The organism is Streptomyces sp. LN549 (assembly GCF_043203805.1).
In the GTDB taxonomy this organism is placed as follows: Bacteria; Actinomycetota; Actinomycetes; order Streptomycetales; family Streptomycetaceae; genus Streptomyces.
On the sequence record NZ_JAZHRI010000002.1, the window covers coordinates 977,125 to 1,034,795 of the forward strand.

Below are 57,671 nucleotides of genomic sequence, written 5' to 3' on the forward strand. Positions count from 1 at the left end.
GAGAGGCGTATGCCGAGGCAAGCACCCGGCGCCGGGGTACCGACGACGCCATCGGGATCACGTCCCCTCCGGGCCGGATCCTGCGCCAGAACCACCACTTCACCACTCACACAACCACTATGCGCGGGATCGGACTCACGCTGCAACCGACTCCCTGATAATTTCAGCAGCACGGATATCATCCTGGCGTCAACATCAAGTCAGTGTCAGAATGGCGTTGTTGATGGAATCTCAGGAGGTTGGGCGTGAGCGAAGCCCGTTCCGGCACCAGCGCACCGACAGTCCTGCGCATGATCCTCGGCCGTCGGCTGCAGGAGATGCGGATCGGCTCCGGTGCCTCGCTGGAGGACGCGGCAAAGGCGCTGCGCGTGAAGACCCTGACGATCCGCCGGCTGGAGAAGGCCGAGGTCCCGCTGAAGCCTCTCTACGTGGAGAAGCTCCTGGAGACCTTCGGCGCGGCGCGCCAGGAGATCGACGAGTTCGTCGATCTGGCCGAGCAGGCCAACAAGCCCGGCTGGTGGCACTCCTATCGCGATGCCGTACCCAGTTGGTTCACCGCCTACGTGAGTCTGGAGACCGGCGCCAAGACCCTCCGCACGTATGAACCCCAGTACGTCACCGGCCTTCTGCAGACCCCCGGCTACGCGCACGCCGTGCTCCGCGGCGGCTTGCCGAACGGCAGCGAGGAGGAGCTCGCACGCCGCGTGGAGCTGCGGCTGCGCCGCCAGAGCCTGCTGGAGCGGGAGAACGCCCCCACGTTGTGGGTGGTCATGGAGGAAGCCGTCCTGCACCGGACGGTGGGCGGCCCTCAGGTGATGCGAGAGCAGATCGAGCGGCTCCTGGATGTCTCCGAGCTCGCGCACGTCAGCCTCGACATCGTGCCGTTCACGGCAGGTGCGCACATCGGAGCGTGCGCCCCGTTCACGTACTTCCGGTTCGAGGAACCCGAGTTGCCGGACATCGTCTACAGCGAACTCCTGTCCGCTGCCGTCTACTTCGACCAGCGCGCGGACGTCGTCTCCCATCTCGAGGCGCATTCCCGTATGGCGTTGCAGACGTCGTCCGAGGACAGCAAGGCGCTGTTGAACCGCATGCGCAAGGAGTACTCATGACGAGCACCGACGGGACCATATACAACGGGATGCCGGCCCGCGAACTCGGGGAGCAGGGCTGGGAACGCCCCTGGAGCGGGCCGAACGGCGGTCAGTGCGTGGAGACGAAGCAACTCACCGACGGCCGTGTGGCCATCCGCCAGTCGACCGACCCGGCCGGTCCTGCGCTGATCTACGCGCCGGAGGAGATCGCCGCGTTCGTCCGCGGGGTCAAGGAGGGCCTGGCCGATCACCTGGCCGCCGGGTGAACCAGCGGTGAGCAGAAGCGCCACCGGTTCCGCACCTGGCTTCCGGGCCGACAGACATACAGATGAAGGGGAGAACATGACCACCAGGCAGTCCGGCCGGGATCTCGACACGAGCAGGCCGCACTCGGCCCGGATGTACGACTACTTCCTCGGCGGCAAGGACCACTTCGAAGTCGACAAGGAAGCGGCCCTGGTCGCGGCGAAGGCACACCCCGGTCTTTACCTGACCGCCCGCGAGAACAGGGCGTTCATGCGGCGGGCCACCCGTGTGCTGGCGCAGGAGCACGGCATCCGCCAGTGGCTCGACATCGGCACGGGAATCCCGACCGAGCCCAATCTGCACCAGATCGCCCAGTCCGTGGTGCCCGAGGCCCGCGTCGTTTACGCCGACAACGACCCACTCGTCCTCAAGTACGCCGAACGCCTCATGCGCAGTTCGACGCAGGGACGCACGGCCTACGTCGAGGCCGACGCCACCGACCCCGATGCACTGTTGAGCGCCGTGGAGGATTCGGGGGTTCTGGACTTCAACCAGCCCATCGCCCTCTCCCTCAACGCGCTGATGCACTTCATCACCGACCCGCACGACCCGTACAGCATCGTCCGCCGGCTGCTCGACCCGCTCCCTGCGGGCAGCGCGCTCGCCATGAATCACTGCACGCCCGACTTCGACCCCGACACCTGGAACCAGGTCGCGGAGGTCTACACCAACTCCGGTACTCCGGTGAAATTCCGTTCGCACAGCGACGTGAGCCGCTTCTTCGACGGGCTCGACCTGATCGACCCCGGCATCTGCTGCTGCCACCGCTGGCGGGCCGCCGAACCCGCTGCGGGCGAGCCGGAGATCACGGACGCGCAGATCAGCCTGCTGGCCGGCGTAGGCATCAAGAAGTAGCCGCACGGGTCCGTTCCGTGGTGTCGGGACGCCTCCGACCCACGTACTCACCGGATCGGCGACTGCCGGCGGGCCACCCTCGACAGGCTGAGGCGGAATGCCTGCCAGCCGATCCTGACCTGCGGCGGCGCCCAGAACAGTGCCCTGACCAGCCATTCCTCCGTTGACGTGCCGTGGGTCCCGCCAGTCGCTCAAGGGTGTCCCTCGGACTGTCTGCGGGACCGGCCGGGGGTGGCGAGGCGGAGAGGCCCATGGCGCTCGGCGGCAGCGGCAGCGGCAGCGGCAACCGAGCGAGGACCGGAGCCGCCCATGCGACCCGGCCAGTCGGAGTCACCCCCGGGCCGGAGACGGGCTGACGGTCTCCGCCCTCACCCTCGCAGAGCCGTCGTCAGCCCGCCGTCGCCGGCACTCCCCCGCTCGCCGGGCAGCCGGTCGTCAGCAGCCGACCGGCGAGGAGCCGACGACCACGTCGTCGAACCACAGGGTGTCGTCGCCGGTCCCGTAGCTCTCCCAGCCCAGCCGCAGGGCGGTAGGTCTGGGCGGAGTGGTCCGCGAGAGCCACTGGTCGTCGACGTCCTGCGTCGGTACGCCGTCGGCGTGCAGCCCCGGCACCTGCTCGTCGTTGAGCCAGGTGTCGAGTTCCGGTGCCGAGGTGTCGACCGCGAACCGCAGGCATTGCCAGCTGCCCGTCGGCAGAGGCCTGCTCAGTCCCACCCCGACCGGACTCTGTGCAGGGAGCGTGGCGTCATCGCTTTCCCGGTTCCACTGCAGGGCCCCGTTCTGTCCGCCGATCCGCAGCGCCCTGCCGCCCTGGGAGCTGTCCGGCATCGACACGAAGGTGACGTGCGCGGCCGGGAGCGCGGTGGTGTGCCGCACCCACATGCGGACGTGCAGCACCGGGCCCACCGACGACAGGTCCGCGGTGGCAGCCACGAAGGCGTGGTTGCAGTATCCGGCCCGCCCGTCCAACCGCAGCGACCGCGTGCCGCTGTGCGCGACCTCCGTGTCGACGGCGGCCGTGCCCGTGCCCTGGCAGTCGGGCGCGGTGAACCGCCAGTTCCCGGCAGGGGCAGGGCCGGCCTGGTCCTCGAAGTCCTCACAGACGGCGGCGTCACCGCACTCCGCGGAGGGCGGTGTGGTGGGAGGTGGTGTCGTGGGGGGTGGTGTGGTCGGTGGCGAAGTGACGTCACCGCCGCAGGACACGCCGTTGAGAGTGAAGTCGCCGGGCACCGAGTCGGCCGCTTGCCAGGTCCCCTGCACACCGAAGTCGACGGTCCCGCCGCCGGCCAGCACTCCGTTCCAGGCGGTGTTGACGGCGGTCACGGAGTGGCCGGTCTGTGTGACGGTCGCGTTCCAGGCGGAGGTGACGTGCCGGTCACCGTCGTACGTCCAGGTCAGCCGCCAGTCGCTGAGCGCGGAACCGGTATTGGTGATGCGCACCTGGGCGGTATAGCCGCCGGTCCACTCGTTGACGGTGTAATCGACCCGGCATCCGGACGCCATACCTGAGCCACTGGCGGGCACCACGACGAGGAGGGACAGGGCCAGCGCGAGAGCGGCACCGGCCGCTGCCCAGGGTCTACGCAGAAATCGCGGGGGGTGAATCGGCACGTGCGCCTCCTCGGAGTGGGGAACCGTAGGACAGTTCAGAGATGGGAGCGCTCCCATCCATCACACCCAGATGACGGCGTACTGTCAATATGGCGGTCCGGCCGAGCTGACCGCCGCCGCCGGCCCAACGACTCCTGGTGTCAGGAACGGGCCATGGCTCTGTTCCGCCGTGGACAAGCTGAACTCCGACAGGCCGTACTACGGCGCCCTCCTCGACAGTAAGCGCCTCCTGGCCATGGGAACTGATCACGACCGCGGCCACACCAAGGACTTCAGCGACAGGGGAGACATCTCCGTGGGCTGTGTGGATGCCGGGCAACTGGAGAAGGTACAGGGCGAACTTCCCGCCTGTGACGGCACTCTGCTCAACGGTTGGGGAGCCCGCATCCTCGAGCAGATGCAGGGTCTTCCCCACGACCGGCTTCCCGTCGTGACCGCCCCGCTCCATCCCCGAGGCAGAGGGAAGCTGTGGGGACGGTGAGAGGTCGGGGGCTCCGGACCGCCACCGAGGCCGACCGGCCCGACGAGAACCCCCACTTCTGGCCGCCGGGCGTCCCAGCTCGGCTCCCGTACACCTTCACGCCGCCAATGGCCCTCCGCCGGTGCTTCCCTGGGGGCCATCCCCGCCTGCAGCGGAGCCGACGGTGAAACGGAATGGCAAACGGGCCCGCCGCTCAACGAGGTCGAAGCCGAGCCGCAGGAGGTGGACCGTGTCGGGGGCACCCTCGTGGTCGGTGGTGTGCACCGTTTCGACGTGCGGGACGCAGCCTTCCGGCAGGCCGAGGTGGGCCCATCCCGAGGTTCCGGTCCACACCGCCCCGTCCGCGTGGAGTTCCGGGCGCAGCCGGCTGACGAACACCTCCTCCAGCGGCACCGGGCGTTCTGCCTCCACCTCGTCGACGAGCAGAAGTTCACCGGTGTCGCGGTGCCAGGAGAAGGCTCGGCGCAGCGCTGTCAAGCCGTTCACCTCGTAAGCGCCGGCGAGGTCGAGGGTCAGGTCCGCGCCGAGCGGATGGAGGTGGAGCTTCAGGACCTGGGCCGCGCGGGCGCTGCCCGCGGACTGCTCGCGCGTGTCGACGCGGGGAACGGAGTGCGCGCGCGAGGAGGCGTGCAGGAATGCGTAGCGGGTGGCCTCGTCGAAGTACCCCTTGCGGTACTCGCCGGCGCCCAGGTCGGCGAGCAGCACCTCACCCCCGGCCGCCAGTACGAACTGGCCGAGGTCGTTGTGGTTGTGCGGCTCGGCGTTGTGGCCGCCCTTCGCGGCGAAGGCCACGCCCTGTCCCCGGTCGACCAGCCAGGCGAGGTCGGGGAGGTACGCCGTGGGCGGCTCGGGTTCCGGCGCGGAGGCCGGGCCCGGGGCGCCCCAGCGCAGCGTTCGGGAGAGGTCGGCCCAGTCCCGTGAGAGGTCCGCCCCGCTGTCCGTGGCCTCCACGGCCTCGGCGGGGACCCGGACCCCGAGCCTCCGCTCGAGCTGTCGGGCGAGACCGGCGGGCACGCGAGGCCGTTCCTCCCCGTCCGAGAAGGCGGGGAACAGCCCTCCGCCCAGATGCACCGCGCCCGGAAAGCGGGCGATGGCCGACACCTTGGGGTGCGTGAGCAGATCCTCTCCGGTGAACTCCCGCAGCCCCTCGGCGAAGTAGACGAAGTGCGCGAACCCGAACACCCAGTAGCCCACCCCTTCCGCGCAGCCCCCGTCGTCGCCGAAGCCACTGAGGTACGTGAGTTGAGCGCGTCGGCACCGGTCGAGGACTCGGGTCAGGCGCGGCCCAGGATTCCATAGGGCCAGGGCCGCGAGGCCCACGCAGCCGCCGCACACGGCTGCCCAGTTGTGTGCCCAGCCCTCCCACAGAAGCGAACGTTCGTCGTCGGCGATGAGGGACAGCACCCGGTAGTCCACCTGGTCGCGCACGCGGGCGGCGACCCGGGGATCGAGCCGGTCGCCGCAGACCTGGACCGTCTCGGCGAGCAGCTGCGCGGTGAGCGCGGCGAACAGGTCGAGGCACTGGTCCATACCCCGGCCCAGGCGGGTCGCATGCATCTCATGGGCGGGCAGCGCCCAGGTGTACTCGTCGCAGACGGACCACAACGCGTCGGCCAAAGGGCCGAGTTGGACTGCCGGGTCAACCAGGGCCTCAGCGGCGAGGGCCGTCACCAGCGCTCGGCGCCGGAAGTACAGCTCCTCGTACGCCAGACGGTCGCCGTCGTCGTCGAAGCGGCGGTACGCGGAGAACGGCAGGTCCGGCATACACGTGCTCCGCGCGGAGTCCGCCGCCGACCGGATACGGGCATGCAGCCCGCCCGACCAGTCAGCGTCCAGCCGGTGTTCGCGGTTCCACGCCTGCCCGGAAGCCGTCGGTGACATCACGCCTCCCCTCTCGTACGCCCAGGATCGCGCGCTGCCTCCGGATCGCTGAAGACCGCCATGACCCTGCAGTTGCGCCATAGTACGAACAGCACGCACCCGGGCAGCACAGCGAGCCCCAACAGCGGCGCCTGGTTGACGAGCAACAGGACCACGATCCCCAGTACGAGGTTCATCAGGGCCAGCAGCCCGTGCCGGACCACTGCGTACGGCGCCAGCAGGAAGAGCCGCCGCCCGATGGCCCCGCCCCCCGCCACATGCGCGAGCGCGACCGGCCACGCCGCGACAGCCACCAGCGCGACCACCACCGCCATCGGCACGACTGCCGCACCCAGCAGGGATGTTCGCAGTGTCACGACATCCGCGACGGCGGCGGCAGCGAGCAGCACGAAGGGCGCCGAGACCAGCGCCGCTCGCCGGAACAGCTGTCGGTACACCGTGGCGAACAGCCGTACCGGCGCCTGCTCGTCCCCGGTTGTCGCACCGAGATACGCGAACGCGGCGGCGAGGGACGGTCCCGGCAGCGTCAGCAGCAACAGCCCGAAGATCACCGGGTGCCGCCACGGCTGATGGGTCACTTGCAGCGCGGCCAGCAGGGGCAGATTCGTCACGGCGATCCCGAGGTTGACGACCAGGACACGGTGGACGTGCGCCCAGATCAGCTCCCATGAACCGTAAGCGACATTGAGCCGCGGACGCCGGCTCGCCTCCGTCTTCTCCACCCCTCAGCCCTTCACACCGGTCGTCGCGATGCCCCGCACGAAGTAGCGCTGGCCGAGCAGGAAGACCGCCAGGACCGGCACCACGGAGAGCACCGAACCCGTCATGATCATCGCCGACTCCGCGTCGTACTGCCCGATGAAGGCGCGCAGCCCCAACTGCACCGTCCACAGGCGGTTGTCGGTGAGGTAGATGAACGGGCCCATGTAGTCGTTCCAGGTGTTCACGAAGGTCAGCAGCGCGAGGCTCGCGAGGGCCGGCTTGGACAGCGGAAGCACGATCCGCGCCCAGATGCCGTACTCGGTCAGGCCGTCGAGGCGGGCCGCCTCGCTGATCTCGTCCGGGATCGTCAGATAGAACTGCCGCATCAGGAAGACGCCGAAGGCGCCGAACGCCTGCAGCAGGATGAGTGACGTGTACGAGTTCACCAGGCCGAGCTTCTGCATGATCACGTACTGCGGCACCATGTACGCCTGCCACGGCACTGCGATCGTCGCGATGTAGCCGGTGAACAGCACATCCCGGCCCGGGAAGCGCATCTTGGCGAAGCCGTAGGCCGCGAAGCTGCCGGTGAGCACCTGCAGAAACGTGATCACGATACTCAGGAAGAACGAGTTGCCGAGGTAGGCGGCGAACGGCACCCGCGTCCAGATGCTGGTGAAGTTGTCCCATTTGAAGTCTTCGGGGATCCATTCGATCGGCACCGTGAAGACATCGCGGTCATCCTTGACCGACGAGATCAGCATCCAGATGAACGGCAGGAGAACCGCAAGGGCCACCACGGCGAGAAGCACGTACAGGGCGATCTGCCCGGTCACGACCATCGCAGTGCCGCGGGCGCGGGGCTCCGCCGGAGGGCCTGCGGGAGCCGGGTCCGTCGGCGCGCTGCTGTCCTTGCTCAGCACGGTGGTGCTCATCGCTCGCTCCTTCGCTGCATCCGGAACTGGATCACCGTGATCACCAGGCAGATCAGGAAGAGCGCGAGGGAGACCGCCGAGGCGTAGCCGAAGCGGCCCTGCGTGATGCCCTCACGGAAGATCAGCTGGGACAGGACGAGGGTGGAGCGGCCCGGGCCGCCCTCGGTCATGACCTGCACCAGGTCGAAGACCTTGAAGCTGGAGACCGTGATCATGACGGTGACGAAGAAGGTCGTGGGCCGAAGCCCCGGCAGGGTGACGTGCCAGAACCGCTGCCAGGGGCCCGCGCCGTCCATGCGGGCCGCCTCGTACAGCTCGGCCGGGACGGTCTGCAGTCCGGCCAGGAACAGCACCATGTAGTAGCCCATGTCCCGCCACACGCTCGTGATGATCAGTGCAGGCATCGCCCAGTCCTGGGAGCTGGTCCAGCCCGGCGGGTGGTCGATGCCGAGGAACGTCAGGAACTGGTTGACCGGACCCGACTCGGGGCTCAGCAGCATGTTCCACACCACGGCGACGGCGACGAGCGAGGTGATGTACGGGAAGAAGAAGGCGGTCCGCAGGACGTGCACGCCGCGCAGTTTCTGGTTGAGCAGCACGGCGAGGCCGAGCGAGACCAAGAGGGTCAGCGGGATGTGCCCTGCCGCGTAATACAGGGTGTTCTGCAGCGCGGCCCAGAAGTTGGAGTCGTTCCACAGCCGCTGGAAGTTGTCCAGGCCCGCCCACTTCGGGGTGGAGTAGGAGTCCCAGTCGGTGAAGGAGATCGCGAGCGCACCGATCACCGGGACGAGGGTGAGGGCGGCGAACCCGAGGAAGTTCGGCAGGATGAACGACCAGCCGACCAGGAGGTTGCGGCGCCGCCGGCGCTTCGCGGCGGCCCGGTGGGCCGCGGAAGCGCCGTCGGACGCGTGCTGGGGGACGGGGGGTGCGACGACACTCACTGGACTTCGTCCTTCACACGCTTGTCCATCTCCTTGATGCCCTCGTCGACGGACTTCTCGCCGCTCATGACCATCTCGTGCTCCTCCTTGAGGATCTGGTCGATGTCGGAGGTCTTGTCGCTGACCGGCATCTCCAGCTGCACCGTGCTCGGCTGCATCGTCCTGCGGGACAGGGCGTCGGTCGGCATGCCGTCGACGGAGAAGAAGGTGTCGAGGATCTTTTCGCTGGTGTACGCGGGCGTGACGCCGATCTTCGCGACGGCGGCGGCACCCTCCGGGCCTGAGGCCCAGGTGACGAACTTCTTGGCGGCGTCCGCGTTGCGGGCCTTCCTGTTGACGGCGAACGCGGTCGGCGAACCGAAGGTGACGGTCTTGCCGTCGTTCTTGACCTGCGGCATCGGCGCCATGCCCCAGTTGATGTCGTTCTTGCCCTGCGCCTTCTCGGCGAGCAGCGCGGCCGCCCACCACGAGCCCATCGGGACCATGGCGGCCTTGCCGGTGGTCAGCTGCGAGTCGTAGGTGATCTGGTTGCTGGAGGCTGTGGAGAACGACAGGGTCGCCTTCGCCTTCTGCAGGCCGATGGCCATCTCGTACTGGTCCTTGAAGAAGGCGTAGTCGCCGCCGAGCTGGTCGCCGCCGGTCTGCGCGGAGGAGATCGCCTGGACGACGGAGCGCCAGGTGTGCAGGTAGGTGCCGTAGACCTTGTCGGTGCCGGAGCCCTTGGTGAACTTCTTCGCCAGCTCCGCGTAGTCGTCCCAGGTCAGCTTGGACAGGTCCTCCTTGCCGACCATGTCCTTGTTGTAGAAGAGGACCCAGAAGTCCGAGCGGTAGGGCAGCGCGTAGTACTTGCCCTTGAGGTTGTAGTCGTCGAGACCGGAGTACGACGCCTTGTCCAGCTCGGCCGCCTCGTCGGTCAGCGGCAGGAGCTGGTTGCGGGTGGCGTAGCGGGCGTAGTCGGTGACGTTCTTCATGGTCAGGACGTCGGTGGTGTCACCGCCCGCAAGCATGGTGGTGACCTTCTCCGGGTAGTTGTCGGCGAGGATGTCGACCGGCTGGACGTCGATGCCGGGGTTCTTGGCCTCGAAGCCGTCGATCAGGGCCTTGAACTCGGGCGTGGTCTTGTAGTTCCACAACGCGATCTTCACGACGGTCTTGCCCTTGGACGACGAGGTGCTGTCCGTGCCGCTGGCGTCGCAGGCGGTGGCGGTGAGGGTCGCGGCGACGACCAACGGTGCGATCCGTACGAGGTTCTTCGTCAACTTCATTGCGGCGGCTCTCCTTTGAGCAGTTGGGGACGGTGGAGCAAGCGGGTCGGGGTCAGGCGCTCAGGCCCAGGGCCCAGCTCTGCGCGGTGATCTCGGCCCGCATCGGCTTGCCGGCGACCCAGCGGGCGAGTTCGTCGAGGACGTGGTCGGTCAGCCGGCCGATCTCGGTGCCCAGGGATCCGGCGATGTGCGGCGTGATCATCACGCGGGCGAGTCGGCGCAACGGCGATTCGGCGGGCAGCGGTTCGGGATCGGTGACGTCGAGGATCGCGAAGAGCCGGCGGGCGGCGCACTCGGCGGCCAGCGCGCCGGGGTCGACGAGCGAGCCCCGCGCGGTGTTGATGACCGTCGCGAAGTCGGGCAGCATGCCCAGCTGTTCGGCGCCGATGAGGTGATGGGTCTCGGGCAGCTCGGGGGCGTGCACGGACAGCACGTGGACCTGCGGCAGCATCTCCTCCAGCGGTACGAGCCTGGCACCGGCGCGCGCCACCTCCTCCGGGTCGGCGTACGGGTCGGCCACCAGGCAGGTGGTGCCGCGCAGCACCTGCAGCAGCTCGACGACCTGACGGCCGATCCGCGAGAAGCCGACGATGCCGACGGTCCGCCGGAAGTTGGACAGGTCGCCGTAACCGGTGACCGAGCCCCAGCCGCCGTACGCGCGCTGCTCGTCGGCTGCGAGGAACGGGACCTTCTTCCCGGCGAAGATGATCGCGGCCAGGGTGTATTCCGCCACCGGTACGGCGTTGGCATCGGCGGCGCTGGTCACCCGGATCCCCCGCCGCCACACCTCCTGCCCGACCAGGTCGCGCACGCTGCCCGCCCCGTGCAGCACGGCCCGCAGGCGGGGTGCCGCGGCGAGGCGCTGCGGTGTGAGAGCGGGCGCGCCCCACGACGTGAGCAGCACTTCGGCGCGGGCCAGGCGTTCGCGCGACCGTGCACTGTCGAGGTCGTCCGTCCAGCAGGGCTCGTCCAGGGTCACGAGGTCGGCGAGGCGGCGCAGCCGGCCCTGGTCGAAGTGTGACTCGAAGCTGGACCTGCTCATCACGACCAGAGCGCGGGCCTTGGTCTGCATGCGGTGCGGGCTCCTCTGCCTTTGGGCGCCCGCTCAAACAGCAGGTGCCATCCGTGTTTCCGGCGAGTTCCAGCCAGAAGACGCTGAGTCAGAGATAGTGGTCGCCCACACAGACCCACCAGAGCTCGACCACAGACGAAACAATCCGAACAAACTCGAACATCGCCCGGGCTCAGCACCGGACGGGAAGGGATGCGCCATGACGTCGACACGGCTCACCGGGCCCGAGGGACCCGCGGGATCTTCCGCGAGGGCCGACCAGCTTTTCGCACTGCAACGCCGCGAACGGCTGATGGACCAGCTGCGGCTGCACGGCGCTGTTCGCGTACGCGATCTCGCACAGGACCTCTCGGTCAGCGAGCTGACGATCCGGCGCGACATCGCGGCGCTGGCCGAGCGCGGCCTGCTCACCCGGGTGCACGGCGGAGCCACGCTGCCCTCTGCCCTGGAGCAGGAGCCGGTGCGCCGGAGGCGGCTCGCGATGCCCGCGTTCACGATCGGGATGGTGGTCCCCTCGCTGGACTTCTACTGGCCGCACATCGTCAGTGGCGTCCGCAACGCCGCGGCGGCGCACGGCGTCAACGTGCAGCTGCGGGGCTCCAGCTACGACCAGGCGGAGGACCGCCGGCAGATCGTCCGGCTGACCGAATCCGGACAGGTGCAGGGATTGCTCCTCGCGCCGAACCTGGAGGGCCCCGGCATGCACGAGATGATCGACTGGATCGGCAAGCTGCCGGTCCCCGTGATCTTCGTGGAGCGCAACACGCCTGACTGGACCCCGACGCCGCACCAGCTCGAATGGGTGCGCAGCGATCACGCGACCGGGCTGGAGATGGCGGTCCGGCATCTGCACACGCTCGGCCACCGCAATATCGGGCTGGTGCTGTCCAAGGGGAGCCCCACCTCGGCGCACCTCGCCGTGGGGTGGCACCGCGCGTGCGCCGGGCTCGGTCTGTCAGCGGACTTCCTGATACGCGAGAGCGTTGCCCTCGACGTCCCGGGACACCGCCGGATCATCGGTGAGATCCTGGACGGCTGCCGCCGCTCCCGCATCACCGCGCTCATCGTGCACAGCGACCCCGACGCGCTCTCGGTGGTCCAGTACCTGACCGAGCAGGGCATCCGTGTCCCCGACGACCTGGCAATCGTCAGCTACGACGACGAGGTCGCCCATCTCGCCGACCCGGCCATCACAGCAGTACGGCCGCCCAAGGCACTCGTGGGCCGCACGGCCGTCGAGATGATGCTGGCGCGACTGCTCGAAGGCAGTCGCCGCCCGGCCCAACGAGCACTCATTCTTCCGGAGTTGATGATTCGCGCCTCGTCGCTGCCGGCTGCACCGCACTCCCTGCCCGGGCCCGCGGCGAGGCGCCGCGAGCCGGCCTGAGCGGTCCCGGTCAGGCCTGACCGGGACCGCTCGCCCTGCACGAGAGTTGTCTACTGCGCGGCGTCCTCCTTGCGCGCCAACTGGTCGTACGCCGTTCGCAGCCTGCTCGCGAGCTGCTCGACGCCGAGGGTGTCGAGGCCGTCCTGCCCGGCCACGGCGGACTTCGCAGCGGCGACGACATGCGCGAACACGTCCCACGACGCGGCCGTGTACGCCCCCTGCTCCGGCGCCGCGACTTCCGCAAGGGCACGGCGGATGGGCGCCGTGTCGACCTCGCCGTCCTCCTCGTGAGAGGCGGAGAAGGTGTTGAGTGCGTCGAGGACGAGCGTCCCCGACTTCAGGACGAACCTCGCCCGGTGCTTGCCGTCCGGCAGGCCGCGCAGCACGTACGCCGCCAGGCGCTTGTCGGTGGCGGCGGTCTTCGCGTTCCTGGCGACGAGCTCGCCGTCGACATAGACGTCGAGGACGGCGCTGCCGTCGTTGCCGCCGATGATGTCGACCCCCGTACCGCGGAACGGGACGGTGAAGGATGCGCCGGCCGTCGTGCTCGTCGACGTCGAGCGGTACCAGTCCATCGCGTCGCCGAGCGAGGCCTTCCGGCTCCACGTGCCCTCGTACGTGACCGCGCTGTCCATGTTGTCCAACTGCGCGCTGGCGTACGGCGTGTAGCCGTCGACCCGCTCGACCTTCAGATTGTCGAAGCCCGTCCTCTGGAAGCCGCTCCCGAGCTTGACGCGGCCCTCGGTCTGCGGGGTCGGGTCGTCGTAGGTCGCGACCGCCTTGCCGTCGACGAAAGCGGTGACCTTCGCCCCCTTCGCCTCGACAGCGAGACGGTATCCCTCGGCCGCCGCGACCTTGCCCTGCGCGCGGGCCGTGCCGTACTCGTAGAACGTCCAGGCGCCTTCGGGATCCATGCGCAGGTTGTAGGCGGCGTCGCTGATCGCCATGCCCTTCTGCTGGCGCACGCCCAGGGCCGCGAGAGCGCCGTCCCGGTCGGGGAAGGAGACGTCGACGGACGCCTTGTAGTTCTCCCAGCGGAAGTCGCCGACCGTGGTGTTCGGGGTGTTCTTGTTCCAGGCGGCAGTGTCCTTCATGGACTGGTCCATGTACTGGTACAGCACTCCGTCACCGCCCACCTCCCATGCGCCGGTCTGGTCGACCATGTAGCGGGGCTGGTTCCCGCGCGAGGCGAGGTACGGCTGGAACGTCCTGCCGACCTTGACCTTTCCCTCTTCGTCATACGCGAAGTCGTCCGCGTACAGGTAGGTGTCGTGGGTGTCTCCACGCTTGCCGCTCTCGTCGCTGTCGAGGACGGCGCGCTCGCCGGACTTGGGCAGGCGTTGCTTCGTGGACGCGTCGGCACTCTTGTCGAGCGTGGTCAGGGTGGTGATGGACCGCGGCTTCACGGTGTACGTGTACGCGCCGTCGGCATCCGGCCGGATCTCGTTGACCAGCTGCTTGAAGTTGGCGTCGTAGCGCTGCCCGGCGTCGGCCGCCCGGGTCTCCCACACCTCCATCGTGGGATCGCTGCCGAGCCTCAGATCCTCAGCTTTGATCCGGTACTTCTTCGGCTGGTCGCTGTCGTTGACGACGACGGTCGAGAAGTTCTTCTTCTCAGGATCGGCGAGCGTCATGTAGCTGGGGGCACCGTTGGAGCCGTCGAGATTCTCGGTGCCGCTCACTCCGCTGTAACTGGCTTCGGGAACCGTGCGCCAGATGCCCGCCGTGTTCGTGTCGTTCTCCCAGCCCGTCTTAGCGAACCCGGTGAACTGTTGCATCACGTACATGGCCGCGTCGTAGTGCAGATATCCCGACCACGGGTCGCGTGCGCTGATCAGTTCCTTGTGGCTGTACTGGGCGCCCTCGTAGAAGGAGCCGATCGCCGGCTGGAAGATGTAGTGGGTGCGCTTGGAATTCGCGTAGCTCTTGACGAGGCGGTTGGCGATGTCGAGAGCGCTCTGCACTCCGCCGATTCCGGTGCTGGCACCGTTCGGGCCTTCGGTGTTGTTGACACGGTAGTCGGTGTAGCCGAACGAGGCGGTCCCCTCGCTGTACCAGACCTCCTTGTCCTGGCCGTACGTGTTGTCGCCGGTCGCCAGCTTCGTGTACGGCAGATATGTGGAGCTGTCCGTGGCCCCCTCGCGCCGGTCCTCCGTGGTGTAGTGGTAGCCCGCCGCGTCGACGATTCCGAAGAGATCGGCGTCGCTGAGCATCGCCGGTCCCATGTTGAGGGTGTTGTTCTCGTCGGAGGCGACGATTTTGATGCGGTGGTAGGCCTTGGCGGCCGCTTCCCGCTCGCCGGCCGGAACTCCGTAGCGCTCGCTTGCGAAATCCGTGTCGTTCACGACCGCGTTCTTGTACCACTTGACGAACGAGATGTCCGGCGAGCGGGTCTCGTTCTTGTCCGGGTTGACATAATCGATCATGTACCCGTACTTCTCGTAGACGTCGAGAATGGTCTCCTTGTACCAGCGGTACATCTCGTCGGTGCCGGTGCCCTTGTTCCATTCCAGCTGGACCCATTGGGGCATTTCCCAGCGCAGGATCGAGACCTTGAGCTTCGGGTTGACCGTCTTGGCGTCGGCGGCCAGCTGGAAGCCCGGGGAACGGGAGGCGTCCGCGAGCTCGTCCCGTGTGCGCATGGTCGCCGGGTCGGCGCCGGTAGAGGTGTTCGTGTCCGACCCCATCTCGACCTTGACGTGATTGACGAGGGGATTCTCACCGCCGAACAGCACCCGGATGAGCTGCCAGTACCGCTCGGGGTGCTCGGCCTTGTAGTCCATGAGCAGATTGCTTGTGCTGTTGCAGCTGAGCACGCCGAGGCCCTTGTACGTCAGGCCGTTCACGTTGTCGGCACGCACGTCATCACTGTCGACCACGACCTCGACCGGGTCGTCCGCCGCGTGCGTGGGAGGCGCCGCGACCAGTCCCGTCCCCAGCATCACGGCAGCGGCCGCGACGAGCGACGCCCATCTCGACCTTCTCTGCGCACGTGTCCTCATCTGCGTGCGCGTCTTCATCTGCGTGCGTGTCTTCTGTGTACGCATCCAGCTTCGTTTCCTTTGCCTCGTCTGCCTCGTCCTGGCTCGGGCGCGGGAACATGACACAACAACGTCGTTCAAGCCCTCTACGGATCACCCGCACACGACCACACTCATTCGCACTCGAACATCGGGGTCGGGCGCCGTGCGACTCGTCGGGTGGCCGATTCGCCTTCACCGACTCCGTCAAGGCAACCCCGGTGGTTCCGAGCCGTCACACGGGCCAGGGCAGGTCGCGCTCGTCGAGCACCTTCACCTCCGGCGACGACGGCACGACAGGGGCGGCGTCAAGGGGTGGCTGGGGCCGAGCATTCGTGGGCCTTCGCCGAGCGTTCAGCGAACGCCTTGAGTGCGGCCCGCTCGTAGGCAAGGTCCCCGTCGCCCCTCGGGTACGTGCGCTCCTCCCCGCTCTCGTACGAGGGCTGCACGGTGAACAGGGCCTGGCCGCCCCGGCACTTGGCCGTCGTCCAGCTCATCCGGCCGTCACGGTCGCGGTAACGCGCGGGGGTCTCGGTGTTCGGTGTGTCCTCGCCGGGGTTCTCCTCGTACCGGAGCAACCGCTCCTGGGCATAGGCCCCGTAGTCGGCATCGAGCACGTAGCGTGTCCTGAGGCCGGCGTCGGCGAGCCGGCACGTTTCGTGCGGGGCTCCCCCGCGGGCGGTCTCGGTGGCGATCGCCATGCCGTGCGCGGCGGGGAGGCCGGAGCAGGTTCCGTCGGCTGTGCCGAGCGGCTTGTACTCGTCCTCGTTCACCGGCAGGCCGAGACTGCTGACGGGCTTTCCGAGCCTTGCCCCGCAGTGCCGGCTCTTCGACACCTGGGCCGCGGTCGAGGTGGCGATCCTGGCGAACGCCGGCCGATCGGCAGGATCGTCCAGTGACTTGTCGAGCGTCGTCTCGACAGTGACGGACAGCCCCTTGGCACTGCTGTCCCCGGTGCACTCAAGGACCAGGCTCGTGGTCACCTTCTCGCCCTCGTCGGGCCTGAAGACGTCCGCCGATCCGAAAGGTTCCGGGACGGCTCCGAACAGCCCCGTCCACCCGTGGCCGACCGGCACGGCCAGCGCACGCGGCGAACCCGTGTAGAGGGATTCCGAGCCCTGTCCGACCTGTGCGGTGTCGAGAACACGGATTTCGGCAGTGCCGCCGTCCTGGACGCGCACCTCGCAGCCCACCAGGCCCGCACCGCGTCTTTCGTGCTCGACCTCGACGGCACCCGGCCCGAGGACGGCGCGCACCGCCTCCCGGTCGAGCAGGCCGTCACAGGCCCCGTCGAGCGCCGACTCGTCGCTCCAGCGCTGGAAGTCGCCGTGCACCAGGAGATACCCGGCGACGACCACGGCCACTGCGACCAGAGCCGCGCCCGCCCGGAGGACGAGCCGCCTCACCGCCATCCCTCCACCTCTCCAAGGATCTTGGTGTCATGACACCGCTGCTGCACGGGCCAGCTGCCGGGGGCGGCGAGATAGCTGTCCATCAGCTTTCGGACGTCCCTGGAGAACGTGGTCCGCTCTGCCTCACTGAGCGTGTACGTGCTGAGGTCGGAGGTCTCCCTGCTGACGGTGACGCGGTGGTACGTGCTGCCCGCGGCGCACTCGGAGCGTGCCCACAGGGCAAGTTCGTGCGGCTCCGAGTCGGGGATCACCTTTGTCCGCTCTCCCTCGCGGAAGCTGTAGCTGTCGCCGGTCCGGTGGTACTGGTCGTTGGCGGACTCGCTGAGCGGCCCGGCCCAACTCGCCGCCGACACACCGATGACCGCTCCGTCGGGCGGTGGCGGATCGGTGTCCATCGGGTCCTCGCGGTCCAGGACGGTGGCGTCGCAGACGCTCAGCAGCCGTGAGTCCTGCAGATCGCCGCCGACGGTCCACTTGCCGGGGAAGCCCGCGCGCTTGCCGAGCCCACGGCACTTCTCCACGCCCAGGCCCGGCTCGTCGATCCCCACAACCCTTATGTTGCCCCCGTCCGCGTCCGCGGTGACATGGGCCTCGTACGTGTCGATGACCCGCGTGGGAATCTTCAGCGGGGAGCCGCCGCACTTCTGATCCGCTGTGATCCCGTTGGCCACCTCGACGGCCGTACGGAAGTCCGCGAGATACTTCGCCGAATTCCCCTTGCCGGAAACGGGCAGATCGACCACGGCTGTGACATACATCCCGGACACCTCGCGGACCCGCCCCTCAAGCCCGCCGGGACACTCGGCGACGACCCACGACCGCCCGTCCTTGCCCACCCTGCCGGTGACTCCGGGAGCCTCGTACCCCTCGTCGTCACCGCCGGGCAGAATGTCCTCGGCCCGCACCGTCATCGGCATCCGGGAGACGAGTGCGACGGCCCGCACCCGCACCGACCCGTGCCCCGGCCAGGTGAGGGAGCAGTTCACCAGGGAGCGGCTGTCCTCGTCGGGCTCGAGCATGGTGCCGTACTGGCTCACCATGCCCGCAACATCGTCGGGCACGACGCCCCGCAGCTCCTCGTACGGCAGAAGCCCTGCACAGGCACGCTTCAACTGCGCCCGGTTCTCCGCCGAATGACCACTGCCGTCCGAACGGTCGACGCCGAAGAAGAACACCGCCCCGGTGACCGACAACACGAACGGCAACCCTATGAGCAGCGGCTTGCGCAACCATGACGGCACCCGGCCCACGGAGCGATCCCCCTCCTGGTACTGCCGGCAGAATCACGTCATCACCGGCGGATCAAGGCCTGGAACCTATCAGAGCCGTAGCTTCCTACGAGTGGGCAGCCCAGGGCCGGACCGACCGCCTTCGTCCTCCCCTGCTGCGTGGCCGACGCGGTGTCGGACTGCCGTCGTGGAACCGCTGTTCGGCCGCCGGTCACCTCGCACGGCGCGTCGACTCGTCGCTCGGCGTCAACGCCGGACCCCGGACCGCCGGCGAACGGCCCAGACCCGAAAGCTGTCCGTATCGCGTGTGACCGGTGGGGAGGAACGACCGGCATCCGCTGCCCACCGTCGACCCTTTCGCGCACTCTGTATACGATTCCACCGATCTATAGACGGCCGGAGTGACCTCGCGGGACCGTCATGCCTCTACTTAAGAAAAGAACACCGCCCATGCACCGCCCGTCCGCGCCTCCGGTACCGCCCCCCGCTCACCGCCCGGCAACACCCGGCAATCGGTGGTGGCTGACCTCCCCGGCCCGTGTCGGCTTCGTACTCGCCGTCCCCCTGCTCGGACTGGTCAACACGTTCCTCGGGTTCCTTCTGCTGGTCTTCGCGATCGTCTTGATCTGGAAGGGCAACCCCTGGCAGAAGGGCGTGAAGGTGGCCGCCACCATCGGGGCCATGGCACTGCTCGGCGCGGTCGTTCCGGACCCGCCCGAGGACACCGTGGCCCGGACCGACGGGAAGGCGACGGGACGTACAGCAGACCTGATTGCCACGCCCACGCCCACGCCCACGCCGGCTGCGGACGAGAAGGAGCCGGCTCCCGAACCCCGGCCGGAGGCGGCCGACTTCCGGGGCCTGCGGCTGGACCAGGCGCGGGACAAGGCCGGGGCTGCCGGGTTCGGCGTGGACGACCACAACGCGTCCGACGACGGCAAGAGCATCTGGATGCGGTCCAACTGGACCGTCTGCTTCCAGGAGACCGGCTGGACCCGGTCCGGCACCAGGACGATCGACTTCGGCGCGGTGCAGACCGGCGCCCCGTGCCCCGAGGCGGACGGCGGAGCCGTCCCCTGGCCGAGGATGCCGGATCTGGTCTGGAAGACCTGGAAGACGGCGCACAAGGAGGTCGTGGATCTCGGGATCGTCGCGGACGACCGCGTGCGGGCGGACACGGCGTACCTCAATGATCAGCTGCCCGACGCGGGCGAGTACGACGACTGGCGCGTATGCGTGACCGACCCGGCCGAGGGCGGGGACATCACCCTCGGCACATGGGTGACCCTGAAGCTGACCGACCCGGACAACGGCTGCCCGGAGTCGGACCGGGAGGACGGCAACGAGGTGAGGCTCCCGGACCGGGACGAGGACGGCGACCCCGACTACCGCGACCCGTTCCCCGGCGACCGAAACCGCGACAGCACCTTCCCGAACGGCCTGCCGGACAGCTCCAGCGGCTCCGGAGGTTCGTCCGGTGGAGATGGCGGGCACGACTGGAACTGCCCCGGCACCCGCTGGTGCTGACCCGGAGGCACCCTGCCGAGACGCGGCCCGACGTGCCAGGGGAGGAATCGGCGTGGGTCGTCCAGGACCCGCCGGCCATCGGGAGGTAGGCGTGAGGCGGCGGCCCGCGGACCGGATGTGGCTCCCGTCCGGAGGCGGCCGCCGCCTCACGGTCTTCCGTCCCGTCGACGAAGAGACCTCGCGGCCCGACCCGCACCGAACGGCCGCGATCACATCGGGATGAACGGCTCCGTCAAATGTGGTGTCGCCAGGTGCAGCGTGGTGGCGGATTCGCGGCCGAGCATGCGCTCCCTTGAGTGCCTGGCCGCCTCTGGGTCGGTCTCGTGCGAGTAGGCGAGCTCGGGATGGAGCAGCTGGAGCGCGTGCACGAGAAGGTCGCCGGTGACGAGCGCCAGCTCGCGCCCGTCGGCGACCAGCACGCTCTGGTGCCCGGGCGTGTGACCGGGCGTGGCGACCGCGCGCCCGGCGCGCATCGGCGTGTCCCCGTCGAGGAGCCGGAGCCGGCCGGCCGCCGCAAGGGGGTCGGTGAGGGTCTCGCGCAGCTGCGGGTTGAGCGCGTCGAGGGCGTCGAACTCGGCCCGCTGGAGCAGGTATTCGGCGTTCGGGAAGTAGGGGCGGCGGCCGCTGGCCGCGCTGCCGGGCGAAGGGGCGCCGTCCGCCGTGCCACCCGCTGACGCGACGGCCGCCTCGGTGACGACCGCCCACCCGACGTGGTCGGTGTGCAGATGCGTGAGCACCACGGTGTCGACGTCGGCAGGGTCGATACCCGCGGCGGCGAGCGACTCGGGGAGCGCACCGGGCACGGGCGCCCACGAGGCGGCCGGGCCGTCCGCCGGACCGATCCCGGCGTCCACGACGGTGAGGCCCTTGTCGCCGCGGATCGCGTACGCGCGGAACTGGAGCCGCCAGCGGCCCTCGGCGTCGACCGCGCCCGGGTCGTAGCGGTCGGCCTCGGCCCACTGAGCGGCCGTGGCGTCGGGGAAGGCCTCGGCGCGCGGCGAGAAGAACGGGCCCTCACCGTCGGCGAGGGCGATGATCTCGGTCGAGCCGATCCGGAGGCGGGGAACGCTGAGGGACATGGCCGCGATCCTGTCATGCCCGGATGCGCCCCCAACTGCCGACTCAGGAAAGAGCAGTTCTGAAAGATCACGACCTCCACCGGACCGTGTCCGATTGGCCACCGACCGCATCCTCACCGAAGCCAACGAAGCCGACAGCGCCAACAAGTGTGCCTGGCCCTCACCAAGGTGCCAGGATCAACCATTGGCGGCTTCTGGGTTCACCTCGGCGACACCCCTTCGTCCGCGCCAACGAAGCATTCACAGGTCACGATCGGGCTCGGGGGGTTGGGGGGTTCCCCGGGCCCCCGCCCGCCATCTGCGGATCACCCACGCACGCGGTGACTGCTGATCGGGCTGCCGTCCGGCGGCCGGGCCGGTGCGGATGCGCGGCCTGGAAAGTACCGGCCGGGGACGCGATGCTGGATCCGCTCCGCGTTGACCGTCGCATACGGGAGGGGGCGCGCGTCACTCACGTACGCAGGCTTCGGACGACGTACGACATGTGCTGCACGTTTCCCACGCGGAGCCAGACCGCCGCGTTGCCTGTTCCGGACGGCCCCCAGCCGTGTGCGCAGTCCCGCAGCCAGCTCTCCCCCGCACCGGCCGCCGCACCCCGGAAGCCCGGCAGTTCGGCCAACTGCCGGGCTGCCCGCCGGTTGAACGCGTCGCGGTTCTCACCGCGGGCGAGGACCTTGGCGAGGACGAACGACTCCTCGGTGGTGTAGCGGAGCGTTCCCCAGGGCGGGCCGCCGCGACCGCCGGACGCCTCCCGGGCCAGGGCCCGGACGGACTGGATCCCGTAGTCGCCATGGCTGAGCCACCGTACGTAGCTACGGCCGCTGTCCGACAGTTCGCACCAGGTGCGCCAGTCCATCCGAGGTTCCGCGCGAACGCCGTGCTCCAACATGCCGGCGCTCACCGCCGGGACCGCACCGCTGAGCACGGCGGCGGTGCGCCACGGGGTCAGGGGCATAAGCGCGTCCAGGGCCCGCAGCGCCTCTTTCGCGGCCTCGTCCCGGTCGGCCAGCACGGCGCCCAGGTCGAGCAGGAGGTCCGTCTCGACCGCTGGATCCGCCCGTGCGAGGAGATCGCCTACGTCGAGAGCGGTGGCGCCGTCCCACTCCCCGGGCATGGCGACCCGTATGCCGAGCCCGTTCCCGGAAGCCCGGGCCTGGGCCAGGGAAGCCGCCTGGTGTGAGGCGGGACGATCAGGTCCGGTGACCGGCCGCAGTGGGCTCAGCCCGCCCATTTCCGCCAGCACGGCCGCGAGTGCGGTCAACTGGGCAGCGTCTGCGAACGGGGCGTCGAGCCAGGCCGGATGGTGGCGCTGCCTCCTGCTCACAGCGTGCGCGTCGCGCAGGGTCGCCGCGCGAAGGACGTCCGGGGAAAGGCCCGGACGCGGAGGAAGGTTCCAGAGTGGAGCAACGGCGGACTGCACAACTGGATCCAGGTGCTGGTAGGCGGCCAGGGCGTGCGGCTTGGCCGGCAGGACGGGAACGTACAGCTGTCCGGACATGGCGGCTCCCCCTCGGCTCTGCCCGTACCCTCTTCCCTCGCCTCTCACGTTCTCCTGTTTCCGCGCACCTCGGAACAGCGCGTTTCCAGCCCGATCGGCCGAAAGAGCCTCTGGCTGCTGGTCACTCGGCCAGGGAGTCCCGGACCTCGTCCGCGCGATGCCGCCCCCGCGTACCGCAGGCAGGACGGGAACACGGGCTGAGACGAAGGCATGCAGCTCAGCCGACAGAAGATCCGAAGGGGCCCATCTGCTCTGCCGGCGTTCCGTCCCGGGCAAGAGGCCGAACCACGTGGCGAGAACCGGTCCCGCCTCGTTGGTCGTCGTACGGAGTCCGGGGCCGGACATCAACACCATCGAGGTCGGCCCTGGCGGGCTGCCCCTCCGTGGTCACTTGGGCCGGCCCGCGGTGACGTCGCTGCTTCACGCCTTCAGGTGAACTTCGAGTGCCAAAACGTTCATTCGCCCGGTCTTGGTGAGGTATTCGGCAATTCTGACGCCTCTGCAACGGAAGGCTTGCCCATGCGGCGTCGTGCTGTGATCGCCACTGTTCTGGTTTCCCTGTCCGCCATTGCCGTGTCTGCCGCTGTGGCTGCAGGGCCTGTGATGCCTGTGGCCGGGGTCGTCACATGGTGCTTGTCTTCCGCGGCTGCTCAGCACTTGGCGGCTGACGGGGTCGTGGTGTCGGCTACCGCCCCGGCTGTGCTCGCTCCCTCTGGGCCGGCCCCGTGCGTGCAGTGGCCGATCAAGGGCGAGATCAGTCTGGACTTGACGGAAGGGTCCTGGACCGCCGACGGCGGCATGACCTTCACCAGGGCCTCGGACGGGCACAGCCTGAGCTTCACCGAGGCCCACGGTGACTTGGCGCGGCGAACCCTCTCGGCAGATGCTGCTGTCGGAGATGAAGCACCGCAGCCTGTTGATCTCTCCACGTACGAACTCGACATGACGAAGATGACGGTCACCATGCCGTCCTTGAGCTCTCCTGGCTCGGTCGTGGCCAAGCCGTTCGACACGATGCTGACGCAGGACGGTGCGGCGGTTTTCTCCCGGGCGTACGGTGCGTCGCCCGTTTCCCCTGGGAGCAGCCTGGCCACGGTCGCGGCTCATGTCGACGTGGTCCCGGCGCTGGGCTGAGCTGATGCTGGGGGAATCCGGCCTCGGCGTTGCCTGTCCCGGGCCGTCGGGTGATGCCCGGGTCGAAAGGGCCGGGGCCGCGGTGCTGGCGTGGGCGCGAGTTCAGGGGCTTGTGGCCGGCACTGCTGAGGAGAAGCGTCTGGTGGCCATGAGGCTGGGTGAATTCGCCAGCGCGACCGTGCCGGAGGCGAGCGCCCGGGACATGGAACTGACAGCTCAGTGGGCTGCGTTCATCTGCCTGGTCGACGATCGGTTCGACCGCCGCCGGGGCGATGTCCACCCGGAGGAGGTCGCGGCTCTGTTCAACAGGCTGGTGGCCGTGATCACCAAGGGCGCGGCCGGGCCGGGCAGCGGGTTCGAACAGGCCCTGGACGACCTGTGGCGACGTACGGCCCCGAGGATGTCCACGCAGTGGCGGGAGCGGTTCGTTGCCGACTACCGCGACTTCGCCCTGGCGACGCGTGAAGAGGCCGCCGACCGCACCTACCGGGTCCGGCCGGGGCTCAGCGTCTACATCCTGCGCCGCCGCAGGACCATCACCGCGCTGCCCATGGCAGACGTTCTGGAGTGCACCGCCGGCGCGCCGTGGCCCGGGCTTCCCGGCGGGGAGGACCTCATGAGTGCGTTGCGGCTGGCTGCGGCTGACGTGGCCGGCTGGACCAATGACCTGGTCTCGGCCGAGGACGACCTGCGGGAGGACCGCGACAACCTGGTGACCGTGCTGAGCCGCGAACGCTTCTGCACCCCGTACTCGGCGCGCGAGCAGGTTACGCAGATGCGCGATCACCGGCTCAAGGACTTCCACGTTCTTGCCACTTCGTTGACCGCGATGGCCGCTCCCGGAACCGAGAGGGACGGGGTACGGCGGTTCGTGGCGGCCCTCGAGTCGTTCGTGGCCGCAACGCTGTACTGGCTTGGTGTCACTGATCGCTTCGCCGTCCGCTGGTCGCTCGGCCGACGGTCCAGCTGATTGCTCTCGTACGCCCTCGCCCCCTCCCGTTCGCACGTCACCTTGTTCGGCGTGCCTTCAAGGACTGTGCTCCCGATGAGACTTCCTGCTGCCGAGCAGCTTCCCCCGGCCTGGCCGTCGTCGTATTTCCCAGCAGCGCTCTCTGCCGGCCGCAGTCGTCTTCTGGCGTATGTGCTGAACCGGGTGGGAGCGGACGGTGCCGTGCGTGACGACTGTCGAAGTCGGGTCCTTGAATCCGCCCTGGCCCTCGCCCTGGTGAAGCGGTGCGGGTCCGACCACGTCGACGCACGTGACCGCATGGTGCGCTACCTGGAGCGCCACCGAAACGGTGGAAGTCTGATGGACGCGGCCGTGGCCGCTGCCGCTCTGGGCCGGGGCACTGGACATCCGTCGCTTCACCAGGCCCTGGAGGGCGTCGTCAACCGTGTTCCGGACTTCACGGGAAGCCGCAAACGCGCCCTGGTACACGCCATCTTCACGATGCTCGGCGTGGCCGACGCCTGTGACGACGGCAACTCACGTGGCTTCGATGTGAGCGCACTGCATCCGTGGGCTGCTGTGCAGGGCGTTGCCGTGGAAGCGATCCTTTCGGCAGGCAGAGCCCCGGTTTGCCGGGACGATGTCACCCTGCTGGTGTCCACCCAGCGCCTGGGAAGGGTGTGGGAGGGAAACCTCTTCATTCACCTGTCAGTACTGCATGCCCTGGTGGACGTGCCCGGCATGGAGGGCGTCGTCGACGCCGGCCTGCGCACCGCCTTCAAGCACCAGCGGGAGGACGGCGGCCTGCCCTTCGTCACGGACACCGATACATGGTGCACAGTCGTCGCGGGCCTTGCCCTCTGCAGCGCCGGCGCACCGCGTGAGGTACTGCACCGCGTCGCCGGGCACCTTGTGCGCGTTCAGCACGCGAAGGGCGGCTGGTCCTATACCGACCATGCTCAGCTGTCCGACACGGACTGCACCACCGTCGCTGTCGAGTTCCTGCATCAACTGGACGCGGACGCCTACCGCGACCCGATCCGGCGCGCCGTGGACGCCCTCATCGCGGTCCGTGGCGCCGACGGCGGATTCCCCACATACGGATCGGGCACTCCCTCCGAGGCATGCATGACCGCCGCCGCGATCAACGCGCTCAGCACCCAGGGCCGCCACCATGACGTCATCCAGGCCGCCCTGCGCTTTCTCGCCGGCCGCCAGATGCCTGACGGTTCCTTTCCCCCTGGCTGGAGCAGCAGCCGCCTGCACACCCTCTTCAGGGCATACCTCGCCACTCGCCCCCACCGCCGGCAGTCACCTCTGGCCGTCCCTGACCTGAGCAGCCGGATCACCGGCCTGGTGCAGGACGTGCAGAACCCGGACGGCGGCTTCGGACAGCAGAACGACACCTCAAGCGATGCCATCAGCACCGCCTATGCCCTGATCATCCTGGCCGGACAACCCGACCCTGCTCCCGCTGCGCGCGCCACCCGCTACCTGCTCGCCCAACAGCGTTCCGACGGCTGCATCGTCTCCGTTCCCGACATGCTCGGCCCACGCCCGTTCACCTACCACGTCCCTTTGCTGACCGACGCGTTCACCCTGCTCGCCCTGGGCCACCTCACCCGACGCATCCAGCCGTCAGGCGTCGTCATGCCGGGCCGCCGACGCCGCCGTACGGATCCGTCCACCACAGCGGGCAACCCCCTCGCGACGCCCTGTTGTGCCCCCTCGACGCGGACGGAAACCACCTCGTCGTCGCCGGCCTCGCCGCCGTCTGCGGATGTTCCGGCTCACCGGCCCGCCCTTGTCTCCCAATCGAACCCAGCACAACGGAGAGCACCGTGACCGTCCCCCTTCGTCCCACTTCCATGGACTTGACCATGCATGCCATGGCCCAGGCCCATCCCTCGGTCTCCCAGACGATCGGAGTGGTCCTCCACCTCGACGGAGACGCTCCTGACCTCGGCGAACTCCGCCGGCATGTCGGCTCCCACCTGGAGCACGAGCCGCGCCTGACCCACTACCTCCACGGCCCCGGACTCAAAGCCCGCTGGCACCACGACCCTTCGCCCGACCTGAGCAACCGCGTCCGTGAACAGCACTGCCCGTCGGGCGAGCAGCACCTCGAGACGGCCTTGATCGATCTCGTCGCGCGCCCCTTGCCCGACACGGGCCCCCTGTGGGACATCTGGCTGGTCACCGGGTACGCCCCCGGCCGGTATTCCATCTGCCTGCGAGCGCACCACAGCACCCAGGACGGCATGGGCATGGTCGGTACCCTGACCACGCTGTTCGGCACCGCGCCCGCGCCCACCAAGCAGCCCGCGGTCCGGGCAGGTGCAAGTGCCTACTTGGGCACCGCGCGCGACATGCTCTCCGCCGGCGCCGGCCACAACGTCTGGAACAACACCGCACCGCCCCTCACCGGCAACCGTGACATCAGCTGGGCGCACGTACCCACACAACGATTGCGGAAAGCCGCCACGGCCCGTGGCGGCGACACGAACGACGGCTTCCTGGCAGCCCTCGGCGGAGCCCTGCGCACGTGGACATCACAGTGCTGGCCCCAGGGCGCTGACAGGCCGCTGCCGGCCATCACGATGGTCAACCTGCGCCGCGCCGAGGAACAGGACCGGCCCGGAAACCACATCGGTTTCGCCCCAGCACCCCTCCCCTGCCACGAGCCGACGGCTGAAGGCCGACTCGACCAAGTCATCGCCGCCACCCGCACCGCGAAGGACCCAAGCCGCAACAAGGCCATGCGTTCCCTCATGGACGTCGTCCCCGCACGCGTCTTCCAGGCTCTGGCGACTCGGATGACCACACCCGACCGGTCTGCCATCACCACGTCCTACCTCGCCATCCACCGGCCCCTGCACTACGAACTGGACCCCGTCACCCGCATCCAGCCCTTCAACTGGCTCCCACGGCACCAGCCGGCGTCGATCGTGGCCTGCAGTTACAACGACGTCACAAGCGTCTGTTTCGTCACCGACGCCGCTCTCCCCGGACTGGACCGGCTGCCCCGTCTTTTCCACGAGGCCGTGGACGAACTCACGCAGCCTCAGGACGACCCGCAGGCAGAGAAGGTGCCGGGCCCAACTCCCGCCGCCAGCGTGACGATCCCCCGACCCGCCGCTGACTGCGATGCCACACCCGTGATCGATTTCAGGCTCATCAAGGACATCCTGGTCCAGCAGGGAAGTCTGCCGGCTGCACCTATCACCCCCCGGGCCACGCAGGCGCAAGCCGGCATCGACTCCCTGGCCGTTGCTGTGCTGTCGATGACGCTCGAGGACGTCATGGGCGTCGTGATCACCGAGCCCGAGCTGAGTCAGGCAACCACCGTGGCCGACTTGGTCAGCCTGGTGGCCCGACGGGCCGCGCCACGCTCCGACCACGAGAGCCCGGGAGAGCAGGGTCCTCACCCTCAATCGGACCGCACGCACGCCGTACCTGAGGGGTAGCCGCGGCCCAGTTGCCAGAAGCTCCGGCCGTTGCCCGCAGGAACCAGCGGCCGCACACCGGCGACAACGTGATTCGCCGGAGGAACCGGCCGACGCCGGCTCCCGGAGGTAGTACCCCAGCCTTCGGCGACGCCAACCAGCAAGCACAGAAATGACGAATCCGTTGATCTTTGCACGCAGAGCCACGGCCCCATCGCCGGAACATGCCGCCCGCCTGATCGGCCTGGGGTCCTACCTGCCCCCGCGCAAGGTGAGCAACGCCGACTTGATTTCGCGCCTGGACACCACAGATGAATGGATCCGCACCCGTATCGGCATTGCCGAGCGACACATCGCCGACCCAGCGACGGCCACCAGTGACCTGGCAGTAGAGGCAGGACTACGGGCGATGAAATCGGCGAAGGTCGAACACGTCGACGCCGTCATCCTGGCCACCGCCACTCCGGACCATCACGTGCCCGGCACCGCGCCGCTGGTGGCCCACCAACTCGGCCTGCGTCAAGTCCCCGCCTTCGACATCGGCGCCGGCTGCTCGGGATTCGTCTATGCAACAACCGTCGCAGCAGGACTCATCCACGCGGGAACCGCTCGCACCGTTCTGGTCATCGGAGCGGAGAAGATGTCGGCCGTCATCGACCCCACCGACCGGTCCACCGCACCGATCTTCGGAGACGGAGCAGGCGCAGTCGTACTCACAACCGGACGCGCCGACGAACCAGGAGTCCTCGGACCAGCCGCATGGGGCAGCGACGGAGACCATGCTGACGCCATCTGCGTCCCCGACGGGGGCTCCCGCCGCCCCTCACACACCACCGACAACCTGAGGAATCGGTACGTACGCATGAAAGGCAATGAAGTATTCCGTCACGCGGTGCGCCGCATTACCGACGTGACTCAAGAATCAGCAACAGCGGCTGGATGGCCCATCCAGGACATCGACAGACTGATCATCCACCAAGCAAACGCACGCATCAGCGCAGCAGTGGCCAACAGGCTGGGAATTCCACCAGAGCGCGTTCCGTCCAATATCGCCCACATCGGCAACACCTCTGCGGCCTCCATCCCCCTGCTTCTGAGCCACTCCGTGATCGACGGACAGCTGAAAGCCGGGCAACGAGTCCTCGTGACCGCTTTCGGAGCAGGCTTCACCTGGGCGGCCACCACTCTTCTGTGGCCCGTCGGCCTTCAGGCACTCACCTGAGCATCGACTTCGGGCACCGGTGACAGGGTGGACGGCGTGGGCGGCGGACGGTGTCCGGGCCGGCCTCGGACGGGCCCTGACTCCTGGGAGCGCGGTGCACTTTCTCCGCGATGCCCGTGACCCGGCACGGCCGGGCCACACGCGCGTCCGGCACCGGCGTAAGGCGTACGACGGGTCGGAACGCGACACCTGTCCTCCAGCTACGGTTCGCTTCCGCTCCGGGAACTCAGCTGACGTCCCCGCCGTGCCGGGGCTTGGGAGCGCCCGGTGGGACGAAGCACGCGGTGACGGTCTTGCCCGACGCCTGCGGATGCGTGGCCCAGCCGTCGGCGAGCGCGTCGACGATGGCCAGTCCGCGCCCCCCGGTCGTCGTGAGGTCTTCGGGCTGCCTGGCGGGGGGCAGGGGGTCGGAGTCGTGGACACTGACATGCAGGCAGTGGCTGTCCCAGGTCAGAACCAGCTGGGCGTCACTGTGCGCGTGCACGTGCGCGTTGGTGACCAGTTCGGAAACGCTGAGCAGTATCGCGTCCACCATTTCGGGGGCGTCCCTGGTCCACTCCAGGGACGCCAGGTGCGCACTCGTCCACTGACGGCCCGCCCGCACGCCTTGCGAGACCGGAAACGACTGAGCCCATCCCATCGCGCGCAGCGACGTGTCCTTCGTCATTGTCCCTCCCTCACTCGGCACTCCTCACCCCTCTACCCCCGTCTTCGAGGAACACCCCCGCAGCCCCGGCACGCAGTCCGGCCGACGTCCCGAAGCCGAAGCGGAAACGGGGCCTGTCTGTGAGGTGTCGGGGCACACGCACCTCATCCCTTTGAGAGGAGTACTCCATGCTCGGCATAGGCGCGGCTGTCCTGTTCGTCATCGCCTTTCTGATCAACGCAGCAGACATCACCACCAACGACGTCTTCTCCTCCGTGAACCTCATGCTCCTGGGCCTGGCACTTCTTGCCCTGCACGTCGCGGGAGTCGGAGCCGGACGCCCTTCCCGCAGACGCTGACGACGTCGGCGGGAACCCAGCGTGGGCGAGCGCTCATCGAGATCCTCGCCCGCACCACGCAGACGGCCCTGGCCCCGAACTGATTCGGGGCCAGGGGCCGTTCAGACCAAAGGGTTCCGGCGTCGCCATTTCAGGTCATGGTCGACCTGAGCCGGCACGTCCTCATCGACGGTGGACGCTGACGACATAGCCGCCGCCGTCGTAGGGGTCGGCATCCCAGGTGGCGAAGTGGTCGACGAGGGTCAGGCCGGACGCGGCGCAGCAGTCGTCGTACTCCGACAGCGTGAGACTGGGCGGCACAGGCAGGTGGGCTTCGTCGAGGCCGAAGCCGGCGACCAGCAGGCCGCCCGGGCTCAGGGCCGCGGACAAGTGCTTGACCACCGTGGTTTCGGTGCCGGGGGCGAGCAACGGGAAAATATTGCCCGCAGCAACGACAAGATCGAAGCCCGCTGCAATACCGAGCCGGGCCGGCTCGAAGTCTGCCAGGTCGAGCTGGAACCACGGCAGTCCCGGCGCCTGCTTCCGCGCCACTGCCAGCATCGACGCGTCAAGATCCACCCCGACACAGTCGTACCCGAGTTCCGCAAGCCGGATCATGACCCGTCCGGTTCCGCACCCGGCGTCCAGCACCCGCGCTCCGACAGGTACAAGAGCTGCGCAGAACCGCGCCTCGCCGTGCATGTCCTTGCCACTACGGGCCAGGGCCGCGAATCGTGCGGCGTAGTCCGCTCCGGACGCATTCCCAGTCAAATCCGTCCAGCGACTCATGAGGTCAACTATAGGGCGCCCGTACGGCCAGTGCTGCGACCAGAAGCGTTCACCGGGTCGATGTGGCACTCCTGCTCGGAGACGGCGGCGAGGTGGCCGTCTGCCTCCGGCAAGCCGGTCTCCCTTGACTTTGACCGGGACCGTTTGTCAGCGAGGTCGAACTGCCGCAGTCAGTCGTGACGCCTTGCGGCCGGCACGCCCCGCAATAGTCCGAGTTGCTGACCCTCGACTCCGTGAACCCCTTGGGCAACCGTCGACGAGGCGCCGAAGTGGCTCGATCCTTACTGTTCCGGCAGCGGGCGTCATAACGCGGGACCGACTCACGAATACGCTTCGACGGGGCAGGCTAGAGTGCCCGTTCTTGCTGCTTCCCCCGCTGAGCGGGACGCCGGCCGGAAGTGATGGGGTTCGGTCTCAGACCTGTGAAGGTGAGGGTTTCCGTTGGGGGTAGCGGGCAGGCGACGACCCACTGTGGTCGTGCTCACTGCTTTGCAGGTGGAATACGAGGCGGTGCGTCGGCACATGGTCGACGTCCACGAGGTCGAGCTGCCGCAGGGCACTCTTCTCGACGTCGGCCGAATGCCAGGCCTCAACTGGGAGGTGGCGCTGGCGGAGACAGGCCCCACCAACACCCGTGCGGCGCTCGTCGCGCAGTCCACGATCGAGCACTTCGACGCCGAGGCCGTGCTGTTCGTCGGCGTCGCCGGTGCGCTCAAGGACGACATCCACCTCGGTGACGTCGTCGTAGCCAGCAAGGTTCACGGCTATCACGGTGGACGCGAGAGCGCGGACGGATTCGCCGCCCGCCCTGACACCTGGTCGCCGGAGCACGACATGGACCAGTTGGTACGCTCCGCCCGCCGCAACGAACCCTGGGCCTTTCTCCGCCCGGACGCCCGCCTCTCCGCACCGCCCAAGGTTCATTTCGAGCCGATCGCGTCAGGTGACGTACTGCTCGGCTTCCGCGACTCCGAGACGGCTCGACGGATCCGCCGGCACTACAACGACGCGGTGGCCGTCGACATGGAGAGCCACGGCGTCGTCCACGCGACCAGGATGAACAGCGCTGTGCGGGCCCTCTCCATCCGCGGCATCAGCGACTTCGCCGACCCGGACAAATCCACACGCGACGCCATGGGCTCGCAGGAGACGGCGGCGCGTCACGCCGCCGCCTTCGCCATGCGGGTGCTGCGCGACCTGCGCCCGAAACGGCAGGTGGCCAAGGAGCCGCGCAGCGCACCCGCCGTGGTCGTGGTGTCCGCCCCCGACCGCTCCCCCGAGCCGGCCGCATGGGACAGCCGGCCCGTCGTCGACGTCGCGGGACAGCAGTACCTGCTGTACGAAAGCCCCGGTGATCTCGTTCACGAGTCGCGGGACGGCGACGTGATGCGACGTCAGGCAGTGGCACGCGTGGTGCCCGACGGGGGTGGTCGCGGCGCCTACGCCTGGCTGCGCCAGGTCGAACGGACAGGGCCGCTCCCCGGCCCGGACCAATTCGACCCGCTGGCCGCGCTCGAACAGGAAGCCGAGCTGTGCCGCAGGCTCCGTGGCCCCGACGTCGTACAGCTGACCCGCAGCGGGAATACCTCGACGCTCGCCCTGGCCTGGCCGGGCGACCCGAGGCTCGGCAGCCCCATGCAGACTGTCCATGAGCTGCTGCCCGAGTCGCCGACGCCGACGGACCCGCAGCGCCTGTGGTCCATCGTGAGAGGGCTCGCCGACGTGGCCCAGGTCCTCGAACGGTTGAGCGGCGCGGGCTTCTCGCACCGCGCGCTCCGGCCGACCGCGGTCGTCATGCACCGGCCCCGGATGATGCTGCGCGACTTCGGTCTGGCCACCGTGCCGCCCCGCCCGGGCGAGAACGCCGGGCCCTACCAGGCACCCGAGCAGCGGCACGGCTCCCGCGTCCGCCCCGGGCCCGCCACCGACGTCTACCAACTGGGCGCGCTGCTCCACCGCGCACTGACCGGCCGTATCCCCGACCCCAGGCTGCCTGCCTACCGCGGCTCGGGCGCCGTACCGGACAGTCTCGTCCACGCGGTCGCCGGTGCGCTGCGGGAGGATCCGGGGGCCCGCCCGGAGGCGCGTACGCTCCGCCTCGCGCTGCTCTCCGCCGCACGCGAGCTGGCATCCGTCCCGCCGCCCCAGCGCTGAGGAGCGCCGCCGATGACCGTCACCACCATCGCCCTGCCCGCTCCGCTGGTTCTCGTGCCCGGCTTCGGTCTCGACGACCAGCTTCGCTCGAAGGCCGATACCAGTGCCGGTCTGCCACCCGACGTCTCAACGATCGTTCACGACCTGAACCAGCTGAAAGCCGGCGTGGCCGCGATCGTCAGCCCGGCCGGCGGCAAGTACAAGCCGTCCTTGCTGGTTCACACACGTGCGTACCGGATACGCCTCGAAGCGACGAACCGAGGGACCGGCTACCTCGTCAAGCACATCGATCCGCTACGCCTCGCCGACCACGCACGCCTCGCCAGGTCCTGCCTCATGGTGCGCCCGCCGTCCTGGCACATGGTGTTTGAGCTGCGGGCGGTACCCACGGGCTCGGACTCCCAGTGGCAGGTCCTCGAACAGGCCTGGCAGCGTCTCGGTCAGGCTCGGGCGGATCAGCCGGAAGTCCAGTCCACCGGCGATGCCCGGTCGGAGTTTCTCGACTCGGTGGACCGCCTCATCGACGCCACCGAGGAGATCACCACCCGGGAAGCACGCCAAGCCGCCCCCTTCCCGTATCAGAGCTTCACGGCCACTGGTGGCAAGCGCGGCAGCGCCCCACAGCCCGTCTACGAATTCCAGCTCATCGGACCGGAGCTGCCGCCGCCCGGAGCCTTCGTCCGCATTCAGGGTGACACGGAGACCCGTGGCAAGGTAGGCCGGGCAGCAGGCGGGTCTGTCACCGTTCGCTTCGATCAGCCCGTGTCATGGGACCGGCTGCCGACGCGCGGCGCTCTGGAGCTCGTACCCAGCAATGTGATCTTCAACAAGCAGCGACAGGCCGTGGCGAGCCTCCGCGCAGGCGACTCCAGGAACCCTGGCCTCCTGCCTGCCGTGGCCGAACACCAGGTGCGCCCGATCCCGGCGACCGGCGCGCGACCGCACCAGGAGCTCGACCCGGAACAACTCCAGGCGTTTCGAAAGGCGTTGACGACGCAGGACCTACTGGTGGTGCTCGGCCCGCCCGGCACGGGCAAGACCCGGACCATCACGGAGATCGCCCACACCGCCGCGACCACGTCCGCCGCGGACAGCGGACGGGTGCTCGTCACCTCCCACACCAACCGCGCCGTGGACAACGTACTGGCCCGGCTCCCGCAGGATCTCGTGGTGATCCGGGTCGGGGACGAGAGCAAGGTTCACGCCGACGTCAGACCGTTGCTCCTGGAAGAACAGTCGGAGAGCCTCTCCGAAGAGATCCGGCACGCCATGGCCCAGCGTACGCAGGCCTACCAGGAGGCAGCAGCCGTAGAACCGTGGACAGCAGAGCTCGCCACGCGCGTTCAGCAGGTCGACAGCCACGCCGAGGAAGCGCGGACCGCGGACCTGCGCCTGCACGCGGCGATCCGGGCAGCATCCGCACCGGCCCAGGAACAGTTGGCGGCGCTCCGGCTCGAGGAACAGCAACGGCGGTCGATCCTGGAGGACCGGACCGAGCGTGCCGAGTGGCTCCGGGCGAAGGCCCACTCCGAACGGCAGCGTTCCAATGCCCTGTTCACCGGTCGCCTGCACCGCTCCCGGGCCCGCCGCCGGGAAGAAGAGCTCGCCACCGAGACAGCCGAGATCGAGAAGCTGAACGCGCTCGCCCCCGGCATCCTCCGGCGGACCGAGGCGGCAGGCGCCGAGGCGGAACGCGCGGCCCGCGAGGACACCACCGTCCTCGCGGCCCGAACCACACGTCAGACGGCGGAAGGCCACCTCGCAAAGAGCGTTCAGTCCGCCTACGAGGCAGCCGACATGGCCGTCCACGCGCTTCGCGCGGTCGTCCCGCGGGCGGCGCTGCCGGCTCGCCTGTTGGATCCGGCCGATGGGGCGACCGCGCTGCGCGCCCTGCACGGGCAGCTGGAGGACTGGCTCCCGGTCCTCTCGCAACGCCGGCAACTGACCGAGCAGTGGCGAGCCGCCATCGGCCAGGAGCCGGGGCAGCTGGTGCCCGAACTCGTCCGCTACGCCCAGGTGGTCGGCGCCACCTGCATCGGCGCCGCGTCACGCGCCGAACTGTCCGGCGTCGACTTCGACTTGGGGATCGTCGACGAGGCCGGCCAGATCGGAATCGCGGACACACTGGTGCCGCTGGCCCGGGTGCGCCGTGGTGTCCTGGTCGGGGATGACCGGCAACTGCCGCCGTTCCGCGATCCCGACGTGGACGAGTGGGCCCAGGACATCGGTGATCCCGAACTGATCCGACTGATGTCACAGAGCGCCTTGGAACGCTTGCGCGCCGGACTGCCCTCGTCGCATGTCGTGCAGCTGACCCGCCAGCGTCGCATGCCCGCCGAGATCGCCGACTTCATCTCGACCGCCTTCTACCGGGGAGAGCTGCTCACGGAGAAGGACCACAGTCACCGCGATCCCTTGTTCACGAGCCCGATGGCCTTCGTCGACACTGCCGCGCTGCCCGACCGCGTGCGTCGCGAGTCAGGGCGCGGGCGCACCGAAGGCCGCAGCCAAAAGGGCCCCTTCAACCCCTGCGAAGCGCGCCTTCTGGCCCGGCTTGCCGCCTTCTATCATCACCGCGGTGCCGAGTGGATGGTGATCGTCCCCTACCTCGCGCAGCGAATGGAGGTCGTCCGTTGCCTGACTCCGCTGATCGGTGACTCCCAGCTTGCGGATGCCTCGGTCGGCAGCGTCGACTCCTACCAGGGTGGAGAGCGCGACGTCGTCCTGTACGGCTTCACCCGCAGTAACCGGGAGGGCCGGATCGGCTTCCTCAAGGAGCTGCGCCGTGCCAACGTCGCCTTCACGCGGGCCAAGAGCCAGCTCGTCCTGACCGGTGATCTGAGCACGCTGATGCGTGCGGACGATCCGGGATTCCGCACTCTCATCGGCGACCTGTATCAGCATCTGCTCGAACGTGGCGATCTGCGGGACTACCAGGAGGTCATGACCGCCCTCGACAAGACCGGCCCTGACCTGGGGGCTGCCGCCGGCCCGGGCCGGGAAGGAGGCCGGCCATGACCACTGCACTCCGCCTGATGAACTTCCCCGAAGAGCGGGCTCTGGAGGACGCCGCCTTCGGAATGGGCATCGTGCCCACCCGGCTCTACGCACTGCTGTTGCCGGTGTGGAAGGTGGAGATCCGCGCCGACATCACCGAGGGCGAGGACTTCTTCCTGATCGACCGATTCCTGGAGCGCGGGCTGCGCCACGGTTCCTTGGACACCGTGGACGAGCTCGCGGCGTTCTTCGCACTGGACCGCGCCCTGGTCGCGCAGGCCGTGCGCTTCCTGACCGCGATCGGCCACGTACAGGAGGGGCCCGGAGGCCGGCTGCACCTGACGCCGCTGGGACAGCGCTCCGTGGACGACGACATCCGCTACGTGGTCACCCGCCAGGACCGACGCCATCTGTACTTCGAGGCACTGAGCTGCAGCCCGCTGACCCGGGCCCACTACGACGACGAGGTCGTGACGCTGCTGTCCGCCGAAGAGATGGACCGGGCGCAGCGCGGCAAGCACTACCCACGCTTCACACCGATCGCTGTGGCATCCGGCTTCGACCGCTCAGCTCTGGACCGCCTCAGGAGCCGCAAGGACCGGGCCCGGTTCAACCTCCCCGTCGCCCTGAACGCCGTGGAGTGTCTGAGCGAGACGCTCGTCTTCCTGCCCGTCTACCTGGTGCGTGGCCGAGAGGGGCTTCTGGTCTACGGCCAGGCCGAGGCAGGGACGACGCACGACCCGGAGCTCAGCGCGCTCTGCGCCGGTACATCGGAGCTGATCAACGCTCTCGACAACGAGGAGCTGGACACGGAGGCGGACGAGCGCCTCCTGCGGTCGGCCCGGAAATGGCTCCGCGAGCAGGGCCTCGACGCAGTTGCCCCGGAACAGGACGACGACGGCACCTGGTCAGTCTCGCTGCCCGCCTCCGCCTACGGCGAGAAGGGGATCCCGTACTCCCGCATCGGGAGCTATCGCATGGCGGGCAGCCGCTTCTTCCGTGTCTGGTGCCCGGAGGAAACTCCACGGAAGCACGCCCTTCTTGACCGACTGGACCAAAGGATGGGCTCGCGCCGGCAGGTCACTCGACAGGACGCGGAAGAGCTCATCACTCGCCTTTCCCTCCAACTACGCTTGGAAATACCTGACTTGTCCCTTGTCCGCAGCGGCGCGGAGAAGACAGGACTCAGCGGTCTGGAAGCCCAACTGGCTCGTCTGGAGAATCAACAACTGTGATTGACATCGGCCAACTCCTGCTTGCCGAGTACGAGCAGATCAAGCAGGAGCAACGAGCCAGGATCGGCTTCCGCGACAACCTCATCTACGCCACCCTCGGCGTCATGGCGGCGGTCATCGGCTCCACGCTCGCGCGGGGCGGCCACCTCGAAATGCTGTTGCTGCTCCCCCCGTTGTCCGTGGTCCTGGGATGGACCTACCTGGTCAACGACGAGAAGATTTCCGCCGTCGGCCGGTACATACGCGACGACCTGTCCCCTCGTCTCAAGGAGTTGACGTCAGTCCAGACAGATGTCTTCGGCTGGGAATCCGCACATCGTCGCGACGCGCACCGCCGCTCCCGGAAGCGATTCCAGCTCACCGTGGACCTGATGACGTTCTGCGGGGCACCGCTTGCGGCACTGGCCGTCCACTGGCTGCTCGGCCCGACGCCCTGGCCACTGATGGTGATCTCGCTGACCGAGACGTTCCTGGTCATCGGCTTGGCGGTCCAGATCGTCCGCTACGCCGAACTCGGGAGCTGACCCAGCCCAGCTGCCCCAGGGCATTGGCAGTGAGGTCTTCCGACAGCACATCGGCCACCAGTTCCCTCGGTGGTTGCAGTCGCTTTCGGCGTTCGCGTACGGCGCGCATGGCCCCGGGGAAGCCGTGGCGGCGTCCGTACGGAGGCCGGCAGCGATGAGCCATTGATGACGGCTGGAGAGACCGCGAGCAGTACACCGCCATGTCCTGCTCTGCCCCGCCGGCAGCGGGCGCTACGCCTCGCCGACCTTGCACGGGGCGGTCTCGCGGGTCGTCAGGATCACCGCCAGGGTGATCACGGCGCTCGCCATGACATAGAACGCGGGCGAGGCCACGATTCCCGTCTCGGCCACCAGGAACGTGACGAGGAAGGGCGCGGTCCCTCCGAAGGCGGAGACCGAGAGGTTGTAGCCGAGGGAGAATCCTCCGTACCGCACCCGGGTGCTGAACAGCTCATTCATCGCGGCCAGGGTCGGGCCCAGGAAGACGCCGAGAATCAGTCCCAGGCCGCAGTGCGCCATCACCGCGAGCACGGCGTTGTCCGAACCCATCAGGACGAACAGCGGGTACGAGAAGAGCAGGGCCAGGACGCACGCTCCGCCGAGCACGGGCCTTCTGCCGACCCGGTCGGAGAGTGCGCCCATCATCGGGATCGTCACGCACACCAGGACCATGGAGACGACCGACGAGACCGAGGCGAGGGTTGCCGAGTGGCCCAGCGTGCTCTCCTGATAGCTCGGAACGAACGTGAGGATCACGTACAGCGCGGCGTTCTGGAACAGTGCATATCCCGCGGTGCGAAGGATGGACCGCCAGTGCTGGGTGATCGACTCGCGCAGAGGGTGCTTGGCGATCCTGCCCTCCGCGCGCAATGCGGTGAACTCGGGGGTTTCCTCCAGCTTGCTGCGGATGTACAGCCCTATGAGTCCGAGCGGGGCGGTCAGCAGGTACGGAACGCGCCAGCCCCAGTCGTGGACCTGTTGCGAGGTCAGGGAGAGGTTCAGCAGCAGCACGACCAGCGAGCCGAGCAGGAAGCCGAGGATGCAGCCCATCTCGACCAGACTCACGAGGTAGCCGCGTCGCTTGGGCGGTGCGTACTCGGCGACGAAGGCGGACGCACCACCCATCTCGCCGCCCGCGGAGAATCCCTGGATCAGCCGCAGGGCCACCAGGAGCACGGGGGCCAACAGTCCGATCGAGGCGTACGACGGCAGGAGACCGATGCACAAGGTGGCGGCCGAGACCGAGATGATGACCCATGCCAGCGTCTTCTGACGGCCGATGCGGTCACCGAGCGTGCCGAAGAAGATGCCCCCCAGGGGCCTGACGGCGAAGGCCAGTCCGAACACGGCAAAGGAACTCAGCAGTTGGGTGGTGGCGTCGCCGGCGGGAAAGAAGACCTTGCCCAGCACGCCGGCCAGATAGCCGTAGACGGCCACGTCGAACCACTCGACGACGCTGCCGATGGTGGCTCCGGCAGTCGCACGGCGCAGCGTGGACCTGTCGGGAACCAGTCGCGCCCCAGGGGGGTGTGCCCGTGGAGGTGCGGCGGTCGTGGGTTCAGCGCTCACAGGAACTCCCGATGGGGGCAGGCGGGCAGATGCCGCGGTCGACAGTGCTGCGACCGTAGGTAATCGTCCGACGATGCGCAAGGGATTCGCCACCGAAACCTCTCCGTCACCGGACGATGGCCTTCGCGTTACCGGTCGGGGTAGTCCGCGAGGAGCTCCGCCTCGGAGTCCGTCAGGTAGACGTCGAGCAGGGTGGCCGCCTGCTCGACGTCCCCCGAGCGCAGGGCCTCGGCGATCTCCCCGTTCCTCTCGAGGTAAGCGGCGTGGTAGGCCCGGGTGTCCCTCATGTGCGCGTAGGCGAGCCGGAACTCCGCCAGGACGCCGCTCATCATCGCGTCCAGCCGTTCGCTGCCCGCCAGGGCCACCAGCGCCTCGTGGAAACTGATGCTCGCCGCGGCCACGGCGTCCCACTGCGACTCCTCGGCCGCGGCCCGGCCGTCGGAGATCGCGGCGGAGAGTCTGCGCAGGCCCGCGGGGGTCAGAACCTGGATGCTCCGCACCGCGGCGCACTCGACCACCCGCCGGACGCGGTAGAGGTCGGCCACGTCCTGCCGGGCCAGCTCACGGACGAAGACACCCCGGCTCAACTCATGGACCAGCAACCGCTCCCGGATGAGCCGCTGGTATGCCTCGCGGAGGGTGCTGCGCGAGACGCCGTGAACCTTCCTCACCTTCTCCTCCGACAGCCGCGTTCCCGGCTTGAGCTCACCAAGGACGATCTGTGCGCGCAGCGCGTCCGCCACGCGGCTCGCGGTGCCGGCTGAATCCGCCATCTCTGCTCCGTTCATGGCCGCGCAGCAGCGGCGGCCGATCGCTCTCCTCCGGCGGGGAGAACGCGGAGTCTACCAATTTTCGTCGGACGATCCCTTGCGAAATCGTCGGACGATCTATACGTTCAACTGGCGTGCCGATGACCGATCAAGAGGCGCCGCGCACGTTCTCAGCCGGCCCTGGAGGTCTTCTATGAACCAGTCCCGCGCACTGCGTGTCGGGGTAGACATCGGTGGCACCTTCACCGACATGGCGATCCTCGACGACTCCGGGATCGTCGCCGTCGGGAAGACCCTCACCACGCACAGCGAGCCCGCCGCCGCCGTCGAGGCGGTGCTGCGGCAGACCCTGGCAGCACACGGACTCGACGCGGCCGACATCACCACCCTCGTTCACGGCACCACCCTGGTGACGAACGCGCTGATCGAGCGTCGTGGCGCGAAAACCGCGCTGCTCACCACCGAAGGCTTCCGCGACGTGGTGGAAATGGGGCGCGAGCACCGGTACGAGCTCTACGACCTCGATCTGGAACTGCCCCGCCCCCTCGTGCCGCGGCACCTGCGCTTCGGCGTCCGCGAACGCGTGCTCGCCGATGGCACGGTCGAGACCCCCCTCGACGGCACCGTCGTGAAACAACTCGCGGCCGAACTGTCGGACGCCGGGGTCGAGGCGGTGGCGGTGTGCTTCCTGCACAGCCATGTGAACAGCGAGCACGAGCTGCAGGCTCGGGAGATCATCCAGGGCGCCGCGCCAGGGCTGCGCGTGGCGCTGTCCAGTGAGGTCAACCCCGAGATCCGGGAGTACGAGCGGAGCTCGACCACTCTGGCCAACGTCTACGTCCAGCAACTCGTCGAGACCTACCTGGAGGACCTGCGCGTCCGTCTGCGCGGCCTCGGCCTGCGCAGTGACCCCTTGATCATGCTCTCCAACGGCGGGGTCGCGGCGATCGACGTCGCCCGGCAGTTCCCGATCCGGATGCTGGAGTCCGGCCCCGCCGGCGGCGCGCTGGGGGCCGTCGCGTTCGGCCGCAGCGCGCAGCGGCCCGACCAGATCGCCTTCGACATGGGCGGGACAACCGCCAAACTCTGCATCATCGAGGCCGGCCGGCCCCTGGTCAGCCACACCTTCGAGGTGGACCGGGTGTACCGCCTGCGCGCCGGTTCCGGCCTCCCCGTCCGTGCTCCGGTCATCGACATGATCGAGATCGGGACGGGCGGCGGCTCCGTCGCCCGCGTGAACTCGCTCGGGCTGATCACCGTCGGTCCGGACTCGGCCGGGTCAGAACCGGGTCCGGTGAGCTACGGCCGCGGCGGCGAGCAGTGCACCGTCACCGACGCCGACGTCGTCCTCGGCTACCTGGACCCCGATCACTTCCTGGGCGGCGACATGCCCCTGGATGTGGAGGCGGCGACCGCCGCCATCGACCGTCAGATCGCCCGGAAGCTGGGCATCGGCGTGGCCGAGGCTGCGTGGGGAATCCATGCGACGGCCAACGAGAACATGGCAAACGCCGCCCGCGTGCACGCGATCGAGCGTGGGCAGGATCCCACGCGCCTGCCGATGTTCGTATCCGGCGGCAACGGCCCCCTGCACGGCCCCGGAGTAGCGGCCGCACTCGGCGCCCCCGCCGTGGTCGTGCCCCCCGCGGCAGGCGTCCTCAGCGCGCTGGGCTTCTTGTCCGCGCCGATGTCCATCGATGTCGTCCGCTCGCGCCACGCCGAGCTCGGGACCGTCGAACTCGCGGTGCTTGAGGAGATATTCAGCGAGATGGAGGCCGAGGGCACCCGCATCCTGTGCGGCTCCGGCATGCCGGCCCGGGACCTCACGCACGAGCGCACCCTGGAGATGCGCTTCGTCGGGCAGGGCAGCGAGATCGAGGTTCCGGTTCCCGCGCTGGGCAGTGGTTGGCGCGACGACCTCGCCGACAGCTTCGCCGAGCAGTACCGCCAGCGGTTCGGCACGGTTACCCCTGTCGGGGTCGAGACCGAGATCCTCACCTGGCGCGTGGGGTCACGAGGCCCGGACCCGAAGGCCCGGCTGCAACAGGCACGTCCTGCACACTCCGAGGACGCCCTCGTCGGGTACCGCGACGCCTACTTCCCCTCAGCCGACGGCTACGTGTCCACTGCCGTGTACGACCGGTACCGCCTGCCCGTCGGCACCACCGTCGAAGGACCGGCGCTGGTGCGGGAACGGGAGTCGACGCTGGTGGTCCCGCCCGCTGCCCGCTGCACCGTCACCGGCGACGGCAGCATCCTGCTCGAGTTCACTTCAGGAGGAACCCGATGACCACTGCATCTGCTCCCGGCCGCCCGGCCGACCCGGTCGTTGTCGGGCTGGTGGCCAACCGGCTGCAATCCCTGCTGGACGAGCAGCAGGCCGCGCTGGTGAACACCGCCTTCAGTCCCGTGGTGCGCGAATCCCTCGACCTCGCCTGCGCCGTGTTCGACAGCCGCGGCGAGATGATCGGCCAGTCCTCCGGCGGCACCCCGGGCCACATCAACGCGATGGCGACCGGGATGAGGCACATCGTGGAGAAGTACCCACCGGAGTCCCTCGCGGACGGCGACGTGCTGATCACCAACGATCCGTGGATGACGGCCGGCCAGATCAACGACATCACGGTCGCGACCCCCGTCTTCCGCGACGGCGCCGTGATCGCGTGGTTCGCCAGCTGCTGCCACTCACCCGACATCGGCGGACGGATCCTGTCCGCCGCGGCAACGGAGGTGTTCGAGGAAGGACTGCGCCTTCCCATCCTCAAACTGCGAACCGCCGCCGGGCCCAACGAGCCCCTGGAGGAACTCGTCCGTGCCAACGTGCGCACCCCTGACGAGACGATGGGCGACATCTACGCCCAGGTGGCAGCCAATCAGGTCGGCGCCCGCAGCCTCGCCAGGATGATGGACGAGTTCGGCCTCGACAGCATCGACGCCGTCGCCGCCGAGATCATGCTCCGCTCCGAGAACGCACTGCGGACCGCGCTGCGCGAACTGCGCGACGGCCGGTACGAGTCACGGCTGACCTCCGATGGGTTCAACGGAGAGCCGATCGACCTCGTGGTCGCCGTGACGATCGACGGGGACCACGTCCACGTCGACTACGCAGGCTCCTCGCCCCAATCCCCGCACGGTGTGAACGTCGTCCTCAACTACACCAGGGCATACACCTCCTTCGCGATCAAGGCGGCGCTCGCGCCGGAAGTCCCGCACAACGCCGGCTCGTTCCGCCCCGTCCATGTGAGTGCTCCCCGCGGGTCGGTGCTCAACTGCGTCGACCCCGCCCCTGTCGCCTCCCGGCATCTGGTCGGGCACTTCCTGGCCAGCCTCCTGTTCGAAGCCCTGCGCCCGGCGGTTCCCCACGGGCTGCCGGCCACCAGCTCCGACGCCCTGTGGATGACCGTGTGGCGCGGCGGGGACTTGGCGGAGCCACATCCGTTCACCCTCACCGTGTTCGGCGCCGGTGGAACGGGCGGACGTCCGAGCAAGGACGGCCTGAACACGACCGGATTTCCCACCGGCGTACGGGCCGCGCCCACCGAGGTGCTGGAGACCCTCACACCGCTCGTCCAGCGGCAGCGCGAACTGCGCCCCGACTCCGGTGGCCCCGGCGAGCACCGCGGAGGGCTCGGACAAGTGGTTCGGGTCGGCCGCCGTGGCGACCACGGATGGTCGGTCAACGCCAACATCGACCGGGTCGATCACCCCGCCCCCGGCACCCTGGGCGGACTGCCCGGGGCACGGGGCACGTTCACGGACGCCGCCACCGGGGAGCAGCTCCCGCGCAAGCAGCTGGTACGCCTCGCCCCCGACGCCGTGGTGCAGTTGCGGTTTCCGGGCGGAGGCGGCCACGGCGACCCGAAGGCTCGTCCGGTCGAGCGCGTACTCGACGACGTCGTCAACGGTTACGTGAGCCGCGAGGCCGCTCGCGAGCACTACGGGGTGGACATCGAATACACGGGAGACCCCGACGCCCTGGTGCGGCTTCCCTCGTCCTACCGCGTCGTGCGGCCCCGCGGCTGACCCGTGCCGCGTGGTGTGAAATTCCCCGATTGAGAGGCGGAACCTGTCGATGACCAGCCAGTGGCAACTGCGCGCCGCATTCGCGGCGCGGCTCTCGGACATGTACGGGCGGGAGGTCCCTGCCTACACCACGCTCGTGGACGTCTCCCGCGAGGTCAACGAAGAGGTCCTGCGCACGCACGGCTCCCACGCCGAACGCCTGGGATCCATCCACCGGGTGACAGCGGAACGCCATGGTGCCATCCGGGTCGGCACTCCGCGAGAACTACGGCAGGTGGCCCGCGTCTTCGGAGCCCTGGGCATGTATCCGGTCGGCTTCTACGACCTGCGTGAAGCCGCCGCCAGTGCGGTCCCGGTCATCTCGACCGCCTTCCGGCCCGTCGACGGCGAGGAACTGGCGCGCAACCCCTTCCGTGTCTTCACCTCCCTGCTCACCCCTGCCGACCCGCGCTTCTTCGACGCCGGCCTGCGCTCCCGCCTGGAGAACTTCCTCGACGGCCGCGAGCTGTTTCCCCCGGAGCTGCTGGCCCTCGCGGACCGGGCCGAGGCAACAGGGGAACTGCCCGAGGAGGAAGCCGAGCGCTTTCTCCAGCTCGCCGTGCGGGCATTCGAGCTGTCGCCCGAACCCGTCGACAAGGCGTGGTACGAGACCTTGGAGCGGGTCTCCGCCGTCGCCGCGGACATCGGCGGTGTACGCAGCACACACATCAACCACCTCACCCCCCGCGTGCTGGACATCGAGGAGCTGTACCGGCGCATGACCGAGCGCGGCATCGAGATGATCGACACCATTCAGGGACCACCGTCCTGGCGGGGACCCGACGTCCTGCTGCGCCAGACGTCCTTCCGCGCCCTCGCCGAGCCCCGTGCGCTGCGCACTCCGGACGGCGCTGTCACCACCGGTGCCCTGCGGGTGCGCTTCGGCGAGGTCGAAGCCCGCGGCATCGCCCTCACCCGGGAAGGCCGCGCCCTCTACGACAGCCTGCTCGCCCTCGTCGACGAACAGACCACCTCCCGACCCGAGGCGAACCGCGGCGAACTCGCCCGCACGGTGTGGGAACAGCACATGCCCGGCAGCGAAGAGCAGCTCCTCGCCCAGGGCCTGGCCTACTTCACCTATCAGGTGGAAGCCGGCCGGCCGCAGGACGGCAGCCGCCCGCCCGCCGCCGTCGCCGACCTGGTGGAGCAGGGCTGGGTGCGGGCCGAGCCCATCGTCTACGAGGACTTCCTGCCCCGCTCCGCTGCCGGCATCTTCCAGTCGAACCTCAGCGGCGAGGGCTCCAGGAACAACGACCAGCAGGGCGCCGCCTACGACGCGGCGTGGCTCTCCGGTGCCATCGGCCGCGAGATCCAGGATCCGTTCGCCCTCTACGAGCAGCAGCAGAACCGCTCCGTCGCCCAGGTGACCCGCGAACTGCGACTCGCCCCGTTCACAGGGCAGGAACGACTCACGTGAGCACGAAGGAGCGAGCACAGTGACCACGACAGTGCAGACCCCCCGCCCCGACGCGGCAGCCGTGGCCGAAGCCCTCGGACGCGGTGACTGCGGCGAGGTCTCCGGTGACGCCGGCCGGCGGGCGCAGTACTCGGCCGACGCCTCCAACTACCGCCGGGTCCCCCTGGCGGTGGTCTTCCCCCGCGAGCGGCAGCACGTCCTGAACGCACTCGCTGTGTGCCGGCGACTGGGTGTGCCGGTCACCTCGCGCGGAGCCGGCACCAGCACTTCCGGGCAGGCCGTCGGTTCCGGCGTGGTGCTGGACTTCTCCCGCTATTTCAACCGGCTGCTGGCTCTGGACCCGCAGGCCCGCACCGCCACGGTGCAGCCGGGCATCGTCCTGGACGACCTGCAGACGGCCGCCGCGGAGCACGGCCTGCTGTTCGGCCCCGATCCGTCCACCCACAGCCGCTGCACCCTCGGCGGCATGATCGGCAACAATGCGTGCGGGACTCATTCGGTGTCCTGGGGCCGCACCGCGGACAACGTCGTGGAACTCGAAGTGGTCACCTATCGCGGCACCGTGGTGCGTCTCGGTGAGATGACCCAGACCGAAATCGACGAGACCGTCGCCGAGGGCGGGGACCGAGGTCGACTCATCGCGTCCCTGCACCGTCTCGCCCAGGACCATCTGGCGACCCTGCGCACCGAACTGGGCCGGTTCCCGCGGCAGGTATCGGGTTACGCGTTGGAACACCTGCTGCCCGAGCGCCGTTTCAACCTCGCCAAAGCTCTCGTCGGCAGCGAGGGCACCCTGGCAGTCGTCCTCTCGGCGACCGTCCGCCTGGTCTCCCCGCCGCCTGCGCGGGCCCTGGTCGTACTCGGCTTCCGGGACACCTGCGCCGCGGCGGACGCGGTGCTCGCGCTGCTGGACCACCGGCTGCTCGCGCTGGAAGGACTCGACCAGGCGCTGACCGACATCGTCACCCGGCCGGAGACCCGTGCGGCGATTGACAGCCTGCCCCCCGCGAGGGCCTGGCTGTTCGCCGAACTCGGCGGCACCGCAGACGAACTACCCCAGTTGACAAAGGCGTTGGCCCACACAGCCGAACAGGCGGCAGGGTTCGCCGGCAGCGAGATCGTCACCGACCCGGTGCGAGCCGGCCAGCTGTGGCGGATCCGCGAGGACGGGGCAGGCCTGGCCACCCGTCTGCCCGACGGATCAGAGGCATGGCCCGGCTGGGAGGACGCGGCGGTCCCGCCCGAACAGCTCGGCCCCTATCTGAGCGCGTTCACGGAACTCCTGCGGCAGCACCACCTGCAAGGGGCCGTCTACGGGCACTTCGGCGAGGGCTGCCTGCACGTGCGCATCAACTTCGACTTCACCACGGAGCACGGCACCGCCGCCTTCCGGGCCTTCGTCACCGATGCGGCCAGGCTCATCGCGGCACACGGCGGCTCGCTGTCCGGCGAGCACGGTGACGGCCAGGCCCGCTCCGAACTCCTGCCCCTGATGTACGGGCCCGACGTCATCGCCCTGTTCGAGCAGTTCAAGAACATCTGGGATCCGGACAACGGCCTGAACCCCGGCATGATCGTACGGCCGCTGCCCCTCGACGAGAATCTGCGCGTCAGCCCGCACCGCACTCCGCTCCCCTTGACCACCGTCCTTCCCTTCCACGCCGACGACGGCGACTTCGCCAAGGCCACCCGCCGCTGCGTCGGCGTCGGCAAGTGCCGCACCGCCACCCCTCGCGGCGGCGTCATGTGTCCCAGCTACCGGGTCACCCTGGACGAGAAGGACTCCACCCGCGGCCGAGCCCGCCTGCTGTACGAGATGGCCCAGGGCGAGGTGATCACCGATGGCTGGCGGTCCACCGAGGTCCGCGACGCCCTCGACCTGTGCCTGTCCTGCAAGGGCTGCAGCGTCGACTGCCCCGTCGGCGTGGACATGGCCACCTACAAGTCGGAGTTTCTGCACCATCACTACGAGGGACGCCTCCGGCCCACCTCCCACTACACGATGGGCTGGCTGCCCGTGCTCTCACGCCTGGCTGCTCGCATGCCGCGCCTCGTGAACGCCCTGACCGCGTCCCGCCTCGCCCCGCTGATCAAACGCCTGGGCGGAATCGCCGCTGAGCGGGATGTACCACGCTTCGCCGGGCAGACGTTCCTCTCGTGGTTTCGCACGCGCACCGCCGACGGCGACGGGCATCGCGGACCGGTGATGCTGTGGGTCGACTCCTTCAACAATCACTTCACACCGGACGTCCTCAAGGCATCGGTGGCCGTGCTGGAGCACGCCGGCTTCCGCGTTCAGGTCCCCGACGGCACACAGTGCTGCGGACTGACGTGGATCACCACCGGCCAACTCGGCATCGCCCGCCGCATCGCCGAACGCACCGTCAACGCACTGGCGCCGGCCGTGCGTGCCGGGACTCCCGTCGTCGGACTCGAACCCAGTTGCACCGCGACCCTCAGGTCCGACCTGCCCGAACTGCTCGACGGCAACACCGACGCCCGCGCCCTGGCCCGGGCCACCGTCACCCTCGCCGAACTCCTCGTCCGCCACGCACCCGACTGGCAGCCACCGCACATCGAAGCGACATCGATCAGCCAGACGCACTGTCACCAGCACGCCACCTCGGGCTTCAGTGCCGACAGCGCGTTGCTGCTGGCCATGGGCGTCGACAACAGCAGCCTGGATTCCGGCTGCTGCGGGCTGGCCGGCAACTTCGGTTTTGAACGCGGGCACTACGAGGTGTCCGTCGCCGCCGGCGAACAGGTCCTGCTGCCTGCCGTGCGGGCGGCGGCGCCCGACACCGTCGTCCTCGCGGACGGCTTCAGCTGCCGCACGCAGATCGCCCAGCGAACCGACCGGCACGGCACCCACCTCGCCGAGCTGATCGCGCGTGCGCTTCCCTCCCACCGTCCCGGTCCCTGAATCCGACCCCCAGACAAGGAACCACACATGGCTGACGCACTCTCCCTGGTCGACGACTGGGGACCCGAGAAGATCGTCGTTGTCTCCCACCGGCGCACCGGCATGAAGGGTGTCCTGGTCATCGACAACACCGCCCGCGGAATCGGCAAGGGCGGCACCCGTATGAGCCCTCACGTCACCGTGGAGGAGGTGGCCCGCCTGGCTCGTGTCATGACGTGGAAGTGGGCGGGCGTCGACCTCTTCTACGGCGGCGCCAAGGCCGGCATCGTCGCCGACCCGGCCTCCCCCGACAAGGAGGCGATCCTGCGGGCCTTCGCGCGTGCCCTGTCCAACGAGGTGCCCCGCGAATACGTGATGGGGCTGGACATGGGCCTCACCGAGGACGACGCGGCGGTCATCCAGGACGAGCTCGGCGACCGGGGCGCCGCCGTCGGCACCCCGGAACACCTCGGCGGTGTCGCCTACGACAAGCTCGGCGTCACCGGCTATGGCGTCGTCGAGGCGACCGACGCAGCCGCCGCGCACCTCGGCCTGCCGCTCAGTGCTGCCAGGGTGGCCATCCAGGGCTTCGGCGCCGTGGGTCATGCCGCGGCGGCACGGTTCGCCGAGCTCGGTGCCACCGTCGTCGCCGTGTCCACGGCCAAGGGGGCGCTCCACAACCCCAGAGGCCTGGATGTGCGGACCCTGCTCGCCGCCCGCGAGGAGCACGGCGACGACTTCGTGAACCGGCACCCCGACGGGATCGTCATCGCTCCGGGCGAGGAACTGACCGTCGACTGCGACATCCTGGTCCCCGCCGCCCTGCAGGACGTCATCGACCACGACGCCGCCCACCGGATCAAGGCCAAACTCGTCGTGGAAGGCGCGAACCTGCCCACCTCAGCGCAGGCGCAGGAGATACTCGCCCGACGCGGCATCGCCGTCCTGCCGGACTTCGTCGCCAATGCGGGAGGCGTGGTCGCCGCCGCGTTCGCCATGGACTCCCGCTACTCCGGTTTCCGACCCGATACCGACGTCATCTTCCAGACGATCTCCGAACGCCTGCGTACCAACGCCGTCGTCGTCCTGGAAGAGGCGGAACGCCGCGGCACGACCCCCCACCACGCCGGCCGCAGCCTCGCTGAGGAACGCGTCCGAACCGCCATGCACAGCAAGGGGCGCATCGCCCGCTGACGAACCGCGAACGCCGCACGCCGCTGATGGGCCCGCTGCCCCCTGCGGTGCCGTACATCGCCGTGGCCGATCCGGCCGTCGGCAACAAGACGCTGAAACGGCTCGCGCGATGCACGTGAACTCACGTGCCCCTTGGAGTCCCTCGCCTTCTTCCAACCGTCGCGGGGCGAGACCGCCGGTGACGCTCGCCGGGCCCAGCACCCTGAGGAAGCGCCTTTCTACCTCCACCCGGGCCTGAACCGGGTGGAGGAGGAAGGCACGTACGACGCCTGGAAGGCCCGGCTCTGCCTCGACGGTCCCGCTCGTGCGGCGGTCAACTCGGTCTCCCACGGCGCTTCGGTGAGCCGTCCGGGCTGCGGACCGTGCGGGTTGCACTCCCGGACCGGCGATGACAGGGGCTACGGCTGCGGTGTCGGTCTGCTGAAGTATCCTTCCCGCCACCGCACACCGACTCGGAGGACCAAGAGAATTGACTGGCCTGTCTGCTTTCCCGCTGCCCTTTCATGCTTCCCGTTCCATATCATTCGCGACACCGCGAACGCTGCGGGAACTTCAGATGATGCAGTGCAGCTCACACATTCGAGCGAAGCCGGGGTGGTTCGACAAGATGAACGATGCCGAAATCGTCGCCAGATGGACGCAAGAAGCGGTCGCCCACGGGCTCACCGAAGCGCAGGTTCGTTACGTGCTTGCCGAACTCGTTCACTACGCGACCTTGCGGGACGGACGGACCGGCATCGAGGTGTCCGCCGTCGACGGGGTGTGGCAGTCGGACTCACTGGTCGACGAGAAGCTCAGGTCCCGGCTGCGCGAGGCGGTTCGCGTTCTGGAACAGGTCCCCGAAGCAGAGCAGGACTGGCATCCCGGATCCGACGGCCAGGTAATGGACCTGGTTCATCCCTCACTGTTCTGTCTGGTGAGAGAGGTGAGCGGTGCGCCCGAGCGGGCTTGGCGGAACCCGACGGACCGCTACTCGACATACGAATTCTCGGAGAAATTCCAGTGGTTGCCCACGGACGTCGACGTCAGTTCCGACGGCAATGTCGCCTTCCGTTCGTACGTCAACAACGTCCACCCCGAGACCCATCGCGAACTTGCCTCCGTCCTGCCGGACTTGTTCGCGCGCTTGCGCCCTCTGCTGGAGAACGTGCTCACCGATCTGCGCCATCCGCGGCCCCTGCGGATCGAGCCCGATCCTTACGGGTGGTACGACTCGGAGCCGGAGCGTCCGGACAGGTCAACGCACAGCGATGACGGGGCCTACGAGGAGGCCCTCCGTGCATGGGAGCAGGCCCAGGACGACTGGTGGGAAAACCGCCGCCCGGTCATCCCGGACGCCCCGGCCTTCACCCCGCCCGAGTTGCCCGATGAATCCGCCCGAGTCGACCTGCGCGGACGCCGCCTCCAGGTCATCGTCAAGCTCGCCACCATTCACCTCACCCCGGACAAGCCCGAGTACCCCGGCGGTTCCTGGCATGTCGAGGGGATGTTGAACGAGCGGATCGTATCGACCGGCATCTACTACTGGGACAGCGAGAACATCACCGAAAGCCGGCTGAGCTTCCGGGCGGCACTCGACGACCCGCACTACGAACAGAACGACGACAACGGTCTGCGTGAGGTCTATGGCCTGGAGGACGAAGACGCACTGAACCAGGCGCTGGGATCGGCATCGACCCCAGCGGGCCGCTGCCTGGCGTTCCCGAACATCCTGCAGCACCGCGTCGGCTCATTCCGCCTCACGGACCCCACCCGCCCGGGACATCGCAAAATTGTCGCGTTCTTCCTGGTCGACCCGTCGGAAAAGATCGTCTCGACATCCGATGTACCGCCGCAACAACCATGGTCCGGCACCTCGACCATGACGCTTGAGCAGGCCAAGAACTATCGCGAACAACTCATGCAGGAACGCAAGTTCTTTGTCGACGAGCATAACGAGCAGCTCTACGAACGAGAGTTCTCCCTCTGCGAGCACTGAACCCCTTCGGTTCTGGATGAGCGCCGGGTGCGTCGGCGGCTCCACCGGTGTAGCCGAATGAGGTAGCGGCGGTGGAGGCCAGTGAGTGTGAGGGCGAAGTCGCAGCGGCCTTCCAGGCGGAGTTGATCGAGATGGAGGGCCCCGGCGAACAGGCAGTCGACCAGGTCGGCGTCAGCAGTCCCGCGAGAAGCTCCGGTCCCTCATTACGCCAACCTCCGAAACCGGCGCCACCTGCGTAGTGCGCGTAGCCGCTCATCGCAGGCCGCCCTCCAGCACCGCCCGGCCGAGCCGGGTGCGGTGGTGGAGCACGCGCACGCCCTGGCGCTCCGAGAGCAGCAGCCCCGCCTCACGGAGCACGGTGGCGTGCCGGCTGGCCGTCGACGGGGCGAGCCGCAGCGCTGCGGCGATGTCCATGGTGGTCATCGGGCGGTCCAGCATCCGCAGCAGTTCGGCTCGCGAGGCGCCGATGAGCTGCGCCACCGGGACCTCCGCGCCGCGGTGTCGGCGTTCGAGCCAGCCGGGCGCGGGCGAGAGCGGGTGGACGAGGACCGGAGGCAGCTCCTGGTCGACGAGAGCGAGCGGGGCGCGGACACAGAAGAAGGCCGGCACGAGCGTCAACGTCCGCCCGTTCAAAGCGAGTTGACGGTCGACGGGGTATGGGGTCCGTAGCCTGCCGTCCCGGTAGCGCCACCCGGGCAGTTGGTCGTACCCGGCGAGCAGGCCCTCCGCTCCGTGGGTGAGGACGGCTTCGGCCCGTACGGTCCGGTCGGTTGCCGCCTGCGCGCGCATGGCGGACAGGTAGGGCTCGACGGCAACCCGGTGGTACGCGCGCAGGGCCGAGCCGAGGCGGCGCAGCGCCTCGGGGCAGCCGTCGGCGAGCGGGCGGACACCGGCCGGGACGGGGCGGCCGGTGTGCGCGTGCAGCCGGGCGAGTTCGGCTCGCAGCCGGTGCCGGGGAGTGGAGAGCAGCCGATCGAGTCCGGTGTCGAGGTCGGCGTCACCGCGGCCGGGCGTCAGGAAGTCGGGAAAGTACGAGCCGTCCGGACACAACCGGATCAGGGAACGGGTCATGGTGACGAGGCCGGATCGCCGCAGGGCCGCGCCCACCTCGCGGCGCCAGGCGCCGAACGCGAGGGGCACCCCGCGGTTCTGGAGCAGGTGCAGGCTGAGCGCGGTCTCCCAGAGCGGATCCACGTCGGCCGCGACGCGCAGGCGGGCCAGCTCCTGGCTCGTGAATTCCACCCGTAGCACGGCGCACCCCCGGTGGTCACGGATGCTCACCGGCGCCCGCCCACCGGCACTCTACGCGCATCACTGAAATGACGCATGCATGTCAGACGATGGCTGGGCGACTGATGCGTACGCGCGGGGATACCTGGCTTGAAATCGCTGCGGCCCGGCCGGAATGCACCCCGCCGGACCGCTACGACCATGGTCACGGCTCGGTCCGGACCGCGACGTGCCGTTGTCACCGCTCAGTTCGATGCGCACGAACCACTGTCACCGCCCAGTTCGATGCGGCCGAACCACTGTCACGGCTCGGTCCGCACCGCCATGGACCGCCGGCACGGCTCAGCAGAGCGGAACGCCCGGCAGTTTGGCGTCCGGGTGGTCGATGTAGATGTTGCTGATGAAGCCGTTCTGGTCACGCAGCTTGCTCCACCAGTTGTTGCTGTATCCCTCGGCGTTGACGGTGTCGCCCTGCTTCTGGCACAGCACCCGTACAGCCGTCGGACCGCCGAGGGTGGTGACGACCGGGGCGCTGACACGGGCGTCGGCACGGACGTTCACCCCGCTGCCCCAGGTGCTGAACGGGTAGCCGCTGCCACCGCAGCCGTTGTCGCTGGTCAGGTACGCCTGGTTGTAACTGCCCGGGTAGGCCAGGCCGGCGCCGTTGATGACGATGTTCTGGCCCGCGCCGTTGTACAGCTGCTCGTAGTGGATGTGCGCCCCGGAGGAGTTGCCCGTACTGCCGGTGACGCCGATCTGCTGCCCCTGGGCGACCGATGCGCCGCTCGCCACCGAGTACGCCGAGAGGTGGAAGTAGTACGTCGTCCAGCCGCCGCCGTGGTCGATGGCTATGTAGTTGCCGGCACCGCTCGGCTGCGAGTAGCGGGTGGCCGTGCCGGCGGCGGAGGCGAGTACCGGCGTGCCGGCTGTCGCCCCACCGTCGGAACGTACGAAGTCCAGCGCCCGGCGCACCTCGGCCGAGTGGTGGCTGTACGTCCACTGCTGGCCGCAGGGGTAGGGCGCCTTGAAGACGGGCGCGGCCGACACACCGGCTTCGCCGGCCTGCGCGGGGGCGACCGACAGTGCGGTGAGCGCCAGAAGGGCTCCGGCGACCAGCGCCGGAAGACGTCCGAGAAACCTCACGATTGCTCCTAGGCGGGGGAGGCAGCCCGGACGGAACGCCGGGCCGAGGCGCAGAAAGACGTCCGGAACGTAGCGGTGGCCCGGGCGGCTGACAAGCATGGGACGGGCTTCTTCGACCAGGAACGAATGGGTTGCGCGAGGGTCCGGCCCCCAGCACTCTGGCGCCAGGTGCCACAGCGTCACCGGGCCGCCGGCCAGGTGCGCCCGTGCCCCGAAGGAGCCCCTACCCCCATGCCCCCGCTCCGTCCCGCCCGCCGTCTGCCGCTGTCCGTCTCCGCCCTCGCGGCCGTCGGGCTGCTGATCGCCGCGTTCACCGGACCCGCGATGGCCGCACCCCCCACGACCTCGTCCTTCTCGGCGGCCGCCGGCAACGCACCGTCACCCGTCGGGCCCACGGTGCCGGACGCCGGTGCCGGACAGGCGCCGCACAGAACGGATTCCAGCACCGTCATGGACATCCCGGCAGACGTCACGGCGGGAGTCGCCGTGTACGACAGGCTCACCGACCGCTTCACCGAGCAGTACCAGGCGGACCGCGCCTTCCGCTCCGCCTCGGTGGTCAAGCTGCTGCTGGCACTGGACTTCTTATGGAACCGGGGCCCGGCCTACGACCTGCCACAGGCCGACCGGGACCGCCTCGACGCGATGCTGCGCAGCAGCGACGACGACGCGGCGAACCACTACTGGTCCACGGGTGGCGGCAGTGCCGTGATCACCCGCATGGCGCCCCGCCTGTCACTCACCGGCACCACACCACCGCCGACCGCTTACCCCGGCTACTGGGGCTACACGGCGACCACCGCCGCGGACACCGTCCGGGTCTACCGCTACCTCCTCGACGAGGCGCCGGCCCCGGTACGGAGCCTCGTCCTGGGGGCCCTGCACCGGTCCACCCGCTGCGCCGCCGACGGCTTCGACCAGTACTTCGGGCTGCCTTCCGCGTTCGACGCACCGGGGGCGGTCAAGCAGGGCTGGTCGGGCTTCGTTTCCGGAGGCTGCACCGCCGCCGGGGCCCGGACGGCCGTACCCGGTACGGCATCTGCCGCGCCTCCCGGCACGTCCGTGTCCGCCGCGAACGGCACCGACGGGAAGGCACCGTGGGGGACGTCCACCGACGCCGTGGCGCCCGCGCTGGATCTGACGTCCGACGCGCTGCACACCACCGGCACCGTCGGCCCCGATGACCGGACGGTGGTCGCCGTCCTCACCCTGCACCCCGACGGCACTCCGTACGTAACCGCCTACAGCAAGGTCACGGCGCTCACCGACTCCCTGGACGTTCCCGGAGCCGTCCGACCGTCCGGCACCCGGTTCACCACCTGGGGCAGCGGTGTCCGGGTCCGCAGCGGCGCCACCACGTCATCCACCGCCCTCACCACCCTGCCCGCCGGGGTGGACGTCCTCGTCGCATGCCAGCAGCAGGGCGAACGGGTATCGGTCCCGCCCTACGTCAACGACTGGTGGGCCTACCTGCCCCAGTACGGCGGCTGGATCACCAACATCTACGTCGAATCCCCCGGCAACACCCTCCCGGGCGTACCCCACTGCTCGTAACGCCCCACCCACCCCGCACCGAGAAGGAGGCGCACCGTGCGCCGCAACGACAGACCCCATGCCGCCGCCGTCCACGTCCGCCGCGGACCGGCCCTCGCCGTGTCCCTGCTGGCCCTTGCGGCTCTGACCCTCGCCTCGGGGCCGGCCGCCGCCCGCGACGCCGCGCCCGACGACGACGCCCCGCTCGGCAGCGTCAGCTGGCGGGTGGACCTGTCCGCGCCCACCGGCGACGAGACCAACGTCAGCCGCGCCGACGGCACGCTGCGCCTCCGCGACCGCACCCTGCGGCCCGCATCCGCCCGCTCCGCCCGGGGGCAGGGCACGGTCCTGGTGCCCGAACGCGCACTCGACCGTGCGGTCGACCTGATCACCCCGGTACTCGACGCCACCGTTCCGGCCGGAGCCGAGGTCGCCGTCGACGTGCGCGGGCAGGACGGGCTGGGCGCCTGGACCGAATGGCGTGAAGCGAGCGCCGGCGCGCCGGCGCTGCTCCCCCGGGCCGTCACTCGGGTGCAGGCCCGGATCACCCTGATCTCCGCCCCGAACGGCGCCGCACCGGTCGTGCGCGACCTGCGCCTGAATGCCGAACTCGGCAACGTGGCACGTCAGGGGGTCGCAGCCGCTGCGGCCTACACGGCCACCGTCTACGCCACCCGCGAGGGCCTGGTCGGCGGAACCACCGCGAACGGGCACGTGATCGTGGCCAATGATCACTTCGTGGCACTTCCGTCCCGTCGCGGCCTCTCCCCGAAGGGCAGTGCCGAGTACTCGGTCCGCGTGTGCGGTCCTGCGCGCTGCGAGACAGCCCCGGTGTGGGACGTCGGTCCGTGGAACACCCACGACGACCACTGGAATCCGTCCTCCGTCCGCGAGACCTTCAAGGACCTACCGCAGGGCAAGCCGGAGTCGCAGGCCGCCTATCAGGACGGCTACAACGGCGGGCTGGACGAATTCGGTCGCCGGGTGCTCAACCCGGCCGGCATAGACCTCGCCGACGGTACGTTCTACAACGTCGGCCTGAACAACAACGGCTACGTCACCGTCACTTACCTGTGGACCAGCACCGGCGCAGCGACCACGTCCTTCCCGACCTGGGGTACCGACGTCAACATCCGTCAGCAGCCGACCAGCACGTCCACCCGGGTCGCGCAGCTCCCGGGTCCCACGACGGTGCGCGTGCAGTGCCAGGTGCACGGCCAGCTCGTCCAGGCCGATGGCCACAGCAACGACGCCTGGTCCTACCTGCCGGACTACGGCGGCTACGTCTCCAACATCTTCATCGACGTCGCCGACAGCTGGCTCCCGGGCGTCCCGACCTGCTGACCGCGGGGCCGCCACGCGGGACTCGAGGGCTTACGCGACCCGGGGTCCGGGCTCGGGGATCCGCAGCGGCAGGTCCTGCTGAGGGCGGAGGGGCGGCAGGTGTCCGCCTTGACGTACCGCACGCGGTCACCGAGTTCGGCGGCCCGGTGGCGCATCGCCGACAGGATCAGGTGCGCCTCGGCACGATGGAACCGTCGGCATCGGCACCTGTTGACCGCGCCCCGCGCCGCGCCCGGCCCGACCCGGGCCACGTCGGCCCGGGTCCGGCGCGATGCAACCGCCGTTGATCCGCGCGCACCTTCTCCACATATCCGGAGGCAAAGTCACGGAGTGAACACACGAGCCCGGGAACGCTCAATAAAAGCTCATCAAAGGCGCCATCCATTCGCAGATGACGCACGGGGGCGACCGAACCACGCTGATTTTCACACCGCCGCAACACAAAAGCCTTGCGCACTCCACCGGCAGCAGACGTCGTCGACAGCCCGGAATTGCGGGGACAGTCGGACCTGAGAAACCTGCACACGGCGTGCGCACTCGGGTCACCGTTCCAGTCGCAGAACAGCAGGTCGGGGCGGGATCAGGGGACGATTGGGACGGCTGCACCCCACGCGGGACGTGAAGTTGCGAGGACATCGAATTCATCCCGTGAAGCTCATGAAGAATCTGCTTCCACGCAATGGATGCCTCTGCACGTGATTCGATTCCAGCGGAGCGACAACCACGAATTCGTCGCAGTTCGATTGGCTGTACGCGGCACGGTCGTGCTTTGATCCTGGGCCATACGGGGGCCGCACGAC

The 57,671-nt window shown here is 69.1% G+C and carries 42 protein-coding genes; 24 read left to right on the forward strand and 18 right to left on the reverse strand.

Features of this window, described 5'->3' with window-relative positions; genetic code table 11:
• The first annotated feature begins 245 nt into the window (after window positions 1-245).
• The 3 genes from SH922_RS04335 to SH922_RS04345 all read left to right on the forward strand — a co-directional run bounded on the left by SH922_RS04335 (window position 246) and on the right by SH922_RS04345 (window position 2,255).
• The gene (locus tag SH922_RS04335) at window positions 246-1,112 is read left to right on the forward strand and encodes a helix-turn-helix domain-containing protein (protein ID WP_393054840.1); all 867 of its coding nucleotides are present in this window, start codon (window positions 246-248) and stop codon (window positions 1,110-1,112) included.
• Complete coding sequence (locus tag SH922_RS04340) at window positions 1,109-1,360, forward strand: DUF397 domain-containing protein (RefSeq protein WP_393054842.1); 252 nt, start codon at window positions 1,109-1,111, stop codon at window positions 1,358-1,360. Before SH922_RS04335 ends, SH922_RS04340 begins: the two co-directional genes overlap by 4 nt.
• A 76-nt stretch (window positions 1,361-1,436) precedes the next feature.
• A complete protein-coding gene (locus SH922_RS04345; protein ID WP_393054844.1) occupies window positions 1,437-2,255 on the forward strand; it encodes an SAM-dependent methyltransferase in 819 nt (272 codons plus the stop codon).
• 435 nt (window positions 2,256-2,690) lie between these two features.
• Here the strand turns inward: SH922_RS04345 and SH922_RS04350 are convergent, their stop codons facing one another.
• The gene (locus tag SH922_RS04350) at window positions 2,691-3,866 is read right to left on the reverse strand and encodes a cellulose-binding domain-containing protein (protein WP_393054846.1); all 1,176 of its coding nucleotides are present in this window, start codon (window positions 3,864-3,866) and stop codon (window positions 2,691-2,693) included.
• A 169-nt stretch (window positions 3,867-4,035) separates the two neighbouring features.
• On the opposite strand from SH922_RS04350, the gene SH922_RS04355 reads away from it, so the two are divergent.
• Window positions 4,036-4,347: a hypothetical protein gene (locus SH922_RS04355; protein ID WP_393054848.1), complete on the forward strand. Its 312-nt coding sequence runs from the start codon at window positions 4,036-4,038 to the stop codon at window positions 4,345-4,347.
• A 96-nt stretch (window positions 4,348-4,443) separates the two neighbouring features.
• Here the strand turns inward: SH922_RS04355 and SH922_RS04360 are convergent, their stop codons facing one another.
• Genes SH922_RS04360 through SH922_RS04385 form a run of 6 tightly spaced genes read right to left on the reverse strand, consistent with a single transcriptional unit; the run spans window position 4,444 to window position 11,143 of the window.
• Window positions 4,444-6,228, reverse strand: coding sequence for a heparinase II/III family protein (locus SH922_RS04360; RefSeq protein ID WP_393054850.1), 1,785 nt, complete (start codon window positions 6,226-6,228; stop codon window positions 4,444-4,446).
• The gene (locus SH922_RS04365; RefSeq protein WP_393054852.1) at window positions 6,228-6,950 is read right to left on the reverse strand and encodes a hypothetical protein; all 723 of its coding nucleotides are present in this window, start codon (window positions 6,948-6,950) and stop codon (window positions 6,228-6,230) included. Before SH922_RS04365 ends, SH922_RS04360 begins: the two co-directional genes overlap by 1 nt.
• Window positions 6,951-6,953: 3 nt before the next feature.
• Window positions 6,954-7,865 carry a carbohydrate ABC transporter permease gene (locus tag SH922_RS04370; RefSeq protein ID WP_393054854.1) on the reverse strand — a complete coding sequence of 304 codons (912 nt, stop codon included), beginning with the start codon at window positions 7,863-7,865 and terminating at the stop codon, window positions 6,954-6,956.
• The gene (locus SH922_RS04375; RefSeq protein WP_393054856.1) at window positions 7,862-8,806 is read right to left on the reverse strand and encodes a carbohydrate ABC transporter permease; all 945 of its coding nucleotides are present in this window, start codon (window positions 8,804-8,806) and stop codon (window positions 7,862-7,864) included. Before SH922_RS04375 ends, SH922_RS04370 begins: the two co-directional genes overlap by 4 nt.
• Window positions 8,803-10,071 (reverse strand): ABC transporter substrate-binding protein, encoded by a 1,269-nt coding sequence (locus SH922_RS04380; RefSeq protein ID WP_393054858.1) that lies wholly within the window; start codon window positions 10,069-10,071, stop codon window positions 8,803-8,805. Before SH922_RS04380 ends, SH922_RS04375 begins: the two co-directional genes overlap by 4 nt.
• 52 nt (window positions 10,072-10,123) lie before the next feature.
• Window positions 10,124-11,143: a hydroxyacid dehydrogenase gene (locus SH922_RS04385; RefSeq protein WP_393054860.1), complete on the reverse strand. Its 1,020-nt coding sequence runs from the start codon at window positions 11,141-11,143 to the stop codon at window positions 10,124-10,126.
• Between the two features lie 199 nt (window positions 11,144-11,342).
• Here SH922_RS04385 and SH922_RS04390 point away from each other — a divergent pair, with 199 nt between their 5' ends.
• Window positions 11,343-12,530: a substrate-binding domain-containing protein gene (locus tag SH922_RS04390; protein WP_393054862.1), complete on the forward strand. Its 1,188-nt coding sequence runs from the start codon at window positions 11,343-11,345 to the stop codon at window positions 12,528-12,530.
• A 50-nt stretch (window positions 12,531-12,580) separates the two neighbouring features.
• On the opposite strand, the gene SH922_RS04395 is transcribed toward SH922_RS04390, so the two are convergent.
• The 3 genes from SH922_RS04395 to SH922_RS04405 all read right to left on the reverse strand — a co-directional run bounded on the left by SH922_RS04395 (window position 12,581) and on the right by SH922_RS04405 (window position 18,158).
• Window positions 12,581-15,577, reverse strand: a complete 2,997-nt coding sequence (locus SH922_RS04395; RefSeq protein WP_393054864.1) for a GH59 galactosidase — start codon at window positions 15,575-15,577, stop codon at window positions 12,581-12,583.
• Between the two features lie 281 nt (window positions 15,578-15,858).
• The gene (locus tag SH922_RS04400) at window positions 15,859-16,962 is read right to left on the reverse strand and encodes a hypothetical protein (RefSeq protein ID WP_393054866.1); all 1,104 of its coding nucleotides are present in this window, start codon (window positions 16,960-16,962) and stop codon (window positions 15,859-15,861) included.
• Window positions 16,953-18,158, reverse strand: coding sequence for a hypothetical protein (locus SH922_RS04405; RefSeq protein ID WP_393054868.1), 1,206 nt, complete (start codon window positions 18,156-18,158; stop codon window positions 16,953-16,955). Before SH922_RS04405 ends, SH922_RS04400 begins: the two co-directional genes overlap by 10 nt.
• Before the next feature lie 483 nt (window positions 18,159-18,641).
• On the opposite strand from SH922_RS04405, the gene SH922_RS04410 reads away from it, so the two are divergent.
• Window positions 18,642-19,718 (forward strand): hypothetical protein, encoded by a 1,077-nt coding sequence (locus SH922_RS04410; protein WP_393054870.1) that lies wholly within the window; start codon window positions 18,642-18,644, stop codon window positions 19,716-19,718.
• Window positions 19,719-19,927: 209 nt separating this feature from the next.
• Here SH922_RS04410 and SH922_RS04415 read toward each other — a convergent pair whose 3' ends face one another.
• The gene (locus tag SH922_RS04415) at window positions 19,928-20,797 is read right to left on the reverse strand and encodes an MBL fold metallo-hydrolase (protein ID WP_393054872.1); all 870 of its coding nucleotides are present in this window, start codon (window positions 20,795-20,797) and stop codon (window positions 19,928-19,930) included.
• A gap of 451 nt (window positions 20,798-21,248) precedes the next feature.
• Window positions 21,249-22,295, reverse strand: coding sequence for a hypothetical protein (locus SH922_RS04420; protein ID WP_393054874.1), 1,047 nt, complete (start codon window positions 22,293-22,295; stop codon window positions 21,249-21,251).
• A gap of 729 nt (window positions 22,296-23,024) precedes the next feature.
• Here SH922_RS04420 and SH922_RS04425 point away from each other — a divergent pair.
• The 5 genes from SH922_RS04425 to SH922_RS04445 all read left to right on the forward strand — a co-directional run bounded on the left by SH922_RS04425 (window position 23,025) and on the right by SH922_RS04445 (window position 29,046).
• On the forward strand, window positions 23,025-23,429 hold the full coding sequence (locus SH922_RS04425) for a hypothetical protein (protein WP_393054876.1): 405 nt from the start codon (window positions 23,025-23,027) through the stop codon (window positions 23,427-23,429).
• Window positions 23,430-23,577: 148 nt separating this feature from the next.
• A complete protein-coding gene (locus tag SH922_RS04430; RefSeq protein ID WP_393063463.1) occupies window positions 23,578-24,399 on the forward strand; it encodes a terpene synthase family protein in 822 nt (273 codons plus the stop codon).
• Between the two features lie 75 nt (window positions 24,400-24,474).
• Window positions 24,475-26,223, forward strand: a complete 1,749-nt coding sequence (locus SH922_RS04435; protein ID WP_393054878.1) for a prenyltransferase/squalene oxidase repeat-containing protein — start codon at window positions 24,475-24,477, stop codon at window positions 26,221-26,223.
• A 44-nt stretch (window positions 26,224-26,267) separates the two neighbouring features.
• Window positions 26,268-27,845 (forward strand): wax ester/triacylglycerol synthase domain-containing protein, encoded by a 1,578-nt coding sequence (locus SH922_RS04440; protein ID WP_393054880.1) that lies wholly within the window; start codon window positions 26,268-26,270, stop codon window positions 27,843-27,845.
• 151 nt (window positions 27,846-27,996) lie between these two features.
• Window positions 27,997-29,046 (forward strand): beta-ketoacyl-ACP synthase III, encoded by a 1,050-nt coding sequence (locus SH922_RS04445; protein WP_393054882.1) that lies wholly within the window; start codon window positions 27,997-27,999, stop codon window positions 29,044-29,046.
• A 226-nt stretch (window positions 29,047-29,272) separates the two neighbouring features.
• On the opposite strand, the gene SH922_RS04450 is transcribed toward SH922_RS04445, so the two are convergent.
• A complete protein-coding gene (locus tag SH922_RS04450) occupies window positions 29,273-29,713 on the reverse strand; it encodes an ATP-binding protein (protein ID WP_393054884.1) in 441 nt (146 codons plus the stop codon).
• A 167-nt stretch (window positions 29,714-29,880) separates the two neighbouring features.
• Here SH922_RS04450 and SH922_RS04455 point away from each other — a divergent pair, with 167 nt between their 5' ends.
• Window positions 29,881-30,051 (forward strand): hypothetical protein, encoded by a 171-nt coding sequence (locus tag SH922_RS04455; RefSeq protein ID WP_393054886.1) that lies wholly within the window; start codon window positions 29,881-29,883, stop codon window positions 30,049-30,051.
• 162 nt (window positions 30,052-30,213) lie between these two features.
• Here the strand turns inward: SH922_RS04455 and SH922_RS04460 are convergent, their stop codons facing one another.
• Entirely contained in the window at window positions 30,214-30,819 is a 606-nt protein-coding gene (locus SH922_RS04460; protein ID WP_393054888.1) for a class I SAM-dependent methyltransferase, read from the reverse strand.
• A 477-nt stretch (window positions 30,820-31,296) separates the two neighbouring features.
• Here SH922_RS04460 and SH922_RS04465 point away from each other — a divergent pair, with 477 nt between their 5' ends.
• From SH922_RS04465 to SH922_RS04480, 4 genes are read left to right on the forward strand one after another with little or no spacing between them, the layout of a single operon-like run.
• On the forward strand, window positions 31,297-32,973 hold the full coding sequence (locus tag SH922_RS04465) for a hypothetical protein (protein ID WP_393054890.1): 1,677 nt from the start codon (window positions 31,297-31,299) through the stop codon (window positions 32,971-32,973).
• 12 nt (window positions 32,974-32,985) lie between these two features.
• Window positions 32,986-35,991, forward strand: a complete 3,006-nt coding sequence (locus tag SH922_RS04470; protein ID WP_393054892.1) for a DEAD/DEAH box helicase — start codon at window positions 32,986-32,988, stop codon at window positions 35,989-35,991.
• Window positions 35,988-37,205, forward strand: coding sequence for a hypothetical protein (locus SH922_RS04475; protein WP_393054894.1), 1,218 nt, complete (start codon window positions 35,988-35,990; stop codon window positions 37,203-37,205). The genes SH922_RS04470 and SH922_RS04475 overlap by 4 nt, the downstream gene beginning before the upstream one ends.
• On the forward strand, window positions 37,202-37,729 hold the full coding sequence (locus SH922_RS04480; protein WP_393054896.1) for a hypothetical protein: 528 nt from the start codon (window positions 37,202-37,204) through the stop codon (window positions 37,727-37,729). Before SH922_RS04475 ends, SH922_RS04480 begins: the two co-directional genes overlap by 4 nt.
• Window positions 37,730-37,960: 231 nt before the next feature.
• On the opposite strand, the gene SH922_RS04485 is transcribed toward SH922_RS04480, so the two are convergent.
• Together SH922_RS04485 and SH922_RS04490 are read right to left on the reverse strand one after the other, a co-directional pair.
• On the reverse strand, window positions 37,961-39,298 hold the full coding sequence (locus SH922_RS04485) for an MFS transporter (protein WP_393054898.1): 1,338 nt from the start codon (window positions 39,296-39,298) through the stop codon (window positions 37,961-37,963).
• Between the two features lie 128 nt (window positions 39,299-39,426).
• Window positions 39,427-40,071 (reverse strand): GntR family transcriptional regulator, encoded by a 645-nt coding sequence (locus SH922_RS04490; protein ID WP_393054900.1) that lies wholly within the window; start codon window positions 40,069-40,071, stop codon window positions 39,427-39,429.
• Between the two features lie 190 nt (window positions 40,072-40,261).
• Here SH922_RS04490 and SH922_RS04495 point away from each other — a divergent pair, with 190 nt between their 5' ends.
• The 6 genes from SH922_RS04495 to SH922_RS04520 all read left to right on the forward strand — a co-directional run bounded on the left by SH922_RS04495 (window position 40,262) and on the right by SH922_RS04520 (window position 51,621).
• Complete coding sequence (locus SH922_RS04495; RefSeq protein WP_393054902.1) at window positions 40,262-42,358, forward strand: hydantoinase/oxoprolinase family protein; 2,097 nt, start codon at window positions 40,262-40,264, stop codon at window positions 42,356-42,358.
• Entirely contained in the window at window positions 42,355-44,091 is a 1,737-nt protein-coding gene (locus SH922_RS04500; protein ID WP_393054904.1) for a hydantoinase B/oxoprolinase family protein, read from the forward strand. The genes SH922_RS04495 and SH922_RS04500 overlap by 4 nt, the downstream gene beginning before the upstream one ends.
• 49 nt (window positions 44,092-44,140) lie before the next feature.
• Complete coding sequence (locus tag SH922_RS04505) at window positions 44,141-45,547, forward strand: 2-oxoadipate dioxygenase/decarboxylase family protein (RefSeq protein ID WP_393054906.1); 1,407 nt, start codon at window positions 44,141-44,143, stop codon at window positions 45,545-45,547.
• 19 nt (window positions 45,548-45,566) lie between these two features.
• On the forward strand, window positions 45,567-48,470 hold the full coding sequence (locus tag SH922_RS04510; protein ID WP_393054908.1) for an FAD-binding and (Fe-S)-binding domain-containing protein: 2,904 nt from the start codon (window positions 45,567-45,569) through the stop codon (window positions 48,468-48,470).
• A gap of 27 nt (window positions 48,471-48,497) precedes the next feature.
• Complete coding sequence (locus tag SH922_RS04515) at window positions 48,498-49,643, forward strand: Glu/Leu/Phe/Val dehydrogenase (protein WP_393054910.1); 1,146 nt, start codon at window positions 48,498-48,500, stop codon at window positions 49,641-49,643.
• Between the two features lie 469 nt (window positions 49,644-50,112).
• Window positions 50,113-51,621, forward strand: a complete 1,509-nt coding sequence (locus tag SH922_RS04520; RefSeq protein WP_393054912.1) for a DUF4246 domain-containing protein — start codon at window positions 50,113-50,115, stop codon at window positions 51,619-51,621.
• A 252-nt stretch (window positions 51,622-51,873) separates the two neighbouring features.
• Here the strand turns inward: SH922_RS04520 and SH922_RS04525 are convergent, their stop codons facing one another.
• Both SH922_RS04525 and SH922_RS04530 read right to left on the reverse strand, forming a co-directional pair.
• Entirely contained in the window at window positions 51,874-52,863 is a 990-nt protein-coding gene (locus SH922_RS04525; protein WP_393054914.1) for an ArsR/SmtB family transcription factor, read from the reverse strand.
• Between the two features lie 330 nt (window positions 52,864-53,193).
• Window positions 53,194-53,994, reverse strand: coding sequence for a peptidoglycan DD-metalloendopeptidase family protein (locus SH922_RS04530; RefSeq protein WP_393054916.1), 801 nt, complete (start codon window positions 53,992-53,994; stop codon window positions 53,194-53,196).
• 450 nt (window positions 53,995-54,444) lie between these two features.
• Between SH922_RS04530 and SH922_RS04535 the strand changes: the two genes are divergently transcribed.
• Both SH922_RS04535 and SH922_RS04540 read left to right on the forward strand, forming a co-directional pair.
• A complete protein-coding gene (locus SH922_RS04535; protein WP_393063464.1) occupies window positions 54,445-55,548 on the forward strand; it encodes a hypothetical protein in 1,104 nt (367 codons plus the stop codon).
• Window positions 55,549-55,584: 36 nt separating this feature from the next.
• On the forward strand, window positions 55,585-56,871 hold the full coding sequence (locus tag SH922_RS04540) for a hypothetical protein (protein ID WP_393054918.1): 1,287 nt from the start codon (window positions 55,585-55,587) through the stop codon (window positions 56,869-56,871).
• Window positions 56,872-57,671 lie beyond the last annotated feature (800 nt).

What these genes read in the sequence shown, in the direction of transcription:
- SH922_RS04420 (WP_393054874.1), bottom strand. Translation starts at nt 22,295, where the DNA reads ATGTCCGGACAGCTGTACGTTCCCGTCCTGCCGGCCAAGCCGCACGCC.
- SH922_RS04400 (WP_393054866.1), bottom strand. Translation starts at nt 16,962, where the DNA reads ATGGCGGTGAGGCGGCTCGTCCTCCGGGCGGGCGCGGCTCTGGTCGCA.
- SH922_RS04505 (WP_393054906.1), top strand. Translation starts at nt 44,141, where the DNA reads ATGACCAGCCAGTGGCAACTGCGCGCCGCATTCGCGGCGCGGCTCTCG.
- SH922_RS04360 (WP_393054850.1), bottom strand. Translation starts at nt 6,228, where the DNA reads ATGTCACCGACGGCTTCCGGGCAGGCGTGGAACCGCGAACACCGGCTG.
- SH922_RS04535 (WP_393063464.1), top strand. Translation starts at nt 54,445, where the DNA reads ATGGACATCCCGGCAGACGTCACGGCGGGAGTCGCCGTGTACGACAGG.
- SH922_RS04470 (WP_393054892.1), top strand. Translation starts at nt 32,986, where the DNA reads ATGACCGTCACCACCATCGCCCTGCCCGCTCCGCTGGTTCTCGTGCCC.
- SH922_RS04410 (WP_393054870.1), top strand. Translation starts at nt 18,642, where the DNA reads ATGCACCGCCCGTCCGCGCCTCCGGTACCGCCCCCCGCTCACCGCCCG.
- SH922_RS04475 (WP_393054894.1), top strand. Translation starts at nt 35,988, where the DNA reads ATGACCACTGCACTCCGCCTGATGAACTTCCCCGAAGAGCGGGCTCTG.
- SH922_RS04515 (WP_393054910.1), top strand. Translation starts at nt 48,498, where the DNA reads ATGGCTGACGCACTCTCCCTGGTCGACGACTGGGGACCCGAGAAGATC.
- SH922_RS04385 (WP_393054860.1), bottom strand. Translation starts at nt 11,143, where the DNA reads ATGCAGACCAAGGCCCGCGCTCTGGTCGTGATGAGCAGGTCCAGCTTC.
- SH922_RS04490 (WP_393054900.1), bottom strand. Translation starts at nt 40,071, where the DNA reads ATGGCGGATTCAGCCGGCACCGCGAGCCGCGTGGCGGACGCGCTGCGC.
- SH922_RS04430 (WP_393063463.1), top strand. Translation starts at nt 23,578, where the DNA reads ATGAGGCTGGGTGAATTCGCCAGCGCGACCGTGCCGGAGGCGAGCGCC.
- SH922_RS04495 (WP_393054902.1), top strand. Translation starts at nt 40,262, where the DNA reads ATGAACCAGTCCCGCGCACTGCGTGTCGGGGTAGACATCGGTGGCACC.
- SH922_RS04345 (WP_393054844.1), top strand. Translation starts at nt 1,437, where the DNA reads ATGACCACCAGGCAGTCCGGCCGGGATCTCGACACGAGCAGGCCGCAC.
- SH922_RS04460 (WP_393054888.1), bottom strand. Translation starts at nt 30,819, where the DNA reads ATGAGTCGCTGGACGGATTTGACTGGGAATGCGTCCGGAGCGGACTAC.
- SH922_RS04450 (WP_393054884.1), bottom strand. Translation starts at nt 29,713, where the DNA reads ATGACGAAGGACACGTCGCTGCGCGCGATGGGATGGGCTCAGTCGTTT.
- SH922_RS04445 (WP_393054882.1), top strand. Translation starts at nt 27,997, where the DNA reads ATGACGAATCCGTTGATCTTTGCACGCAGAGCCACGGCCCCATCGCCG.
- SH922_RS04435 (WP_393054878.1), top strand. Translation starts at nt 24,475, where the DNA reads ATGAGACTTCCTGCTGCCGAGCAGCTTCCCCCGGCCTGGCCGTCGTCG.
- SH922_RS04455 (WP_393054886.1), top strand. Translation starts at nt 29,881, where the DNA reads ATGCTCGGCATAGGCGCGGCTGTCCTGTTCGTCATCGCCTTTCTGATC.
- SH922_RS04380 (WP_393054858.1), bottom strand. Translation starts at nt 10,071, where the DNA reads ATGAAGTTGACGAAGAACCTCGTACGGATCGCACCGTTGGTCGTCGCC.
- SH922_RS04500 (WP_393054904.1), top strand. Translation starts at nt 42,355, where the DNA reads ATGACCACTGCATCTGCTCCCGGCCGCCCGGCCGACCCGGTCGTTGTC.
- SH922_RS04370 (WP_393054854.1), bottom strand. Translation starts at nt 7,865, where the DNA reads ATGAGCACCACCGTGCTGAGCAAGGACAGCAGCGCGCCGACGGACCCG.
- SH922_RS04395 (WP_393054864.1), bottom strand. Translation starts at nt 15,577, where the DNA reads ATGCGTACACAGAAGACACGCACGCAGATGAAGACGCGCACGCAGATG.
- SH922_RS04340 (WP_393054842.1), top strand. Translation starts at nt 1,109, where the DNA reads ATGACGAGCACCGACGGGACCATATACAACGGGATGCCGGCCCGCGAA.
- SH922_RS04415 (WP_393054872.1), bottom strand. Translation starts at nt 20,797, where the DNA reads ATGTCCCTCAGCGTTCCCCGCCTCCGGATCGGCTCGACCGAGATCATC.
- SH922_RS04390 (WP_393054862.1), top strand. Translation starts at nt 11,343, where the DNA reads ATGACGTCGACACGGCTCACCGGGCCCGAGGGACCCGCGGGATCTTCC.
- SH922_RS04440 (WP_393054880.1), top strand. Translation starts at nt 26,268, where the DNA reads ATGGCCCAGGCCCATCCCTCGGTCTCCCAGACGATCGGAGTGGTCCTC.